Annotated in this window: 47 protein-coding genes (1 of these 47 running past the window's edge); 27 read left to right on the top strand and 20 right to left on the bottom strand. The window is 67.8% G+C overall.

All coding sequences use genetic code 11. From position 1 onward, the window contains the following. Positions 1–1,124, bottom strand: the 5' portion of a protein-coding gene (locus ACZ4TW_RS21065; protein WP_465546059.1) for a M13 family metallopeptidase. The gene continues 865 nt to the left of window position 1, outside the view; only the first 1,124 of its 1,989 coding nucleotides appear in the window; it begins with the start codon at positions 1,122–1,124; its stop codon lies off the left edge, out of view. A gap of 38 nt (positions 1,125–1,162) precedes the next feature. Then, complete coding sequence (locus ACZ4TW_RS21060; RefSeq protein ID WP_465546057.1) at positions 1,163–1,912, bottom strand: pirin family protein; 750 nt, start codon at positions 1,910–1,912, stop codon at positions 1,163–1,165. A gap of 126 nt (positions 1,913–2,038) precedes the next feature. Between ACZ4TW_RS21060 and ACZ4TW_RS21055 the strand changes: the two genes are divergently transcribed. Further along, positions 2,039–3,673 carry an NTF2-like N-terminal transpeptidase domain-containing protein gene (locus tag ACZ4TW_RS21055; protein ID WP_465546055.1) on the top strand — a complete coding sequence of 545 codons (1,635 nt, stop codon included), beginning with the start codon at positions 2,039–2,041 and terminating at the stop codon, positions 3,671–3,673. A gap of 12 nt (positions 3,674–3,685) precedes the next feature. Here the strand turns inward: ACZ4TW_RS21055 and ACZ4TW_RS21050 are convergent, their stop codons facing one another. Next, positions 3,686–4,123, bottom strand: a complete 438-nt coding sequence (locus tag ACZ4TW_RS21050; protein ID WP_465546053.1) for a DUF3054 domain-containing protein — start codon at positions 4,121–4,123, stop codon at positions 3,686–3,688. Between the two features lie 6 nt (positions 4,124–4,129). Beyond that, positions 4,130–5,251, bottom strand: coding sequence for a lysylphosphatidylglycerol synthase transmembrane domain-containing protein (locus tag ACZ4TW_RS21045; RefSeq protein ID WP_465546051.1), 1,122 nt, complete (start codon positions 5,249–5,251; stop codon positions 4,130–4,132). Positions 5,252–5,285: 34 nt separating this feature from the next. On the opposite strand from ACZ4TW_RS21045, the gene ACZ4TW_RS21040 reads away from it, so the two are divergent. The 3 genes from ACZ4TW_RS21040 to ACZ4TW_RS21030 are packed head-to-tail and all read left to right on the top strand — an operon-like array spanning position 5,286 to position 8,517. Then, a complete protein-coding gene (locus ACZ4TW_RS21040; RefSeq protein WP_465546049.1) occupies positions 5,286–6,584 on the top strand; it encodes an AI-2E family transporter in 1,299 nt (432 codons plus the stop codon). Next, entirely contained in the window at positions 6,581–7,864 is a 1,284-nt protein-coding gene (gene macS, locus ACZ4TW_RS21035; RefSeq protein WP_465546047.1) for a MacS family sensor histidine kinase, read from the top strand. Before ACZ4TW_RS21040 ends, macS begins: the two co-directional genes overlap by 4 nt. Further along, complete coding sequence (locus ACZ4TW_RS21030) at positions 7,861–8,517, top strand: response regulator (protein WP_465546045.1); 657 nt, start codon at positions 7,861–7,863, stop codon at positions 8,515–8,517. The genes macS and ACZ4TW_RS21030 overlap by 4 nt, the downstream gene beginning before the upstream one ends. 17 nt (positions 8,518–8,534) lie before the next feature. Here the strand turns inward: ACZ4TW_RS21030 and ACZ4TW_RS21025 are convergent, their stop codons facing one another. The 3 genes from ACZ4TW_RS21025 to trmB form a co-directional block, all read right to left on the bottom strand. Further along, entirely contained in the window at positions 8,535–11,774 is a 3,240-nt protein-coding gene (locus ACZ4TW_RS21025) for an MMPL family transporter (protein WP_465546043.1), read from the bottom strand. A 153-nt stretch (positions 11,775–11,927) separates the two neighbouring features. Further along, complete coding sequence (locus tag ACZ4TW_RS21020; RefSeq protein WP_465546042.1) at positions 11,928–12,647, bottom strand: NYN domain-containing protein; 720 nt, start codon at positions 12,645–12,647, stop codon at positions 11,928–11,930. Continuing rightward, on the bottom strand, positions 12,644–13,423 hold the full coding sequence (trmB, locus tag ACZ4TW_RS21015; protein WP_465546040.1) for a tRNA (guanosine(46)-N7)-methyltransferase TrmB: 780 nt from the start codon (positions 13,421–13,423) through the stop codon (positions 12,644–12,646). The genes ACZ4TW_RS21020 and trmB overlap by 4 nt, the downstream gene beginning before the upstream one ends. 144 nt (positions 13,424–13,567) lie before the next feature. Between trmB and ACZ4TW_RS21010 the strand changes: the two genes are divergently transcribed. The 8 genes from ACZ4TW_RS21010 (at position 13,568) to ACZ4TW_RS20975 (ending at position 23,631) form a co-directional block, all read left to right on the top strand. Beyond that, on the top strand, positions 13,568–14,413 hold the full coding sequence (locus ACZ4TW_RS21010) for a hypothetical protein (RefSeq protein ID WP_465546038.1): 846 nt from the start codon (positions 13,568–13,570) through the stop codon (positions 14,411–14,413). Beyond that, positions 14,410–15,801, top strand: coding sequence for a GTPase domain-containing protein (locus tag ACZ4TW_RS21005; protein ID WP_465546037.1), 1,392 nt, complete (start codon positions 14,410–14,412; stop codon positions 15,799–15,801). The genes ACZ4TW_RS21010 and ACZ4TW_RS21005 overlap by 4 nt, the downstream gene beginning before the upstream one ends. Continuing rightward, positions 15,779–16,120 (top strand): DUF6802 family protein, encoded by a 342-nt coding sequence (locus ACZ4TW_RS21000; protein WP_465546035.1) that lies wholly within the window; start codon positions 15,779–15,781, stop codon positions 16,118–16,120. The genes ACZ4TW_RS21005 and ACZ4TW_RS21000 overlap by 23 nt, the downstream gene beginning before the upstream one ends. 208 nt (positions 16,121–16,328) lie before the next feature. Further along, complete coding sequence (locus ACZ4TW_RS20995; protein WP_465546033.1) at positions 16,329–18,158, top strand: phosphoenolpyruvate carboxykinase (GTP); 1,830 nt, start codon at positions 16,329–16,331, stop codon at positions 18,156–18,158. A gap of 147 nt (positions 18,159–18,305) precedes the next feature. After that, the gene (locus tag ACZ4TW_RS20990; RefSeq protein WP_465546031.1) at positions 18,306–19,328 is read left to right on the top strand and encodes an esterase-like activity of phytase family protein; all 1,023 of its coding nucleotides are present in this window, start codon (positions 18,306–18,308) and stop codon (positions 19,326–19,328) included. An 80-nt stretch (positions 19,329–19,408) separates the two neighbouring features. Then, positions 19,409–20,236 carry an ABC transporter ATP-binding protein gene (locus tag ACZ4TW_RS20985; RefSeq protein ID WP_465546029.1) on the top strand — a complete coding sequence of 276 codons (828 nt, stop codon included), beginning with the start codon at positions 19,409–19,411 and terminating at the stop codon, positions 20,234–20,236. Further along, positions 20,236–22,791, top strand: coding sequence for an ABC transporter permease (locus tag ACZ4TW_RS20980; RefSeq protein ID WP_465546027.1), 2,556 nt, complete (start codon positions 20,236–20,238; stop codon positions 22,789–22,791). The genes ACZ4TW_RS20985 and ACZ4TW_RS20980 overlap by 1 nt, the downstream gene beginning before the upstream one ends. 36 nt (positions 22,792–22,827) lie before the next feature. Further along, complete coding sequence (locus tag ACZ4TW_RS20975; protein ID WP_465546024.1) at positions 22,828–23,631, top strand: hypothetical protein; 804 nt, start codon at positions 22,828–22,830, stop codon at positions 23,629–23,631. Between the two features lie 89 nt (positions 23,632–23,720). Here ACZ4TW_RS20975 and ACZ4TW_RS20970 read toward each other — a convergent pair whose 3' ends face one another. Next, positions 23,721–24,470 (bottom strand): class I SAM-dependent methyltransferase, encoded by a 750-nt coding sequence (locus ACZ4TW_RS20970; RefSeq protein ID WP_465546022.1) that lies wholly within the window; start codon positions 24,468–24,470, stop codon positions 23,721–23,723. A 92-nt stretch (positions 24,471–24,562) separates the two neighbouring features. Between ACZ4TW_RS20970 and ACZ4TW_RS20965 the strand changes: the two genes are divergently transcribed. Continuing rightward, positions 24,563–25,714, top strand: a complete 1,152-nt coding sequence (locus ACZ4TW_RS20965) for a glycosyltransferase family 4 protein (protein ID WP_465546020.1) — start codon at positions 24,563–24,565, stop codon at positions 25,712–25,714. Here the strand turns inward: ACZ4TW_RS20965 and ACZ4TW_RS20960 are convergent. Beyond that, the gene (locus tag ACZ4TW_RS20960) at positions 25,668–27,374 is read right to left on the bottom strand and encodes an MmpA family trehalose lipid delivery protein (protein ID WP_465546086.1); all 1,707 of its coding nucleotides are present in this window, start codon (positions 27,372–27,374) and stop codon (positions 25,668–25,670) included. The two genes, ACZ4TW_RS20965 and ACZ4TW_RS20960, sit on opposite strands and share 47 nt — an antisense overlap. An 83-nt stretch (positions 27,375–27,457) precedes the next feature. Further along, entirely contained in the window at positions 27,458–28,381 is a 924-nt protein-coding gene (locus ACZ4TW_RS20955; RefSeq protein WP_465546018.1) for an HpcH/HpaI aldolase/citrate lyase family protein, read from the bottom strand. A gap of 77 nt (positions 28,382–28,458) precedes the next feature. Between ACZ4TW_RS20955 and ACZ4TW_RS20950 the strand changes: the two genes are divergently transcribed. Then, entirely contained in the window at positions 28,459–29,694 is a 1,236-nt protein-coding gene (locus ACZ4TW_RS20950) for a polysaccharide biosynthesis protein (protein WP_465546016.1), read from the top strand. Here the strand turns inward: ACZ4TW_RS20950 and pgfA are convergent. Continuing rightward, on the bottom strand, positions 29,644–30,732 hold the full coding sequence (pgfA, locus tag ACZ4TW_RS20945) for a cell envelope lipid trafficking protein PgfA (protein WP_465546014.1): 1,089 nt from the start codon (positions 30,730–30,732) through the stop codon (positions 29,644–29,646). The genes ACZ4TW_RS20950 and pgfA overlap by 51 nt on opposite strands. On the opposite strand from pgfA, the gene ACZ4TW_RS20940 reads away from it, so the two are divergent. Continuing rightward, positions 30,709–32,145 carry an acyltransferase family protein gene (locus tag ACZ4TW_RS20940; RefSeq protein WP_465546012.1) on the top strand — a complete coding sequence of 479 codons (1,437 nt, stop codon included), beginning with the start codon at positions 30,709–30,711 and terminating at the stop codon, positions 32,143–32,145. The genes pgfA and ACZ4TW_RS20940 overlap by 24 nt on opposite strands. Here the strand turns inward: ACZ4TW_RS20940 and ACZ4TW_RS20935 are convergent. The 3 genes from ACZ4TW_RS20935 to ACZ4TW_RS20925 are packed head-to-tail and all read right to left on the bottom strand — an operon-like array spanning position 32,043 to position 37,344. Next, complete coding sequence (locus ACZ4TW_RS20935; protein WP_465546010.1) at positions 32,043–36,542, bottom strand: alpha-(1->3)-arabinofuranosyltransferase domain-containing protein; 4,500 nt, start codon at positions 36,540–36,542, stop codon at positions 32,043–32,045. The genes ACZ4TW_RS20940 and ACZ4TW_RS20935 overlap by 103 nt on opposite strands. After that, complete coding sequence (locus ACZ4TW_RS20930; protein ID WP_465546008.1) at positions 36,520–36,726, bottom strand: DUF2613 domain-containing protein; 207 nt, start codon at positions 36,724–36,726, stop codon at positions 36,520–36,522. Before ACZ4TW_RS20930 ends, ACZ4TW_RS20935 begins: the two co-directional genes overlap by 23 nt. Before the next feature lie 54 nt (positions 36,727–36,780). Next, positions 36,781–37,344 (bottom strand): universal stress protein, encoded by a 564-nt coding sequence (locus tag ACZ4TW_RS20925; protein WP_465546006.1) that lies wholly within the window; start codon positions 37,342–37,344, stop codon positions 36,781–36,783. Between the two features lie 29 nt (positions 37,345–37,373). Between ACZ4TW_RS20925 and ACZ4TW_RS20920 the strand changes: the two genes are divergently transcribed. Together ACZ4TW_RS20920 and ACZ4TW_RS20915 are read left to right on the top strand one after the other, a co-directional pair. After that, on the top strand, positions 37,374–38,582 hold the full coding sequence (locus ACZ4TW_RS20920) for a glycoside hydrolase family 3 N-terminal domain-containing protein (protein ID WP_465546004.1): 1,209 nt from the start codon (positions 37,374–37,376) through the stop codon (positions 38,580–38,582). 63 nt (positions 38,583–38,645) lie between these two features. Further along, positions 38,646–39,242: a TetR/AcrR family transcriptional regulator gene (locus ACZ4TW_RS20915; RefSeq protein WP_465546002.1), complete on the top strand. Its 597-nt coding sequence runs from the start codon at positions 38,646–38,648 to the stop codon at positions 39,240–39,242. Between the two features lie 49 nt (positions 39,243–39,291). Here the strand turns inward: ACZ4TW_RS20915 and ACZ4TW_RS20910 are convergent, their stop codons facing one another. Together ACZ4TW_RS20910 and ACZ4TW_RS20905 are read right to left on the bottom strand one after the other, a co-directional pair. Beyond that, positions 39,292–40,179 (bottom strand): MaoC/PaaZ C-terminal domain-containing protein, encoded by an 888-nt coding sequence (locus ACZ4TW_RS20910; RefSeq protein WP_465546000.1) that lies wholly within the window; start codon positions 40,177–40,179, stop codon positions 39,292–39,294. Further along, on the bottom strand, positions 40,179–41,543 hold the full coding sequence (locus ACZ4TW_RS20905) for a 3-oxoacyl-ACP reductase (RefSeq protein ID WP_465545998.1): 1,365 nt from the start codon (positions 41,541–41,543) through the stop codon (positions 40,179–40,181). Before ACZ4TW_RS20905 ends, ACZ4TW_RS20910 begins: the two co-directional genes overlap by 1 nt. A 171-nt stretch (positions 41,544–41,714) precedes the next feature. On the opposite strand from ACZ4TW_RS20905, the gene ACZ4TW_RS20900 reads away from it, so the two are divergent. The 4 genes from ACZ4TW_RS20900 (at position 41,715) to ACZ4TW_RS20885 (ending at position 46,269) form a co-directional block, all read left to right on the top strand. Further along, a complete protein-coding gene (locus ACZ4TW_RS20900) occupies positions 41,715–43,010 on the top strand; it encodes an acetyl-CoA C-acetyltransferase (protein ID WP_465545996.1) in 1,296 nt (431 codons plus the stop codon). Positions 43,011–43,286: 276 nt separating this feature from the next. Beyond that, positions 43,287–44,969, top strand: coding sequence for a VanW family protein (locus ACZ4TW_RS20895; RefSeq protein ID WP_465545994.1), 1,683 nt, complete (start codon positions 43,287–43,289; stop codon positions 44,967–44,969). Positions 44,970–44,987: 18 nt separating this feature from the next. Next, a complete protein-coding gene (locus tag ACZ4TW_RS20890) occupies positions 44,988–45,425 on the top strand; it encodes an iron chaperone (protein ID WP_465545992.1) in 438 nt (145 codons plus the stop codon). 67 nt (positions 45,426–45,492) lie between these two features. After that, positions 45,493–46,269: an SDR family NAD(P)-dependent oxidoreductase gene (locus ACZ4TW_RS20885; RefSeq protein WP_465545990.1), complete on the top strand. Its 777-nt coding sequence runs from the start codon at positions 45,493–45,495 to the stop codon at positions 46,267–46,269. Between the two features lie 109 nt (positions 46,270–46,378). On the opposite strand, the gene ACZ4TW_RS20880 is transcribed toward ACZ4TW_RS20885, so the two are convergent. Together ACZ4TW_RS20880 and ACZ4TW_RS20875 are read right to left on the bottom strand one after the other, a co-directional pair. Continuing rightward, entirely contained in the window at positions 46,379–48,214 is a 1,836-nt protein-coding gene (locus ACZ4TW_RS20880; RefSeq protein ID WP_465545988.1) for an acyl-CoA dehydrogenase, read from the bottom strand. Positions 48,215–48,387: 173 nt separating this feature from the next. After that, positions 48,388–49,158, bottom strand: coding sequence for a deoxyribonuclease IV (locus ACZ4TW_RS20875; protein WP_465545986.1), 771 nt, complete (start codon positions 49,156–49,158; stop codon positions 48,388–48,390). A gap of 204 nt (positions 49,159–49,362) precedes the next feature. Here ACZ4TW_RS20875 and ACZ4TW_RS20870 point away from each other — a divergent pair, with 204 nt between their 5' ends. Together ACZ4TW_RS20870 and ACZ4TW_RS20865 are read left to right on the top strand one after the other, a co-directional pair. Then, positions 49,363–50,520, top strand: a complete 1,158-nt coding sequence (locus ACZ4TW_RS20870) for a phosphatase PAP2 family protein (RefSeq protein ID WP_465545985.1) — start codon at positions 49,363–49,365, stop codon at positions 50,518–50,520. Between the two features lie 139 nt (positions 50,521–50,659). Next, complete coding sequence (locus ACZ4TW_RS20865) at positions 50,660–51,187, top strand: DUF305 domain-containing protein (protein ID WP_465545983.1); 528 nt, start codon at positions 50,660–50,662, stop codon at positions 51,185–51,187. 43 nt (positions 51,188–51,230) lie between these two features. Here ACZ4TW_RS20865 and ACZ4TW_RS20860 read toward each other — a convergent pair whose 3' ends face one another. Both ACZ4TW_RS20860 and ACZ4TW_RS20855 read right to left on the bottom strand, forming a co-directional pair. Beyond that, positions 51,231–52,247 (bottom strand): DUF4185 domain-containing protein, encoded by a 1,017-nt coding sequence (locus ACZ4TW_RS20860; protein ID WP_465545981.1) that lies wholly within the window; start codon positions 52,245–52,247, stop codon positions 51,231–51,233. Between the two features lie 144 nt (positions 52,248–52,391). Continuing rightward, on the bottom strand, positions 52,392–53,429 hold the full coding sequence (locus tag ACZ4TW_RS20855; RefSeq protein ID WP_465545979.1) for a LacI family DNA-binding transcriptional regulator: 1,038 nt from the start codon (positions 53,427–53,429) through the stop codon (positions 52,392–52,394). Between the two features lie 148 nt (positions 53,430–53,577). On the opposite strand from ACZ4TW_RS20855, the gene ACZ4TW_RS20850 reads away from it, so the two are divergent. The 4 genes from ACZ4TW_RS20850 to ACZ4TW_RS20835 all read left to right on the top strand — a co-directional run bounded on the left by ACZ4TW_RS20850 (position 53,578) and on the right by ACZ4TW_RS20835 (position 57,603). Then, complete coding sequence (locus ACZ4TW_RS20850) at positions 53,578–54,777, top strand: Gfo/Idh/MocA family protein (RefSeq protein WP_465545977.1); 1,200 nt, start codon at positions 53,578–53,580, stop codon at positions 54,775–54,777. Further along, positions 54,774–55,790, top strand: coding sequence for a Gfo/Idh/MocA family oxidoreductase (locus ACZ4TW_RS20845; RefSeq protein WP_465545975.1), 1,017 nt, complete (start codon positions 54,774–54,776; stop codon positions 55,788–55,790). The genes ACZ4TW_RS20850 and ACZ4TW_RS20845 overlap by 4 nt, the downstream gene beginning before the upstream one ends. A gap of 70 nt (positions 55,791–55,860) precedes the next feature. After that, positions 55,861–56,769, top strand: a complete 909-nt coding sequence (locus tag ACZ4TW_RS20840) for a sugar phosphate isomerase/epimerase family protein (protein WP_465545973.1) — start codon at positions 55,861–55,863, stop codon at positions 56,767–56,769. A 12-nt stretch (positions 56,770–56,781) separates the two neighbouring features. Next, positions 56,782–57,603, top strand: coding sequence for a sugar phosphate isomerase/epimerase family protein (locus ACZ4TW_RS20835; RefSeq protein ID WP_465545971.1), 822 nt, complete (start codon positions 56,782–56,784; stop codon positions 57,601–57,603). Positions 57,604–57,671: the final 68 nt, after the last annotated feature.

The raw sequence follows: 57,671 nt of genomic DNA, 5'->3' as shown, positions 1-57,671 counted from the left end.
ATGTTGCGACGGTAGGCCTCCACCAGATTGGCGATGAGCTCATCCATCCGCGCCTTCGCCTCGGGGCCGAAGTGCTTGTCCACGTACAGTTTTCCGACGGCGAAGCCCATCGCACCCTCGACGAAGCCGACGCCCCGCTTCCACCGGTCACGGTTGGTCTCGGCGCCGGTCAGGGTGCGGCCGTAGAAGTCGAAGTTCTCGTCGACGAACGGAGCGGAGAGATACGGTGCGGCCGAGCGCAGCAGTCGCCACGTGAGCCAGGTCTTCCAGTCCTCGAGCGGGCGGGTGGCGACGAGTTCGGCGACACCGGACACATACGACGGCTGCCCGACGACGACCTCGGCGAACGTGGCATCACCGCTGGTGCCGAGCCCGCCGAGCCAGGCACCGAGGTCGAATCCGTTTGCCGTGGAGGTGAATTCAGCGAGAGTCATCAGGTTGTAGCTCAACTCCGCATCGCGGCGGCGGACGACGTCCCAGTGTGCGGCGGCGATGGCCGTCTCGAGATCGAGGATCGTCGAGGCACGCTGCTCGGCGTCGTCGAATCCGGCGAGACCGAACATCTGCGCGACATGCGCGAGGTAGGCGTCGCGGGTCGCGGTGTGCTTGTCCTCGCGATAGTACGACTCGTCGGGCAGGCCGAGGCCCGACTGCATGACATGCACGAGATAGCGGTCGGACTGGCGGGCGTCGGTGTCGACGTAGAAGCCGAGGAGCCCGCCGACGCCGTGGCGCTGCAGCCGGCCGATGCGGGTCGCGAGCTCGGCGGTGGAGGAGATCGCGGCGATCTTCTCGAGTTCGCCGGAGATCGGTCCGATACCGAGGGCGTCGATGTGGGTCGTGTCCATGAAGGAGGCGTACAGATCGCCGATCTTCTGTGCGTCGCTGCCGCTGGCCGCCCCGGACTCGGCGGCCTCGGTGATGATGTCGCGGACGTTCTCCTCGGCACGGTCGCGCAGGACGTGGAACGCGCCGTCGACGGACCGATCCTCCGGGATCACATGGGAGGTGAGCCACTTGCCGTTGACATGTGCGAACAGGTCGTCCTGGACGCGGATCGAATCGTCGACCCACTCGAGGTCGAGGCCGGATACGGGCGTGCTGTTCGTCTGCGAAGTCGTCACCCCTCCATCCTGGCATCGCGAGCACGCCGCGTCATCGGTTAACCGTCGCCGAGGGCGGAATCCATCGACCAGATGAGCACCTCGGAGGCCTGGGCGGCGGTCACCGGTTCGCCACCGAGATCGGCACCGCGCAGCGAGTCGCCGGTGGCCAGCGTCTCTCCGGAGAGCTGGACGACACCGTCGACGACGAACATATGCAGGTGACGTCCGGCGGGCAGCCGGGCGCGGCCGCCGGCAGGCAGGCGGGCGGCATACAGCGTCGACGACCGATTCGCGATCCGGATGGCCGAGTCGACGGCGGGATCGCCCGATGCGACGGGGACGAGCGTGCCGGTGGCGAGATCGTCGTCGACGTCGTGCTGGGCATAGGACGGATCGCGGCCCCGGTCGTCGGGCAGGATCCACATCGCGACGAAGCGGGTCGGTTCACCCGGCGGATGCGGGGTGCCGGCGGCGTCGTGCCAGGTGTCGTTGCGCTCGGAATGCAGGATGCCGCGGCCCGCGCTCATCCGCTGGGCGAGTCCGGGATAGATGACCCCGGAGTTCCCCTCCGAGTCCTGGTGGATCAGTGAGCCGGAGGTGACCCACGTGACGATTTCGGTCTCCCGGTGTGGATGAGTGTCGAAGCCCTGACCTGGCAGGACGATTTCCTCGTTGTTCACCAAGAGAACCCCGTGGTGGGTGTTTGATGGGTCGTAGTGATCTCCGAAGGAGAAGCTGTGTCGGGACGTCACCCAGTCGGTCGTGGTCGTGGATCGATCACTGTCGCGGAACACCGAGAAGGTCATAACCCATTATGGGGACCGTCCGACATGGTGCATTCCGGGGTTCGAGATATGATCGTGACAGTTCTGCATCCTGAACGGAAGCTGGCATGCTCGCCAACGAGTGTTACACGAGTGAAAATTGTGACTATGAAGTCTTGGGTGAAGCGCGCGCCGGTGGTGGTGTGCGCGGTAGTGGTCAGCGGGCTCGTGGTGAGCTCGTGCGGTGCGTCGTCGGCTGACGACAGCGCTGCTGCGGCGGTGGCCTCGTATGCCGAGGCGCTCGAACGGCAGGACGCCGGCGGCGCCGCGGCCTTCACGACGGCCCCCGGCCAGGCCGGTGAGGTCCTCACCGAGACCCTGCAGGCCATGCACGCCCAGAACATCGACGTCACCGTGCAGAACCCCGTCGAGTACAGCGACGGCACCGCGTCGTTCTCCCTGAAGACCACCTACAAGTGGGCACACGACCGCACCTTCGACGCCGTCAGCCAGGGCACCGCCCGCCATCTGTCCACCGGGTGGAGGCTGACCTGGGAACCCACGCTCATCTACCCCGGCCTGCCGGCCGGCGGTCAGCTCCGTCAGATCCGTACCGACGCGACTCCCTCACCCAAGGTGCTCAGCCGTTCGGGCAAGACGTTCATGTTCCTGCAGCCGGTCAACGAGATCATCCTCGATCCCACCCAGACCAAGGACGTCAAGAAGTCGGCCAGCGCGCTGGCGCGGACGATCGCGCCCATCGCGCCGATGGTGACCTCGTCGGTCATCACCGAGAAGCTGGCCGCGCAGCCGGGTAAGCCGATTACCGCCGTGACGCTGCGCAACTCCGACATGGAGGTCCTCACCGCCGATCCGGACCGGGTCCCGGGCGTCACGGTGCGCAAGGCCGGGATGCTGGTCATGGCCGATCGTCGACTCTCGTCGCCGCTCGAGGACGGACTCACGAACTACTGGCAGGCCATCCGCGACGCGACGTCGGGGTGGCAGGTCCAGCTCGTCGGCCCGGGGCTCAAGCCGCGCAAACTCGCCGGCGATCAGGGGCCTCCCGGACCCGACGTGAAGACCACTGTCGATCAGAACATGCAGCTCACGCTGGGCGACGCCGCCGTCGAGGTGGGACAGCCCGCCGCGATCATGACGCTCGACGCCGCGACCGGCGCGATCCTCGGCATGGCGCAGAACTCGTATGCCGTCGACCGCGGCATCAACGTCGACGCCACCTATCCGGTCGGCTCGACGCTGGATCCGGTGCTCGACGCCGTCGACCGTGCAGCGAATGCGAATCAGGAGAACGGCGGCCAGTTGCTCGATCGCCTGGGTCTCGGGGTGCAGTTCACCGTTCCCGGTGCCAGCGCCCCCGCCCTCGGACAGCCGGGCGTCACCACCATCGACTACAGCCCCGAATCGATGAACGTGTCGATCATGAACATGGCCGCACTCGGTGTCGCGCTCGCCCGCGGACGCTCCGGCGAGAAGACGTCGGTGGCCCCGCACGTCATCGACGGGGTGCCCACCAAGGTCGTCGGCGGCAGCCTCGGTGAACTCGATCCCGCGGTCACCGGGCCGATCCTGGCCTCGATGGCCACCACCGCGTCGAAGGGCGACGCCAGCGACCTCACCAAGGCCCCGGGTCTACGCGCGCTCGTCGGCACCAACGGTCCGCAGGGGCCGGGCTGGTTCATCGGCCTCCAGGGCGGCAAGGTCATCGTCGTCTACACCGAGGGTGCGAAGTCGGGTACCGCGGCACTGCAGGTGGCGCAGAAGTACTTCAGGATCAAATAGCGCCGGAGATGTTCAGGCGAGACGCCGCGCGATGACTGCCGCGGCGGCCCGCCACCCGATCAGGAAGAGCGCCGTCGAGATCGAGGCCACGATCACGAAACTCACCGCGACACCCTGATGCAGCAGGTAGCGCAGGATCATGCCGACGATGATGGTGCACAGCCAGATCACCACGCCGGAGGCGACGCGCTCGGGGCGGAAATCGTGCCCGAACCAGTCGCTGGAACCGATATGTGAGTAGACGTAGACCAACGACCAGCCGACCGCGGCACCCACGACGAACGGCCACAGCGTCTGCAGGACGCCGAGGATGGCGAAACCGTTGTGATGATTGGCGCGTCCGATGAGGACGAAGATCGTCACCGCGACCAGATCGATCCCGGCGGTCAGGAGCAGCGGCAGAGCCGTCGGCGACGGGGTACGGATGTCGTCGGCCGTCTCGGTGCTCATGGCCACCTACGGTAGCGGGTCGGACCGGTTCGGAGAACCCGAGTCCTCCCCGTCGTCGGTCCGGTTGAGATCGTCGGCCATCTCCTCGTCCATCGTCTCGGTCGATCGGTAGGTGGAGCGGAACCGCGCGAAGATGACGATCCACCCCACCGCCGCGACCAGGACGAGGCTGATCAGGCGGTAGACGAGGACGGCGAGGATGGCGTCGGCGAACGGCATCCCGGCGCTGGCCAGGGCCGGTGCCAGGACGGCGTCGACGACGCCGAGTCCGCCCGGCAGCAGCGGGACCGCCGTCCCGACGGCCTTGCTCGCCGCATAGGCGACCATCAGGCCCGAGATGCTCGGGTCCCCGCCGACGGCCCAGCACGCGAACGCGAGGCACGCGACGTCGGCGACCCAGTTGAACAGGCTCCACCCGAAGGCGATCGACCCGTCCTTGCGGGACAGATGCACGGCGCGCAGCTGCTCAAGCGTCTCCCGCAACGTGTCGACGCCGTGATCCTCGGGCTTGTTACGGATCTGATTGATCCACGCGAGGATGCGGATGCCGATCGTCTGCAGCGATTCCGGATGACTCGCCAGATACTGCACGACGACGAGGACGGCGAGGAACCCGACGACCGAGAACACCACGGAGAACGGGCTCGTCTTGGCGCCGGCGAGCATTGCCCCGCCGAATCCGAGGACGGCCAGACCCATGCCGGCCAGCAATCCCGACATCACGACCTGCCACGACGCCACGACCGGCGTCGCACCCCAGCGTCGGGTCTCCCGATAGGTGAACGCCGGGGCCAGCACCTGACCGCCGGGCATTGTGACGCTCAGGGAGTTCGCGGCGAGGATCACCGCCAGGGACTGCAGTTGACGCACCTTCACGCCGGCCGATCGCAGCAGCGCGCGCTGGACCTGCGCGAAGCTGTCCATCGAGGCCATCGCGGCCAGGATGCTGGCCACGATCCACACCCAGTTCAGCTGATCGATGCGCTCCCACGCCTGCTCGAGACGGGGCCAGATGAAGAAGAGTTCGACGGCGAGGATGACGACGACGATCGTCACGAGAACCCACCGAACCCACCAGAAGCGTCGGCGCGGGACGGCCTGATCGACCGTCGAGGGGTCCGACGACATGGGAACAAGGGTAACGACAGCTAGGCTGAACTCTGTGACCCATGCCTCGCCGGGTGCGGAATCAACCTCGGACCTCGCCGAACTCGACCGCGCCAAGGTGCCCGCGCTGGTGCGGGCGACTGCCGAGTGGGGGTGGCGGCTGCTGGTGATCGCCGCCGCCGTGTGGGCGGTGATGGAGGTCTTCAGCCGATTCGAGGAAGTCCTGGTCCCGGTGGCGCTGGCCATCCTCGTCTCCGCGATGCTCGTCCCGTTCGTCGACCTGATGAACCGGCACCGCACACCTCGATCCCTCGCGGTGGTGATCGCCATCATCGGCTCGCTGGCGGTGGTGGCCGGCGTGATGACCTTCGTGGTGCGCGAATTCGTCCGTGGCCTACCCGCATTGACCGCCGCGATCACCGAAACCGTTGACCAGGTGCGCAACTGGCTCGTCGACGGTCCGCTGCGGCTCGACGAGGATCAGGTGCGCAACTTCGGCAGCGACGTCATCAACATGCTGCAGAACAACCAGGAGCGCCTCACCTCCGGTGCGCTCGCCACGGCCACCACCGCGACCGAAATCCTCACCGGTGCACTGCTGACCCTGTTCCTGGTCATCTTCTTCCTCTACGGCGGCGGCCAGATCTGGGAGTTCGTTACCCGCGTGATACCCCGCGGCACCCGTCCGCGCGTGCATGCGGCCGGCATCGCGGGCTTCGGCACGCTGATCGGCTATGTGCGCGCCACGGTCGTCGTCGCATTCGTCGACGCGTTGGGTATCGGTGTGGGGCTTGCCATTTTGCAGGTGCCGCTCGCGCTGCCCCTCGGATCACTGGTCTTTCTGGGTGCGTTCGTGCCGATCGTCGGTGCGTTGGCCACCGGCACCCTTGCCGTGCTCGTCGCGCTGGTCACCAAGGGCTGGATCGCCGCGGTCATCGCGCTCGCCATCGTGGTGGGCGTGATGCAGCTGGAAAGCCATGTCCTGCAGCCCTTCCTCCTCGGCCGGACGGTGCGTCTGCATCCGGTCGCGGTGGTGTTGGCGATCGCCGGCGGCATCGTGGCCGGCGGCATCGTGGGTGGTCTGCTCGCGGTGCCGCTCATCGCCTTCGCGAATACCGCTGTGCGGTATCTGCATACCCATGACCCCACGGTTCACGAGGATGCTCCGGCCGCGGATGCTCCGCTGCACCATGCCGAATCGGATTCGCCGACCTGGGACCGGCTACAGCCGGAGCGCATCGTCGAGGATCTGCCGGCCGGTGAGTCGCCGCCTGGTGAGTCGCCGCCTGGTGAGTCCCCGCCAGGTGAGTCCCCGCCGGACGAACCCCCACAGCGCGAGGAGGATTCGCCGTGAGGAACCCGGTCGGTGGTGAGACACCGAGTCGGGCGGCACAATTGGCGGCCGAGGCCGATACCGATCCGGTGGGTCCGCTGTGGCGCGGTGCGCAACTGTTCCGTGCCGTCTCCTACTGCTATGCACTGGGTTTCCAGATCGCCATCAACGGCGATCTCGCCCGCCCGACCGTGACCTGGGTCTTGTTCGCGCTGCTCACCGCGTGGACGCTGGCCTGTGGGATCGGCTACTTCGCCGGCTTCGCGCGTAACCGCTACTGGGTGATCGCCGAGGTGATCATCGCCGCGGCGATGATGCTGTCGACGTCGTACGTCGCGGAGGCGGACTGGATTCTGAACAATCAGTCGTGGCCGACGACCCTGTGGGCCACCAATGCGGTGATCTCCGCGGCGTTGCTCGCCGGTCCCTGGTGGGGGATCGTCGCCGGACTGTTCATCGGCGGGACGAGCATCTTCGTCAAGGGCGACATCAGTTTCGACTTCGGACGCAACGCCACGATCATCGTCATCGTCGCCACCGGGATGGCGGTAGGGCTCGCGGCGGTCATCGCGCGTCGTGCGCAGATCGCGCTGGCGCGGGCGGCCAGGCTGGCGGCGGCGACCGAGGAGCGGGAGCGGCTGTCGCGTGAGGTGCATGACGGGGTGTTGCAGACGCTGGCGTTGATCAGCAAGCGGGGACGCGAGATCGGCGGGGCCACAACGCAGTTGGCCGAACTGGCCGGAGAACAGGAACGGGCGTTGCGGGCGTTGATCGCCGATACCGGCGGGGAGATCGGCGGGGCGGCGGGCGACTCGGTAGGCGGGCAGTCCGTCGACCTCGCGGCGGCACTGCGCACGCTGGTCGCCGACGACGTGTCGGTGAGCGCACCGGGAGGTGCGGTGATCGTTGACGCGGCGGAGGCCGATGAGATCCGCGCCGCGGTCCGCAACGCCGTCGAGAACACCCGGCAGCACGCCGGTACGGGTGCGAAAAGCTTTGTGTTGCTGGAAGATCTGGGTAGCGAGGTCATCGTGACCGTCCGCGACGACGGGGTGGGAATCCCGGAGGGACGACTGGAACAGGCACGGTCGCAGGGGCGGATGGGGGTGTCCAAGTCGATCATCGGGCGGATCGAGGCGCTCGGCGGCCGGACGGAGATCTACACCGGTCCCGGTGAGGGGACCGAATGGGAACTGACGATACCGACCGGGACCGTCGCGGTGGCGAACAGCGCGGCGGCGGCTAAGGGCGTGTCGGCGGCTAAGGATGTGTCGGCGGCGGAACAGAAGGAGGCGGGATGAGTGGGGAACCGTTGCGCATCATGGTCGTCGACGATCATCCGATGTGGCGAGACGGGGTGGCGCGCGACCTGCAGGACGAGGGATTCGAGATCGTGGCCACCGCAGACGGCGTGGGCAGCGCAACGCGTCGGGCCGGCGCGGTGCAGCCCGACGTGGTGTTGATGGACATGCAGTTACCCGACGGCAACGGTGCGCAGGCCACCGCGCAGGTGCTCGCCGTGTCGCCGGTGTCGCGGGTGCTGGTGCTCTCCGCATCGGATGAGCGTGACGATGTGCTCGAGGCTGTGAAGGCCGGCGCCAGTGGCTATCTCGTGAAGAGCGCGTCGCGCGCCGAGCTCGTCGACGCGGTTCGCGCGACAGGAGCCGGGCAGGCCGTGTTCACGCCGGGACTCGCCGGCCTCATCCTCGGCGAGTACCGCCGGATGTCACGGGAACCCGACGCGGCCCCGGACCTGCCGGTCCTCACCGACCGCGAGACCGAGGTACTCCGCCACGTGGCAAAAGGATTGAGCGCCAAGCAAATTGCCCGGCGACTCGCCATCAGTCACCGCACGGTGGAGAATCATGTCCAGGCGACGCTGCGCAAACTCCAACTCGGCAATCGCGTGGAACTCACCCGATACGCCATCGAGCACGGGCTCGACGAGGAGTGAGGGCGACGACCGCCTGATCAGTCGGACTTGCTGCGGCGCAACAGATCCTGCACGCTGATCTGCCTGCTGGTGCCGTCGGAGTTCTCGGTCCGCGACCGCTTGCCGTCCTCGGGTCGGGAGCGTTTGCCGGAGGCCGGCTCGTCGGGTGTTGCGGGTGCCGTGGGCTCGGCGTTCTCCGGCGCGAGGGAGGCCGCCAGCGGCCGCTTACCCGTCTGATCGAGTGCGGGGCGGCGAGCCAGCACCGAATCCCGCGGATCGGCCGGCTGCCCGGGGCGGGACTGTCCGGGCCGAGGTTGTGCCGATTGCGGTTGGGGTGCCTGCGGGCGGGGTGCGGGGGTCTGCGGTGTTGGGGTCTGCGGTGTCTGGGCCTGGGGCGCCTGGGGTGCGGGTGACGCCACGGGAGCCTGCCGAGCACCGCCGGGTGTCGGCGCGGCCGGTCGCGACTGTCGCGGCTGCTGCGGCGGCTGCGGAGCAGGTGCCGGTGTTCGAGGTGTTTGCGGCGCACGCGCAGGTGCGGGTCGCGCTGCGGGAGTCGCGGTGGTCCGGGCCTGCGGCTGCGCCGGGAACGAGCCGGAGGTGATGCCGCCGGAGCCGAGACTCCAACTGCCGGTATCCGGACGTGACTCGCTCGGGTCGCGGCGCAGGCGGGACCGGCGAGGCAGCGCGGGGGGGACACGGGAAGGCTGCGGCGCGGGAACGCCCGGTGTCGGCGGGGTGACCGGAGTCGTCGCGGAACGGGTGGTGCCGGGCGCCGGGGTACGCGTGGGACCCGACGGGGGCGCCGACGGTCCGCGGCGTGCTCCGCCGACAGGGGTGACCGGTGCCGGTGCGGCCGGGATGGGTGCCGACGGTGTGGAGGGTCGTCGTACCGAACCCGCGGTGGGACCGGCCGCCGCGCCGGCGACCGCGGCCCGCGCCGAGCGCATGACCGAGGTCGGGGCTTCGGAGACCAGGCTGCCCGCACTGCGGACACGGGCGGCGCGCGCAGCGTCGCGCATCTGGTCGGGCTCGTCGTCGAGGATCGTCTCGCCCAACCCGATCTTGCGCTGCAGGGTCTGCATCCAGCGGGGTGCCCACCAGCAGTCGTCGCCGAGGAGTTTCATCACCGACGGCACGAGCAGCATACGGATGATGGTGGCGTCGAGGATGAGCGCCGCGATCATGCCGTACGCGATGTACTTCATCATCACGATCTCGGACAGACCGAACGCGCCCGTCACGACCACGAGGATCGCGGCGGCGGCAGTGATGATGCGGCCGGTGTAGGCGGTGCCCAGGCGGATGGCCTCGGTGGTACTCGCGCCCTTCTGCCTGGCCTCGACCATGCGGGAGAGCAAGAAGATCTCATAGTCGGTGGACAGACCGAAGATGATCGCGATGATCAACACCAGCACCGCCGCGAACAGGGGTCCCGGGGTGAAATTGGCGATCCCCGCACCGTGGCCATCGACAAAGATCCAGGTCAGGATGCCCAGGGTGGCGCCGAGTCCCAGGGCCGTCATCAACGCCGCCTTGATCGGCAACACGACGGATCCGAAGGCGAGGAACATCAGGAGGCCGGTGATCAGCACCAGCATGATCGCCATCAGCGGTAGACGCTCCATCAACGCATCGATGGAGTCCTGCGTGAGGGTCGGCGTGCCGGTGACCCACATCCGTAGACCCTGTGTGTCGATCGCACGAAGTTCCTTGATGGCCTCGGCGGCGGTGGTGCGGTCCTTGAGCCCGGCCGACATCTGGAGGATGGCCGGTCCGTCGTCTCCGTAGGTGCCGGAGAGAGCGCCGGCGTCGGAGGACGTGGAGAACTGCTTGGTGAAGCCGGGGATCTTGTTGGCCTCGGTGGCGATCGCGTCCAGCTTCGCGCCGTCGTCGCTGCTGTTCGCGTCGTAGGCGATGACCAGCTTGATCTCTTCGGTGCGTTCGGTCGGGAAATAGGTGTCGAAATTCTCCTGCGCGATGCGGTTCGCGTTGTCCGGCGGGAGATAGGCCTCGCTGATGCCGCCGAACTTGATGCTGCCGAACGGGATGGTCAGGACCAGCAGGATGAGCACGGTCGGCACCGCCGTCGCCACCGGATGCTTCATCACCCAGCCGGCCAGGCGCCCCCAGAAACCGTTCTCGATCTCCTCGCGGGTCTTGGTGCGGCGCAGGAACTTGAAGCCGAGCGCGTCCACGCGCGGACCGAGGATGCCGAGGGCGGCGGGTAGCACGGTGATCGACAGCAGCGCCGCGAGGCTCACCGAGGCGATGGCGCCGTAGGACACCGACTTGAGGAAGCCCTGCGGCATGATCAGCAGACAGGCCAGCGCGGCGACGATGATCGTGGCGGAGAACACGACCGTCTGACCGGCGGTCATCACCGTTCTTCGGACCGCGGCTTTCGTCGAATAGCCTTCTGCCAGTTCCTCACGGAATCTGCTGACGATGAACAGGCCGTAGTCGATGGCGATACCCAGACCGATCAGGGTGACCACGGACTGGGCGAACACGTTGAGCTCGGTGACCTGCGCCAGGACCTTCATCAGACCCAGCGAGCCCGCGATGGTCAGGCCGCCGATCAGGACCGGCAGGAATGCCGCGACGGCACCACCGAAGACGAAGAACAGCATCAACGCGACCACGGGCAGGGCGATCACCTCGGCACGGCGGATGTCCTTGTCCATGCCGTCGGCCATGCTGCCGGCGACCGGTTGCAGGCCGGCGAGTTCGAAGGTCGTGCCGGGAAGATCGAATCTGCCGGAGATGTCCTCGAAGAACGGTTCGATCGTCTTGTAGTTCTGGAGGATCGCCGTGTCGTCGTTACCGGTGACGCCGATGCTGATGAAGGCGTGCGTCTTGTCCTGATTGAAGGTGCGGGCGCGGATCGTGTCCTGCGCGGCCTTGCTGGCAGCGTTTTGATTGGCCAGATAGAACGGATCGACCACGCCCGGGTCGTCACGATTGACGATGTCGGGGTGCGCCTTGATCAGCGCGTCGACGAAGTTCTCGACCTTCGCGCCGAACTCCACGTCGTCGACCTTGGTGCCCTCGGGCGGCGTGATCAGCAGGATGATGTCGGATTTGTGATCGCGGCCGAGTGACTTGTCGGCAATCTTCGCGCCCGCATCCGACGACGACGTCGGGTCGAACCAGCCGCTCTGCGACAGGTGCTTGTTCAGATCCAACCCGTAGAGGCCCAGGCAGCCCATCAGGGCGATGAGCACGGCGATGACGGCAAAGCGCATCCGATAGACGAATGTGCCGATGGCTCCGAACACGCCGATGTCCTTCCTGAATACGGGTGGGGATCTCGAGATGCCCTGATCCGAACCGGTGGGGTGCCGACCTCCTCAGGGCACAGTACCGGGCGATTCTTACAGCCATGCCTGAGTGACACCTGAGTCGGACGGGATCGGCGGTGTGACCCACGATCAGCGCAGGAGCGCCGCCAGGGGCCGGAACGGGGTGAGCCACGCACCGTCGTCGGGGAGGGAATCCAGCCCGATTCGGGGTAGCGGCTCACGGAACACGCCGTCGATGTCCTCGAGATCGATGAACTCGATGTTCTCCGACGATAGCGCCCACGCGGCGTGCTCGCGGAATCCGATGACGGTGACGGGCGTGCCCTCGGCGGCGATCTCGAGCAGCGGCTCACGGAAAGCCTGACCATCGGCGGACGCGACGACGAGCCCGGCCAGGCCGACGGTGTGCCGGCGGAGCTCGATGTGATCGAGCATGTCGTCGTCGACGTCGCTGTCGTCGCTGAGCTTGGGTTTCGCGAAGACCGCGAACCCGACGTTGCGCAACGCGTCGACCCAGGGACGCACGACCTCGGCGCTGCCGGGGACGATGTTGGTGAACACCGTCGCCTCGGGTTCCGGCGGCGTCGAATCGCCGGAGGTGCGGGACAGATCGGCGGTGCGGCCGAGCAGCCAGCGTCCCAGGGCGTCGAAGCGGGGGCGATGGGCGGCGGTGGGTCGACCACCGAGGATCGCGCCCAGGCCCATGTCCATGTTGGGGGCATCCCAGACGAGCAGCACGCGTCGCGTCGTGCTGGTACCGCCCACGGTCTCGGCGAAGCCACCGGTGGTGCCGGTCACCCCGGTGGTGGTGGTTGTCTCGGTGTTGCCGGTTGTCTCGGTGTCGGTCACGGCGTGCCGCCTTCCTTCGGGAGGGGTTTGACGTACACGAACTCGTTGACGTCGCGCCCCTCACGCTCGGCGCGTCCCTCGAATTTGGTGGTGGGACGCTCGAGCAGGATCGGTGCGGACCGGGTGAGCTGCACGACGTGCGGCCCGGCCGGGTCCTGGGTCGCGAGGATTTCCGCGATCCATTCGGCGTAATCGGCGTGATCGGTGGCGATGTGCAACACACCACCGGGTTTGAGCCGGTCGGCCATCAACGCAATCGTGCCCGACTGGAGCAGCCGACGCTTGTGATGCCGCGATTTGGGCCACGGATCGGGGAAGAACACACGGATGCCGTCGAGGGAGTCGGTGCCGAGGAGTTCGGTCAGCACGATGACGCCGTCGCCGCGCACGAGCCGCACATTGGTCAGTCCGCCGCGGTCGATCAGTCCGAGCAACTGTGCCAGGCCCGGCTTGTAGACCTCGACGGCGAGGACGTCGACGTCGGGTTCGGCCTCGGCCATCGCGGCCGTCGAGATGCCGGTGCCGCTGCCGATCTCGAGGACCCGCGGGGCGTCGCGGCCGAACAGGGTGGACAGATCGAGTTGCGGTTGCGGGATGCGGTCGAGTCCGGTTTCCAGATCCTGGCCCAGCCGCGGCCACAGGGTCTCCCAGTTGCGCTGTTGTCCGGCGGTGAGGCTGCCCCGGCGGAAGCGGAAGCTGGTCACCCGCGGATACAGGCGGGAGCGGTCGGTGGCGGTCGGCTCGGGGCTCTCGCCGGGCTGGGTCTCCTCGTTCACCCCACCATGGTCGCCTACCCGACGCCGTGCGGCTGCATCGGCACCTGCTCGCGGAGTTGTCCACAGGCTGATCGTCGGGCCCGGCGCGGGGCCCGACGGCGGGATACATTCTCTGGACCGGTGCGCACGTCGGAGGGGGCGGGGATGGTGGAGCGAGTGACGGTGCTCGAGCATGCGCTGCGCCGACCCGCGACGCTGATGGCCGAGGCGGGGATCGTCGGCGAGGTGGCGCGCACCGAGGTGAGCGCCGCACTCGCCCGTTATCTGCGGCCGCTGGAGATCACGGTGACCGGGCGTGCCGGCTCCGGCCGCCACACCGCGGCGCGAGCGTTGCGGAATCGGCTCGGTGTGGTGGCAGGTGTCGAGATGGCTGGTGCGGATCTGCGATGTCATGTGCTGGCGGGTCCGCCGCGCGCAGCCGACCTGCGTGTTCTCGATGCGGGTGGGCTGCCGACGGTGGTGATCCTGGGTAAGGCCGATCTGCTCGACCCCGGCGATGTCGTCGACCTGCGACGTCGCTGCGGCGCAGAGCTCGGCTGCTCGGTGCTGGATGTGGTGGCGTTGTGGGCGACACCCGACCTCGACGAGGACGATCTGCGCCTGCTGTCCGCACTGGCCGCGGCGGGGGAGTGCGTGCCGTCGATGGCCGCGCAGTTCACGATCCCTGTCGGTATCGCCGCCGACGATCCGGGCACCGAGCGGCATGGCCGTACCCGGCTGCTGCAGCGATTGGGGCCTGCCGGTGTGGAGATGGCGCTCGACATCTTGGCGCGTGCCGACACTGCCGATCCCGAGGTGCTCCGGGAACGGATCGTGGCGGCGTTGGCCGCGACGAGTGGCTTCGATCAGTTGCAGTCGACGATCGTCGGCCATGTCGACGGCATCCGGCTGGCGCGGCTGGCCGATCTCCGCGCACGTATCAGCCGCCTGGCCGCGGCCGGTGTGGAACGGTCCGCGATGGAACGTCTGCTGGGGGAGGGGTGGCGGTGAGCGGCCCGACGCCCAGCCGTGTGATCGTCGTCGGCGCGGCGGGTTCCGGTGTGACGCGGCTGGTGGCCGCGCTGCGGGCCGCTGTTCCTGCCGGCGAGTTCGACATCACGGAGTTCGACATCACGGAGCTCGACCGGCGCGATGGGTTCCCGGTCGATGGGTCTGGTGGCGACGGGTCTGCCACCGTCCTGCTCCTCGTCGACCCCGCCGCACACGCCGATGCCGAGGACGTGGAGTTGATGGCGGCGGCGCGCGCCATCACGCCCGGGATCGCGCTGGTGTGTACCAAGACCGATGCGTACTGGGAGTGGCCGCGGGTGCTGGGTGCGGCACGGGAACTGCTCGATCCGGTGGCCACGTTGCCGGTGTTCGCGGTCTCGGCGGCTGCCGCCGATCACGGTGCCCTCGATCAATCCGGGCTCGCCGATCTGATCGACTGGCTGCGCGAGGAGAACCGTGCGGAGCCCGTCGTCGTCGATTCCCATCCGTCGGCCGGCGCTGCGGCGATCCCACCGGATCCGCCCGATCCGCCGGATCCGGCGGCGTTGCGTCGACGCATCGTGGCGGATCGGGAGCGGGGTCGTGCGGATCGATTGTCGGCCGCTCGTGTCGAGTTCGGAGCGGTGCGCAGCGCTGCTGTTGCCGAGGTCGGTGCCCGGATCGCGGAGCTCGGTGGAGCCGGGGATGCGGCGCGGCAGGGCGAGCGCCGCGACGGGAAGCCTGAGCGGGGTTCGCCCGCCGATAGGCACCGACGACTCGTCACCGCGGCATGCGAGGTGGTGGACGCGGTCCAGACGTATGTCACCGACCGGCTCGACGAGGCGTCGACGCGGGTGCTGCTCGGGACCGGGGCGGTGGCGAGTGCGTCGTCGAACCCGGCGTCGACCCCGATGTCCGGCCCCGCGGAGATCGCCGCGATCGTCGATCGGGCGTGGGATCGCGGTGGCATCTCCGCCACGAGCCGCCGTCGTGACGCCGAGGACGTGCTGCTGGCGGTGATCGGCCTGTCGTCGGGGATCGGCGTGGGCCGGCTCATCGGTGCGGGGCTCGGGGAGCTGGGTGCTCGAGGGTCCTGGGCGGGATCGTGGATGCAGTGGGCCGCCGTGCCGCTCGGCGTGCTGGCGGGTCTGGCGGTGGCGGTGTGGGTGATCCGGTCGCGGCGTCGCACGGTGACGTCGACCCGGATACGCACGAGCACCGCCGAGGTCCTCGGTGAGGTGCGTGGGCTGCTCGAACGCCAGGTGGCGACCAGAATCGGTGAGGTGGAGTCGGAGGTGGCGGGACTGGTCAACCGACACCACGATCGGCAGATGAGATCAGCGGCGGATCAGGTCGCCGAACTCGACGCGGAAAGGCGGCAGGTGAATGGACGCATCGGTCTTCGGTGAGGACGCATTCGGCGAGGACGCCGGGCCGCCCGACGACGGTGGTGTGTCGTCGTCGAATGGGCCCGCCGGGCACCTGTGGATTCGGACGGACGACTCGATCTGGGATCTCGGGCCGGCCGATCTGGACACCGACGCCGACGGGGTCGAGGATTCGCTGACACGGACCGGCGGGGAGGGGATGGCCGTATACACCGATTCCGACGGTGATGGCGAGGTGGATCGCATCACCGAGATCGATCAGGAGGGACGCTTCACCGCTCGCCACCGCAATCCGGACACCGGTCAGTGGGATCCGACGGACTCGGGACGCCTGGCATAGTCGTACTCAGCCAGCGCTTTCGTGGTTTTTTCAACCCGCGGGACGGGCCTGATGAAGATGTGATACACGTCACGTCGGGAGGGGTGTGGGATAGCGCTCATCTTCCCATCCGGTTACCTAGCGCCCGCTCGGTGGACGTAAACTGGTCACAAAGACGACATCGCCGGTGGTCTTCACCCCTGGGGGCCACCATTCCCGAGGAGACTTCATGACGTCAGCCACGATTCCCGGACTTGATCCGAACAGCGCACCCACCAAACATGCAGCTCTGCTCGCCTGGGTGGCAGAGGTCGCCGAGCTGACTCAGCCCGACGCGGTCGTGTGGTCCGACGGCAGCGATGCCGAATGGAACCGGCTGACCGACGATCTCGTCAAGGCGGGCACTCTCCACAAGCTCAACGAGGAGAAGAAGCCCAACTCCTTCCTCGCCAACTCCGATCCTGCCGACGTCGCTCGTGTCGAGTCGCGCACCTTCATCTGTTCGGAGAAGGAAGAGGACGCCGGCCCCACCAACAACTGGGTCGCCCCCGCCGAGATGCGTGCGACCATGACCGAGCTCTACCGCGGCTGTATGCGCGGCCGCACGATGTTCGTCATCCCGTTCTGCATGGGCCCGCTTGGCTCCGACGACCCGAAGCTCGGTGTGGAGCTCACCGACTCGGAGTACGTCGTCCTGTCCATGAAGATCATGGCCCGTGTCGGCCAGCCGGTCCTCGATCTCCTCGGTGAGGACGGCTTCTTCGTCAAGGCACTGCACTCCGTCGGTGCTCCGCTCGAGGCCGGTCAGGCCGACGTCCCGTGGCCCTGCAACCCGGACAAGTACATCACCCACTTCCCGGAGACCCGCGAGATCTGGTCGTACGGCTCCGGCTACGGCGGCAACGCGCTGCTCGGCAAGAAGTGCTACGCCCTGCGCATCGCCTCCGTCATGGCCCGCGACGAGGGCTGGATGGCCGAGCACATGCTGATCCTCAAGCTGACCAGCCCGGAGAACAAGGTCTACTTCGTGGCCGCCGCGTTCCCGAGCGCCTGTGGCAAGACCAACCTCGCGATGATCCAGCCCACGATCCCCGGATGGAAGGCCGAGACCGTCGGCGACGACATCGCCTGGATGCGCTTCGGCGACGACGGCCGCCTGTACGCGATCAACCCGGAGTTCGGCTTCTTCGGTGTTGCGCCGGGCACCAGCGACGACTCGAACCCCAACGCGATGAAGACCATCGAGGCGGGCAACACGCTCTACACGAACGTCGCGCTCACCGACGACGGCGACATCTGGTGGGAGGGCATCGGCGGCGAGACCCCGGCGCACCTCACCGACTGGCTCGGCAACAGCTGGACCCCGGAATCGGATCACAAGGCGGCGCACCCCAACTCGCGCTACTGCACCCCGATCTCGCAGTGCCCGTCGCTGGCCGCCGAGTGGGATGACCCGAAGGGTGTGCCGATCTCGGCGATCCTGTTCGGTGGACGCCGCAAGACGACCGTCCCGCTGGTGACCGAGGCCCGCGACTGGCAGCACGGCGTGTTCATGGGCGCCACCGTCGGCTCCGAGCAGACCGCTGCCGCCGAGGGCAAGGTGGGCACCGTCCGCCGCGACCCGATGGCAATGCTGCCGTTCATGGGCTACCACGTGGGCGATTACTTCCAGCACTGGATCAACATCGGCAAGAACGCCGACGCCAGCAAGCTGCCGAAGGTGTTCTACGTCAACTGGTTCCGTCGTGGCGACGACGGCCGCTTCCTGTGGCCCGGATTCGGCGAGAACAGCCGCGTCCTGAAGTGGATCATCGACCGCATCGAGGGCGAGACCGAGGGCATCGAGACGCCCATCGGCATCGTCGCGAAGCCGGAGGAGATCGACGTCACCGGACTCGACGTCCCGGCCGCCGACGTCACCGAGGCCCTGACGTTCAGCGAGGACGAGTGGCGCAAGGAGCTCCCGCTCATCGACGAGCTCTTCGACTTCGTCGGCGAGAAGGTTCCGACGAGCCTGCGTGACGAACTGGCCGCGCTGAAGCAGCGCCTCGGCGACTGATCACCGTGCATGACACCTTCATGATCTGACGCGAGTTTCACGATCACCACGACGCCCGACGGTTCGCCGTCGGGCGTCGTGTCATTTCGGCTACTCCTCGGTAACGAGCTACTGCTTGTGGCGCGTGGCTGAGGTAACGTCTGCCGCATGTCTTTTCGTTCGTGGGGTACTGCTGTGCTCGCCGCGGCGATGGTGATGCTCATCGGTACGGCCGTACCGGCACACGCCGCGCCCACACCGTCGGTCACCGACTCGGCGGGCGTCACCCGATATCTGAACACCGTCATCGTGCCCGGTGTACCCACGTTCGGCGCCATCTCCGGGATCGACCGGATCGGTAGGGGCGACTACGCCATGGTGTCCACCGATGTCGGGCGTGCCGGTCCGGCGCGGACCTACACGGTGAATTTCCCGGTCGACGCGGCGTCGCAGATCGCGGCGGTGCCGTCGTTTACCGGGGTCGGCACGATCCTCGGCCCGGGTAATCTCCCGATCCTGCCGGGGCAGGCCCAGTTCGAGGGCATCCGCGGGTTCGGCGCCAACTACGTCGTCGCGAGCGGTGGCAACACCCCGTTCGTCCGGATCGTCGGGCGCGCAGGCAACTTCGTGCGGGATCTGCCGTTGCCCAGGTCCTACCGCTCCACCAAGACCTCCGGCCTGGCCGGCCAGCGCGGCCTCACGGGTGTCGCGGTGAGTCCCCAGGGCTACATCAGCGTGATCACCGCCGGTGGGCTGCGCCAGGATGTCGGCAACGCCGCGCGGCTGCTCACCTTCGCCAAGGGCGGCAATCGGGAGCTGGTCTACAAGACCGACCCGGGCAAGGTCGCCGCGGACGTGCTCGCCGTCAACGACACCGACTTCCTCGTGCTCGAGCGTGGTCAGGGTCGTGTGACGAGGATCTACTGGACCACGAGCCGCGGTGCCGAGTCGGTCACGGGTAAGCAGAAGCTGTCCGGCAAGGAGCGGGCGATGCCCAAGAAGGTCATCTTCGACGTCGCGCCGCTGCCCTACCTGGCGACCGGCAACATATCCGGAATGTCTTGGGGCCCTTGGCTTCCGGAGCAGAAGGGGAAGAAGTACCGGAGCCGTTCGCTGCTCTTGGTGACGAACAACGCCTTCGCCGGACCGACCCGTCTGCACGGACTGGAGTACCGCTTCCCGAAGCCGTGACCCGCGTTTCTCGGGGGACTCTCAGGAGTTCAGGGATATTCCCGATGGATCCGTCTCGGGGTGTCTGGCACCGTTGAGCCATGACCGAAGACACGCGGGCTCCGCGTATCGCTGCACAGGCATCCCATCTCACCAAGGTCTACGGGACCGGTGACACCGTCGTCGAGGCGTTACGCGACGTGTCGATCTCCTTCGCCGCGGGTGAGTTCACCGCGATCATGGGACCGTCGGGTTCGGGAAAGTCGACGCTGATGCACTGCCTCGCCGGTCTCGACGTCGCGACGTCGGGCAGCGTGCAGATCGGGGATGTCGAGTTGACCTCCCTCTCCGACAAGCAGATGACCCTGCTGCGCCGCGACCGGATCGGCTTCGTCTTCCAGGCCTTCAACCTCGTGCCGACGCTCACCGCTGCCGAGAACATCACGCTGCCAGTCGACATCGCGGGCCGCGAGGTGGATCGCGAATGGTTCGACACCGTCGTCGGGCGCCTGGGTATCACCGACCGGTTGACGCACCGCCCGACGGAACTCTCCGGCGGACAGCAGCAGCGTGTGGCCTGTGCGCGCGCACTGGTGGGCCGGCCGGAGATCATCTTCGGCGACGAGCCGACCGGCAATCTCGATTCGCGGTCCTCGGGTGAGGTCCTCGAGATCCTGCGCGCCGCGACCGACGACTTCGGGCAGACCGTGGTGATCGTGACGCACGATCCGCGCGCGGCGTCCTATGCGGATCGGGTGGTGTTCCTCGCCGACGGGCAGATCGTCCGTGAACTGCAGCGCCCGAGCGCCGACGACGTCTTCGAGGTCATGAAGCATCTCGACGATCCGGATACATCGGGGGCCGTCGGTGGCGCCGGTGCAGGTGCCGGTGCCGGCGAGGACGATCCGAACCCGTACGTGGTGCGCTGATGGCCTCCTCGGTGATGCGGCGGGTGTCGCTGCGCAATCTGGCCGCGCACAAGCTGCGGCTGTTCCTCACGGTGTTCTCCATCGTGCTCGGAACCTCGTTCGTGGCCGGCTCGGTCATCTTCACCTCGACGATCTCCAAGGCCTTCGACGGCATCTTCGACAATGTCGCGCTGGGCGTTGCCGTCGAGGTGTCGTCGAAGGATCCGCAGGTCGCCTCCGGGGTTCCGACCACCGTCGTCGACGAATTGACCGCCAAGAAGCAGGAATTGGGGATCGACCGGCTCACCACCAACTTCCAGGGGCTGGTCACGATCGCGAACTCGGAGGGGCGCGCCCTGCAGACCGGTGGTGCACCGAGCGTCGGCACCGCGTTCACACCGGCGGATCAGGCGTTGTCACCGAAGGAGGTCGCCTTGGTGCCGGGCGGATCCGCGCCGCACGGTGCGGGGGAGATCGTCCTCAACAAGAGCGCCGCGGAGACAGCCGGACTTCGGGTGGGATCGATGACTAAGGTCGTCCTGGGGCAGGGAGCGGCCGCGCCGCGTGAGGTGAAGGTCGTCGGTCTGACCGATCAGCCCGGATCGTCGAGCGGATTCGTCAATGTGCAGTTCGAGTACGCGGTGGCGAGGGAACTCTTCTCCGACGGCTTTACCGTTGCGCAGGTGGACATGTCGGCCGTCGACGGCGTGAGTCCGACGCAGCTGCAGCAGCGGGTGTCGGCGCTCATCGGCGATGACTATTCGATCCGCACCGGTGATCAGGTGCGTCAGGACCAGAAGGATCAGGTCAACGAGTTCCTGACCATCTTCCGTGGAATCCTGTTGGCGTTCGCGGCGATCGGCCTCATCGTGGGCACCTTCATCATCTACAACACCTTCTCGATGATTGTGGCGCAACGGAATCGGGAGTTGGCGCTGCTGCGTGCGATCGGTGCGGGGCAGCGGCAGATCTCGCGGTCGGTGTTGCTCGAGGCGTTTGTCGTCGGAGTGATCGGCGGGGTCATCGGACTCGGTGTCGGCATCGGATTGGCGGCTGCGCTCAAGGCGATCACCGCCGCGACGTCGGGTCTACCCGACGCCCCGCTGAGCATCACCGTGTGGTCGATCCTCGCGGCGGTGTTCGTCGGCGTCGTGGTCACCATGGTCAGTGCGTGGTTCCCGGCGGTCCGTGCATCACGGGTGCCGCCGGTAGAAGCCATGCGCGCCAACACGGTTGAGGGAACGTCGTCGTTGCGCAACCGCACCATCGCCGGGGTGGCGCTTCTCGTCGTATCGGTCGCCGCGATCATCATCGGTGCGATGGGCGTCGGGCTGGGGCCTGCGCTCGCCGTCGGTGGGGGTGCGGCGGGCGCCATCGTCGCGGTGGTCCTCGCGGGTCCCGCATTCGCCCGGCCGGTGGTCAGCGGACTCGGCAAGGTCATCGGCGCGCCGTTCGGCAAGATCGGACAGCTGGCGCGTACCAACGCGGTGCGCAATCCTCGACGATCGGCGGCGACGGCGTTCGCCCTGACGTTGGGGCTGATGCTGGTGGCGGTGATCGGGACGCTCGGCACGTCGTTCAAGGGGACGATCGACGACGCCGTCGACGCCGGCGTGACCGCCGAATACATCGTGATGGGCGCCAACAATCTTCCGCTGCCCGCCGCGACGGCGCCGGCGGTGGAGAAGACACCGGGAGTCGGCGGTGCCGTGTCGTTCGAGCTGGTGCGTGGATTCGTCAACGGGAAGATGGTTGCCGGGTACTCACCGGTGGGTGACCCGATCGGTGACTTCACCAACATCGAGATGAAGGACGGCGTGTCGGACGTCCTGCCGGCCGACGGCATGTTCGTCAGTGAACGGACGAGCGCGAACAACAATTGGAAGCGCGGAGACGTCCTCGACTTCGCCGCGTCGGACGGTTCGACGCTGCCGGTAACAGTGGCGGGTGTCTTCGCCGACAACGAGACGCTGCAGCCATGGATGGTGGGCAGCGAGGTGCTCGACAAGGTCGTGCCGCCCGCACGACGGGTCAACCAGACGATGCTCGTGAACGTGGCACCCGGGACGGACGCGGAGACGCTGCGGACCAATCTCGAGGACTCGACCGCCGACCTGTTGACGGTGCAGATCCTGAACCGTGATCAGTTCAAGAGCAGCATCTCGACGCAGGTCGATCAGATGCTCGGCGTGCTGTACGCGATGCTCGGGTTGGCGTTGGCGATCGCGGTGCTGGGCATCGTGAACACGCTCGCGCTCTCCGTGGTGGAGCGGAAGCGGGAGATCGGTATGTTGCGCGCGATCGGGATGCTGCGGGCGCAGGTGCGCCGCAGCATCTATCTCGAGTCGGTGCTGATCGCGATCTTCGGCGCGCTACTCGGCGTCGTCCTCGGCGGGTTCATCGGGTGGGCGTTGGTCCGCACGTTGGCCAAGTGGGGGCTCGGTGCGCCGGTGCTGCCGTGGGGGCTGATGGCGATCACCCTGGTCGCGGCGGCCGTCGTCGGCGTGCTGGCCGCGCTGTGGCCTGCGGTGCGGGCGGCCCGGACCAAGCCGCTGGAGGCGATTGCCGATCTCTGAGGGTGACGGCCGCGGCCGTTTGTCACAATCGTTGCTATGACCCAACCACCCGAGGACCCGCGCCAACCGCAGAACCCCTATGGGGATCCCGGTCAGGAGAATCCGTCCACCCGGCCGTTTGAGGAGACAGCCGCGACGGAGGCGTACAGCGATCCGGGGTATCAGCAGCCCTACTACGACGGCCCGCAGTACGAGCATCCGCCGCAGCACGCGCAGGAGCCGTACGGGCAGCAGCCGGGGTATGGCCAGCCGGGTTACGCGCAGCAGCCCTACCAGCAGCCGGAGCAGCCTTACGGGCAGGATCCCTATGGCCAGGAGCCGTATGGGCAGGAACCGTATGGGCAGGAACCGCAGCAGAAGTCGTCGACCGGGCGGACCACCGGGTTGGCGCTCGCCGCGTTGGCGGCGCTGGTGGTGGTGGCGCTCATCGTGCTGTTCGTGATCCGCGGCGGCGGCTCGGACTCCGACGAGGCAGGCACCGGTGGTGCGGCGTCGTCGACGACCACGACGACGACCTCCGAGGCCCCGACGACCACCACGACGACAGAGGAGACAACGACGACCACGACGACGACCACACCGTCGGGTCGCGTGGTGTATCAGCTGACCGGCGGCGGTGAGGTCGTGGGGCTGCGCTGGGCGTCGAACGGATCCGACGAGGTGCTCGCGGCGACCGGCACGCCGTGGTCGCAGTCGACGGTCGTTCCCGACGGCGCAGCGAGCATGTCGGCCATCGTGGTGCGCGGGCCGGTGACGTGCTCGATCATGGTCGACGGCGAGCAGGTGTCGACGCAGACCAGCAACGGCGGTCTGGTGCGGTGCTCGGCGACGATCGGCTGACGCTGTCCGCGCTTCGCTGCTTCGTACACCGACATCGGCCGCCGCGACGATAGTGGGCGTCACGGCCGGATTCGGTGTACCGAACCCGGTCAGCGTTTCCGCAGAACCAGGACCAGATTGGTGCCCAGGACCTCACGGATCACCGGCACCCGCATCACCCACCACATCCACGACGGCAGGTAGCGGGGGAAGGCGAGGACGAGCTCGGCGTCGTCGTCGACGGAGCGTGCCCACGCCAGGCCCTGGCCGGCGGTGACTCTGAAAAGTGACGTGCCGTACAGGTTCTTGGGTGGATGCCCGTGCCGCTTGGTGTACCACCGCGCCGCCCGGGCGCCGCCGACGTAATGCGTCAGTCCCATCTCGTGGCCGCCGAACGGTCCGTACCACAGTGTGTAACTGAGGATCACGGTGCCGCCGGGGCGGGTGACCCGCAGCATCTCCGCGGCCATCTCCCACGGCTTGCCGGTGTGCTCAACCACATTCGACGACAGGCAGATGTCCATCGAACCGGTGGCGAAGGGGAGATGCTGACCCGATGCGCGCACGCTCGCCCGGTGCTCGAGGCCGCCGGCGTGCATCTCCGATGCGTCGGGTTCGGCGGAGATGTAGTGCCCGCCGCGGTCCCGGAAGGCGTCGGCGAAGTAGCCGGGCCCGCCTCCGACGTCGAGGACGACGGTGCCCTCGAGTCCGTCCGGGTGCAGCGACTCGGCCATCACGGCGGTGTCGGTGGCGATGGCACCGTAGAAGCGCGCGGGGTCGGATTGTTCGAAGCGGAAGTCGTTGAGGAGTCCGGCCGCGCGACGCAGGGTTGCGTATCGGGCGAAGCTGCGGGTGGACACGGATCGACAGTACAGGCGCGCCCGTGGGCCGATCCCCCGCAGGTCAGCACACTGCGCATCGCTCATCGGGTCGCCGACTACCCTGGTCACCGATGAGTACCGAGCACCGTGTGCTGCTGCTCTGCTGGCGCGACACCGATCACCCGCAGGGCGGCGGCAGTGAACGCTACCTGGAACGCGTCGGCGCCGAGCTGGCCGCACGTGGCCACGAGGTGACCCTGCTGACCGCCCGCTACGCCGGGTCGACGGCCCGCGAGGACCGCGCCGGGGTTCGCGTCGTGCGCGCCGGCGGTCGGCTCGGCGTCTACCCGCGGGCGCTCGCGACGATCATCGCCGGGCGGTTCGGGCGTGGTCCACTCGGTGCGTACGTCCCCGACATCGTGGTGGACACCCAGAACGGCATCCCCTTCTTCGCGTCCACGGTGACCACGGCACCCACCGTGGTGCTGGTCCATCACTGCCATCGGGAGCAGTGGCCGGTGGCGGGCCGACTCCTCGGCCGCCTCGGTTGGTTCCTCGAGTCGCGGGTGTCCCCGCGGGTCCACCGGCGCAATCGCTACGTGACGGTGTCCGCGCCGTCGGCCGCCGAGCTCGTCGCCCTTGGTGTCGATCGAGACCGGATCACCGTGATCCACAACGGGATCGACCCGTTGCCCGACGGTCGCGAGGATGCCGCACACACGTCGGAGACCTCCGCGCAGCTCTGCGTGCTGTCACGACTGGTGCCGCACAAACAGATCGAGGATGCGCTCGCCGTCGTCGCCGATCTGCGTCGCACCCGCCCCGACGTGCACCTCGACGTCATCGGCGACGGCTGGTGGGCGCAGGAACTGCGGGATCGGACCGCGCACTTGGGCATCGTCGACGCCGTCACGTTCCACGGCCATGTCTCGGAGAGTCGCAAGCATCATCTGTTGGCGCGTGCGAATGTGCATCTCATGCCGTCGCGTAAAGAGGGGTGGGGGCTCGCGGTGATGGAGGCTGCGCAGCACGGTGTGCCGACCATCGGCTACCGCTCGTCGTCGGGTCTCATCGAATCCATCGATCATGAGAGCACCGGACTCCTCGTCGACGGTGTCGGCGAGATGACCAGTGCCACAAGAAAACTCATCGACGATCCGTCGGCGGCGCAACGGCTCGGTGCCGCTGCGCAGCGCAAGGCGCGGGAGTATTCATGGCACGCGACGGCCGACGGCTTCAGCTCGGTGATCGACGACGTGACCGCCACCCGGCCGCGACGCTGATCATCAGTCCGACGACGACGGTGGCAGCCCAGATCGTATGCGCGGCCAGCGCCGCGACCCGTGCGCCCGTACTCGCGTGCCGTGTGACCGCCCCCTCGATGCGGTAGACGCTCAACTCCTCGCCACGGAAAACCGGTGTGCGAGAATCGAGTTCGCGGGGAATCGGCTCGCCCTCGACGATCACCCAACCGACACCGTGAGCCGCCAGTTCTGCCGGGGACCCGCCCGCCGCGAGGATCGCGTCGACCTGGGCGCCACGACCGGACGCGTCGTCGACGGGGATGCCGTCGACGACCAGTGCACCGCTGTCGAGCACGTCGGCGGCGAGCATGCGTGGCAACGGGTCCAGCGACGGACCATCGGCCCAACCGTAATCGCGGACCGGGCCCGGTGGGTACAGCGCCACCGCGCCCTCGTCGGCGGGGATGAGAGCGGCGACGGCGGTGAAGTCGTCGGGGTAGGTGACCGTTCGCAGCGATCCGCCGACGCCCCACGCCAGATCGGGTAGCGGCGCGACGATCAACAGCAGGCACGCCGTAAGTGCGAAACCCGCAGGCAACCAACGCCGTAACGCGATCGTCGCAGCGGCTCCGGCGACCGCGTAGAACGGCACCGCCAGCGCCAGATACTTCTGGGTGTCACGCAGTAGGCCGGCGCCCGGCACCGTCTCCACGAGCCAGGTCAGCGCCGATGCCCCCGGTCCGGTGGCCGCGACCACAACCAGGATCACAGCGGTGATCGCCAGTACCGCAGTCGCATCGATGACCGTCCGGGTGATCGCGTCCGCGCGAGTCCGCGACGTCCCCGTGATGCGGATCCGGCGGCGGTTGAGTTCATACGTGCCGAGCAGGACGACGGCGAACAGCGCCGCCGTCGCGAGCAACGCCCAGGGTGACGTCCGGCTCGCGGGCACGGCGTCGGCATTCCAGATGCCACCCAACCCAAGCGCGGTGCCCGGCAATCCCAGCCACGGTTCGGCCCGGAGGCCGAAGGCGGCCACCCCGCCCGCGCCCGAGACCGCCGGTGCTGACCCGACGAGCGCGGCGGTCAACCACGGCAGCGAACCGATCAGCATGACGCCGGCGAGGCCGAGAATCCATCGGGCGCGCGGCAGCCCGGGAACCCTCACGAGCAGGGCCGTCCCGACACCGATGATCAGTACGCCGGCGTAGACCGACCCGGTCGGCGTGAAACCTGCTGCCGCACAGGAAACCGTGAGGGCCGCGGCGGGGCCGACGCGCCGACCTCGCGAGGCATGCGCGGCGTCGAACAGTGCCGTACCCAACCATCCCAACGTCCCGAAGGAGACCAGCAGGCTCCAGTGTCCCTGCAGAAGTCGTTCGGCGACAAAGGGATTCCAGATGGAGAGGAGGGCGGCAATCATCGCACCCACCCGCCCGGCATCGGGCACCAGGCGCAGTGCGAACCTGCCGAAGCCGACGCCGGCGAGGGTGAGACCCGCCAGCGTCAGCACTGCGACGAGTACGCCGCCGGGGATGATCGGTGATGCGACGGCCAGCATCCCGTCCTGCGGCACCGCGCGCGGTGCCGCATCGCCGAGTCCGAGTGCGCCATCGGTCAGATACGACCGCGACGTCGACACCGCATCACGGAACAGGAAGTACCGGCCGCCGCCGAGCGCCGCGAGCAAGGGCCCCATCATGATTGCCGCCGCGGCCAGGCTCACCGCGTAGAGCAGCGGCAGCACCCGGACCGGGCGGCACATCGTCGAGACCCCCGAACTCAGTAGTGGTAGGTGTCCGACGGAGCGGGCATGTGCACAGGATCGTCGTCGTATTCCGACGAGGTGATCCCGTAGGCGCGGGCGAGGTCGAGGATCTTGGTGGCACGCGCGATGCGGGGGAGGTCGGAGCCGTTGCGGATCTCGCCACCGTCACGCTCGAACTCGGCGAAGAACTCGGTGGCCCAACTGATCTCGTCCTGCGACGGCGACAGGCCCTCGTTCACCGGGTGGCACTGATCGGGTGTAAGGCAGATCTTGCCGGTCATGCCGAACTCGGCGCTCACGGCGGTGGCCTCGCTCAGCTTCAGTGCGCTCGAACCGACGGTGGGGCCGTCGATGGCACTGGGTAGATGATTGGCCTTGGCCGCGATGGTGAAGCGTGATCGCGCATAGGCCAGGGTCGCCGGATTGTCGCCGAAGCCGGTGTCGCGACGGAAGTCTCCGATGCCGAACGCCAAGCGGAAGGTGCCCTTGGCCGACGCGATCTCGCTGATGCGTTCCAGGCCGCGGGCCGTCTCGACCAGCGCGACGATCGGGATGTCGGGCAGGCGGTTGGCGGTCTCGGTGACGTGATCGACCGACTCGACCATCGCCAGCATGACGCCGCCGATCGGCGTCTGCGCGAGCGCGGTCAGGTCGTCGGCCCACCACGGCGTCCCGAATCCGTTGACACGCACCCAGTCGCCGCGGCCGATGTCGGAGGTGAGCCAGCGGACGACGTTCTCGCGGGCGGCGAGCTTGTCCTTGGGGGCCACCGCGTCCTCGATGTCGAGGACGACGATGTCGGCGCGCGAGCGCGATGCCGGCTCGAACTTGCCGAACTGGGCGCCGTTGACGAGGAGCCAGCTGCGGGCGAGGACGGGGTCGATCCGGGAGCCCGGGTCGCCGTGATCGGCGGTGTCGGTCGTCGGTTGGTCGTACATGGCGTCCATCGTTGCCTATCCCGGTGTTGCGCTGCAAAAAGAGGGGCCGTCGCGTCGGCGATGACACACTGAATGGCATGTCCCGCAGATGGTGGGTCTCGGTGGGTTGGGTGACCGTCGGGACGATGGTCGCGAATGTCTGCGCCTATCTCGTGCACCTGCCCGCGGGGCGATGGCTGGGTCCCGACGGCTACGGCGAGTTCGCGGTCCTGCTCGCCGCGATGTTGGTGCTGGCCGTCCCGGCGCTGGCGTTGCAGGCCGTCATCGCCCGCGAGATCGTGCGTGGCGGGGCCGTCGCCGAGATGTGGAATCGGACGTGGCGGCTGACCGTCGTCGTGGCTCTCGCGATCATCCCGGGCACCCCGCTGATGATGTATCTCGCCGACACCTCCGCCGCCACGACGATCGCCGGACTCGCCGCGGCACCCGGATTGGTGCTGCTCTCCGGTGCGCAGGGTGTGCTGCAGGGCGCGCGCCGGTTCACCGTCCTCGCGGTCGTCCTCGCGGTGGTCGGCGTGCTGCGGTGGGCTCCGGTGGTGGGGATCCTCGGGCTCGGCGCAGGCCCGCCCGCGGCGCTCTGCGCGGGCGCCGCGGGCACGTTCGCGGGTGCCGGGCTGGCGTGGTTCGTCGTCGGCCGGGCGGCCATCGGCGAGGCGTCGGATGTCTCGCGGACCGGCCGTGCGTCGTCGGGCGTCACCGACGTGATGCGGGCATCTCAGGTGCAGTTCGTGCTGATGCTGGCGGTCACCATGGACCTGCTGCTCTCGCGCAGTGTGTTGTCGGAGACCGACGCCGGCGTCTACGCGCTGGGCGCGGTGGCCACCAAGGCGGCGTTCTGGCTGCCCGCGGCGATCGGCGTGGTCATCTATCCCTGGCTGGCGGATCCGACGACGTCGGGCCGTTCGCTGGGCCGGGCACTGACGGTGGTCGCGGCGATCGGCGCCGTCGTCACCGCCGCGGCGGGTGTCGCCGGGCCGCTCGTGCCGGTGATCGTGTCGGAGAGCTACCGGCCGCTGACGTCGATCCTCTGGGTGTTCGCCGCGACCGGCGCCCTTCTCGCGATCCTGCAGGTGGCGTTGCTCTGGGCGATCGCCGCCGAGCGCACCGCCGTCGCGCTGATCGCCTGGGTGGTGGTGGCCGTCGAGGCCGCACTCATCCTGGCGTGGGCCCATTCCGTCGTGTCGTTGGTGACGATCGCCGCGACGTCAGCGGCCATCTCGACTCTTGCGACCGTCGTCGTCGCGACGTCGATCGGTCCGCGCTCAGCGACGCAGCCGCGCCCCCAGACGCCGAGCGCGAGCCGGGCTGAGTAGCACCACTCCGGCGCCAAACGCGAGGACTGCCAGCACTCCGGTCGCGATCGGGACCAGGCGACCCCAGATGGTGATCGGCATGCGCTGATCGTCGGCCACGGACGCCATCTGCGAGCGGGTCCGATCACTGTAGGTCAGCGTCGTCGACAGGTTCGTCAGAGAGATGTTCTCGGGGTTCGCGCCGGCCGGGCGGTACTGCTCGTCGATGGTGATCCGCTCGTCGAGGATGGTGCCGGTGACGGGATCGACGGCGAGCTCCACATCGCCGCGGTGATGCAGCGTCGCAGTGATCTCGCGAGCCGGATTCCCTTGTGCCCCAAACCACGATGCCGGCCGAGTAATGACCGTCGGGCGCCCCGCGGACTGGTCGCCGTAGACCGCGTGCAGGTCGGTGTCGGGGATCGCGGCGGTGAACTTCGACGCCGTGCGCCCACTCACCTGGGTTTCACCGGCATAGCGCAGCGGCACCGTGGAGCGGGTGATGACGTCGAAGTACTCGGCGTCGGCGGCCGCCACGTCGAACGGCAGTACATAGGTCATCCCGCGTCGATCGGGGATGGTGATCGCCGCCTGCTTGTCGTCGTACTGGATCTCCGACGACCCGCCGTCGGCGAGGTCGGGCGCAGCGGTCCGACGGTCGAGCGTGACGCGATCCCGCACCGCGACGAGCGTGGCGTCGTTGCAGTCATCGAGAAACTCGTCGGCGCGCAGCGACGTCCCGGCCTGCAGGGTCACCCGGTCGGCATCGGACGGCTGCACCGCGACGACCCGCCGACTCCGCGTGACCGACGTCTGCACGGTCTCCGCCCGCGCGCCGTCGACCGAACACTGATCGAAGACCGTCGACGACCCGGTGGATCGTGCGACGGTCGTGACATCGGTGTGCAACGGAATGGTGCGTAGACCGGGGACGTAGAAGAGCGGCAGCGCGATGGTCACCGCGAGCAGGAATCCACCCAGGAACAGCAGCACCGGGCCAATGAGATCGGCGGTCGAGAAGCGACTCTCCGACGGATGATCGAGGGTGCTCGTCGCCATACCGGCGAGATTACCGGTGTCGTCGTGGCGGCTACGCTGGCAGGCGACATGAGCAGCACCGACGTCGCATCGTCTGCCGGACCGACGCGTCCGGCCACCGACACGCGCCGGTTCTTCCCGCAGCTCGAGGGGATGCGCGCGATCGCTGCGCTCGGCGTCCTCACCACCCATGTCGCATTTCAGACGCGGGCGGTGCAACTCCCGGTCATCGGTCCCGTCCTCGGGCGACTCGATCTCGCCGTCGCACTGTTCTTCGCGCTGTCCGGCTTTCTGCTGTGGCGGTCCTGGGTATCCCATGCTCACGACGACGCCCCGCGACCATCGGTACGCCGTTACCTGCGGCATCGCGTGGTCCGGATCTGGCCGGCCTATGTCGTCGTCGTGATCGTCGTACTCACGCTGCTGCCGGAGGCGAAAGGCGCCGATCTGACGGTCTGGCTGGCCAATCTGACGCTCACCCAGGTGTTCGTCCCGTTGTCGTTGACCGCGGGGCTCACCCAGATGTGGAGTCTCTCGGTCGAGGTGACGTTCTACGCCCTGCTCCCGATCATCGGGTTCGCGATGCTCCGTGTCCCACGGCGTCGTCGAATCCCGGTGCTGATCGCGCTCGGCGTGTTGAGCCTGGGCTGGGCCTGGCTCTCGGCGACGTTCCCGCTGCCCGCCGGCGTCGAACCGAAGAACTGGGTGTTCGGGCATCTGCCGTGGTTCATCGCCGGTCTCGTCCTCGCCGAGATCGCGGGGGCGGTGGAGTTCAGCGGTGGCGGTTCGGACGGTGGCGATCCGGAGGGGGGCGATTCGGAAGGGGACGACTCGGCCGAGCGTCTGGGCCAGCATCCGCGATGGCTGCAGATCGTGGTGCGGCTCAGTGCCCGACGCGGCCTGATGCTGATCGTCCTCGTCGTCGCCTACGGTCTGGCCTGCACCCCGCTCGCGGGTCCGACCGGCCTCGGTGACCTGGCGTCGTGGCAGTTCGCGGTGAAGATGATTCTGGGCGCCATCTGCGGGTACGCCGTGCTCGCCCCGCTGATCTGTGGCGACGGCCCGTACCGGTTCCTCACCTCGCCGCTGATGCTGGCGCTGGGGCGCTGGTCCTACGGCATCTTCATCTGGCATCTCGCGGTGCTCGCGGTGGTCTTCGGCCTGTTCGGCATCGTGCCGTTCAGCGGGCATATGCCGCTGGTGTGGACGATGACCGTGGTGGTCACGATCGCGGTGTCCGCGGCCAGTTACGCGTTCGTCGAGGAACCGGCGCGCCGCTGGTTACGTCGCAGCGAAGCGCGCAGTGCGCACCGCCGCGAAGCGCGCAGTGCCTACCGCAGCGAAGCGCGCAGTGCCCACCGCCGCGAAGCGCGCAGTGCCGGTATCACCGACGACGACACGAGTGTCGACACAGCGATCAGCGCCGGAACCTGAACCCACCATTCGTCGCCGACATACCCCGTCGCGGAATGCCACGGACCGGTGGCGAGCCCGACGGTGGCGGCGAGCATCGCGACACAGGTGACGACGACGCCGATCCGCGCACCCACCCATCCGGTGACCACGGCCCCGCCGATCGCGATACCGACTCCCCACCAGCCCGCCAACAGCCACGACGCACCGAGCCAGCCGACCAGCGCGAGGGCCGGTGCCCTGATGGGAGCGATCGCCTCGATGTCGACGGGGGACCGTAGCCACGCGGCCGGCAGGAGTCGTAATGGCAAGTGGTGCAGGGGAAGCCAGGCCAGCGCGAGCAGCAGCGCGAGCACGACGAGACCGATCCCGATGCACCAGCGGTATACCGAATCCAGTGCGTAGCGCATCGTGACCGTGCCGTCGACGCCCGTCGGGATAATCCATCCCTGCTGCCACCCGTCCACCGCGATCGGCGTCAGATCTGTTGTGCCCGTGGAGGTATCGATGCTCGCCCGCCAGCCGGAATTGGTTGACTCCGGGACACTCAGGACCCGCTCCGTCGACGACGGCCCGACGCTCACCTGCCGGAACGTGGACTGCCAGGTGTCGACGGTGGGCTGGCTGATTGCCGTTGCCGGTGCGAGGGGTGCTGCCGTCGCGCGCAGATCCACCGAGTCGACGCTGAAGGCGTTGCCGGGATTGACGGAGAGTTCCTGTTCGCCGGCGCCCAGGCCGATGGTGGCGTCATCGCATGGCCGGGCGACGATGGGCGAACCGCTCCGCAGGGCCGCGCGGGTGGTGGTGGCCGAGAGCCGGATCACCTGACCCGACACCGTGATTCCGATACCCGCGTCGCATCCGATGGTGACGGGCGCATCGTCGGCCGCTGTGGTGCGAGTCGCTCCGGTCGGCGTGGGCAGCACCGCGATCTCGCTGATCCCGGCGGGTGCCGGCCGCGCGAAGCCCAGCGCGTTCACGTCGATGACGTCGGTGGTGTGGAGCACGGTCAGGGTGATGCGGTCGGTGGTCGCGGGATAGAGGGTGATGATCCCGTCGGCGGGCACGGTGCGTTCCTGACGGCCGGTCCCGAGATCGACGGCGACCTTCGTGGGCGCCGCCGGGTAGTCCGTGGGTACGGTGAGAGCGAGCTGCTCCACCCGTTGCGCCTGCGGAAGGCGCAGGGTCAGTTCGGGATCACGGGTGGCCTCCTTCTCCGCCGCGTCCTTCTTCTCGGCCTGCTCATCGGCGTTGGCGTCATCCCTGTCGCCGCGTTGCTCGACGTCGGCGGGATCTCCCTCAACCGGGCCGCGTGCCCCGGAGGTCACCGAGGAGTCCTCGTCGGTCTTGTCGGTACTCGTATTCTCCGGGGCCGTCCAGGTGGTCCTGGGGTCACCGTCGACGGCCGCCTGCGCCGAACCGCGCGGGTCGGTCACCCCCGACGGTCCGTCGGCCTGGATCTCGCCGGCGCGGAACAGTAAGGCGCGGAGCCCATCTCCGGGCTGCGGACGCAGGGTGACGGTGGGTGTCGCGGTCAACGGCTGCGGCACCGACAGCACCCGGGTGAACACGCCGGGGCTCTCCGGTGCGAGCCCCAACCCGGGCGCGCAGCGCACCGTCGGATCCGCGGAGGTCTCCACGCAGGAGGATCGCCCCGAGAGTTCCTGTCCCAGAACCCATTCGGAGACGCTTGTCGCGGCGTCGAGTTGCGGCAGCACGATACGCTGCCGGATCGGGAGGGTGGCTCCGGTCCTGAGGTCGGTGATCGCGACGTCGGCGAGGGCGAACTGATTGCCCGCGGTGCGATCGGCGGTCTCGATCGCGCGGATCGTCACCGACCGGGTCGGGCCGCTCGGCAGACTCACGGTGATCGGCTCGCCCGGCTCGACTCCCTGCGCCACGGCGCTGCCCGCATCCGTCGTCACCAGGATCGACGAGACGTCGGACCCGATCGCCTTGGCCGTGGTCAGCGTGACCGACAGATCCGATCGCGGCTCGGTGAAATCAACCCGCAACCATCGACTGACCGCGGACTCCAAACCGCCACTGACCCAGGCGGTATCGGGATCACCGTCAAAAGCGGCGGCGGTCGAGTTCGCCGGTGAGGTCTGCCCGGGTTGCGTCGCATCCGACGCGGAGCCCGACGAGCTGACACGCACCTGCCCTGGTTCGTTGTCGACCAGCCACTGTGCCGTCACCGGTGACGCGCCCTCGACGGGATAATCGGCGACGGCGTTCTGGGTGCGCCGCGGATCATCCGGCGACCGGATCGCGGAGCTGTGATCGTCGACGCGACCGAAGTCGATCTCCCGATCGGCGGGAGTGTCGGTGACGATGACCGGGCCGGTGCTCCCGGATTCGGTCACGGTCAGGCCGGCACGTGTGGCGTCGGCGTCGAGCAGTGTCGGCCCGAGCGTGGGTTGCCCCGCCTGCGCGCGTTGGGCGTTGATCGATGCCAGGGCCTCGGGGCCTCCGATGACCCGGGGCATCGACGACAGGTCGGTGAGAATGGGTCCGGTGTCGCCCGTAGCTCCCGAACCGGGTATGACGCGGTAGATGGTGATCGCCCGCATCGGCGGCCGCAGACCGTTGTCGCGGACGACGCCGGCCACCGTCGACGGCCCGATCTCCGGCCCGAATTCGGCGGCGCGGGTCAGCCCTGGCGACGCCCCGAGTGCCTGCTGGGCGAGGAGCGGTCGCGCCGAACGCGAGGTATCGGGATCGAGATCGGCGCGTAGCACAACGGTGGAAATACCCTGCTGCGCAAGGGTTTCTGCGAGTCCGGGGGAGCCGCGTCCGGCGGCTATCTCGCGTTGTACCGAATCCAGCGCGCGGATCGCGCCGGGAGGCGTCAGGGGAATCGCGTCGCGTACCGCCCACGGCGTCTGGGCAAGTGGCTGCAGCGGCTCGTCGCGGGTGAGTCCCCACAGCTGATCGGCGAACGGTGCGCCCGGGACGACCAGCGTGCGTCCCGCCGGTCTGTCGGGGTTCTCGTCCTGGGCGGCGAGCCAGTCGGCGGTCTGCTTCCAGTACCCGGGGATGTCGCGGTAGCTGTCGGCGGGAGTGAGCTGACCCGTCCACATCAGCGAGCCTGCCCCGACGATGGCGACGAGCACGACGATGGCCGCCGCCACCGGCCGCGAGCGCTGGGGATGTGCGAAGGCGGCGAGCGACTCACGGATCGGGACGGTCGGTGGCAGTGGCACCCGCGCCAGCAGATGCGCGACACCGAGGACGGCGGGGATGCGGATGAACGGCTCGAACTTGTGGATGTTGCGCAGGGGTGCGCCCGCGCCGTCGAGGAAGACACGGACGTGCTCGGCGATGGGGGAGCCGAGCGCCCCGGCGTAGCCGACACACATGATGACCAGGCCGACGACGAGAACGGTGATCAGCCGCCCGCGAAACGGCATGTGCCGCATCGCCAGTCCCGCGAGACCGGCCGCCACCAGCACGCCCGTCGCCAGCACCGCCGCGGGCTGCGTCACGAGCACGGCGCCCGCGACGCGTTCGGGGGAGACGAACGGCGTCCACGAACTCGTGCCGCGCAACACCTCCGTCAACGACGTCCACTGTGTGGTGACCCGAGACGATTCGATGAAGTCGAGGAAGGGTGGGGAGACCCGGGACAGGATGAGCAGTGGCGCGATCCACCAGGCGCACGCCATCGCGAGGCCCAGCGCCCACCATCCGCCGAAACGCCACGTCCGGCCGGCACGCAGATGCATCGCCCACCACAGCACCGCCACCCCGACGGCGGCGACGGTCGCGACGGCGTTGACCGCACCCATCAGGGCGACGGCGGCCGCGGACAGGAAGGCGTTGCGCCACAGGGGCTTCGCCGGTGCTGCCGGAGCGGCGTCGGGGTCGGGGTCGGGCACCGGCGAGAGTGCCCGCACGACGGGCAGCAGCACCCACGGGGCCAGCATCATCGGCAGTGTTTCCGACGAGATGGACCCCATCGTGGTCAGCACGCGCGGACTCAGCACGAAGATCGCCGCGGCGATGATCCGGGAGGCAGGCGAACCGATGCGCATCGCCTCGGCGAGGCGCACCAGACCGACGAAGCCGACGACGAGCAGCAGCGCCCACCACAGCCGCTGCGTCACCCACGGCGGTAGATGGGCCATCTCGCCGAGCGCGAAGAAGGCGCCGTGCGGAAAGAAGTACCCGTAGGCCTGATTCTGCACCTGCCCCATCGGGGCGACGGGCGTCCACAGGTGGGCGGCGCGCGCGAGGAATCCGAGCGGGTTGGCGGTCAGATCGAGTTTCGTGTCGGCGGCGACGAGGCCCGGCGACTGCAGAAACGAGAGAACGAGGGCGACAAGTGTCGCGATGACGACACCGCGCCGGGAGAGCGGTCGGTGGCCGGTAAACCCGGGGCTCGCGGACCGATCAGTTGTTGTCGTCGGCTCCACGGGTGCCGTAGTCCACCGAACCCTGGACGAATCCGCTGTTCGGGTTGAAGCTGTTCAGATCCGTGGACGGACTGGTCTCCGCGGTGGCGAAGAATGCACCGATGACCGCGGCTCCGCCGATGAGGAGTCCGGCGACGCCGGCGATGGCCCCGGCGAGGAGACGGTTGGTGCGGTTGTTGCGCATGGCGACGAACCTACCATTGCGCGGAGCCCGTGGACGTGAGGAGCCCCGAGATACTCAGAGGGTGACCGGCGGTTGCTGCTCGCAGCGCGACGGGACGATGAAGACCGGTCGCTGGCAGTGCTTGAGGACGCGCTCGGCGACGCTGGAGCGCAGCAGGGCCTTGAGGCCGGTGCTGCCGCGGGTTCCGGTGACCAGCAGGTCGACCTTCAACGCGTCGGCGGCCGCGACCAGGGCACCCCACACCGTCGACTCGACCTCGACGAGGCTGCCCCGCGCATCGAGCCCGGCCTCGCGGGCGATCTCGACGCCACGCGAGTTGATCGTGGTCGCCTCCTGCTCGAGGGCCTGATCCACGCCGACGTCGAGGCTGTTGTCGATGTAGGGCTGCATGCCGCCGGACAGGGACGACAGGCGCGCGGGCTCGAGTCCACCGGGCTGCCAGGCGGTGACGATATGGGTCGTCCCGGCTTTCAGGAACCGGGCGGCGTAGCGGATGGCGCGATCGGCGTTGGGGGAGCCGTCGTAGGCGACCATCAAGATGTTCGGCGCCGGGTCATGGGCGGTGCCATGAGCAGTATCGGTGCCGTTCGGAGCAGTGGAGAAGGTCTCCGCGTCCATTGCCCAAGGGTACATGCCAGACTCGGGGGATGCGCTCATCTCGGAGTCGTGGTTTCCGTTCCGTTCGTGTTCTGCTGACGGTCGCCGTCGTCGGGGTCCTCACGCTCGGAGCGTGTGCCACGACCGACGACGCCCCGTCCGGGTCGACCTCGTCGACGACGTCGAGTTCGGTCTATTCGCCGTCGTCTAGTGCGGCACCGTCGTCGAGCGCGCCCGCGGTCGCCGCCGGATGCGGCGCGAACCTGCTCAACGCGATGACCCTGCGGGAGAAGCTGGCGCAGCTGATCGCCGTCGGCGTGACGGGTACCGCCGACGCCGAGCAGGTCGTGCAGCGCGAGGAGATCGGCGGCATCTTCGTCGGCAGCTGGACCGACAAATCGATTCTGACCAGCGGTGCCGCGGCGCGGATCTCGAAATCCGCGAAGACGCCGCTGATGGTGACCGTCGATCAGGAGGGCGGCCGGGTGTCGCGACTGTCGTCACTGGGTATCGACAGCGCCGCTGCCCGTGAGCTGGCCGCGAGCAGGACACCCGAGCAGGTCCGCGAGATCGCCGCCGGGATCGGTCGGCAACTCAAGCGCCTGGGCGTGACCGTCGACTTCGCACCGGTGATCGACGTGAGCGACGAGTCCGCCGACGAGGTCATCGGCGATCGCTCCTTCTCCGACGATCCGGCGACGGTGACCGCGTACGGCGGCGCCTTTGCTGCGGGTCTCGAGGATGCGGGGATCATGCCCGTCTACAAGCACTTTCCCGGGCACGGACACGGCTCGGGCGACTCGCACACCGGATCGGTGCAGACGCCGCCGCTGGATCAGATGCAGGACAGCGATCTGGTGCCGTTCCGCGAACTGCTGGCCGACCCGGGGACCGCCGGTGTGATGGTGGGGCATCTGCAGGTGCCGGGACTGACCGGTGACCTGCCGGCGAGCCTCAGTGCCCGGGCCATCGGGATGCTCCGGACCGGCCGCGGATACGACGGCCCACCGTTCAACGGCGTCGTCTTCTCCGACGACCTGTCGAGCATGGCCGCGATCAGTGCGAAGTACCCCATCGAGGAGGCAGCGGTGATGTCGATTCGGGCCGGCGCGGACATCGCCCTGTGGATCACCACCGATCAGGTGAGTTCGGTCCTGGATGCGATGGAGAGCGCGGTGGCCCATAATCGACTGACCCGCGATCGGGTGAATCGCTCCGTCGTTCGGATTCTGCGCGCGAAAGGTCTCGTGACCTGTTGAGCGCTCTACCTTACTGACTGGTAAGTTGGATGGGATCTATACGGATGAGGAGGGTCGGGAGATATGGCCGGCGGGACGAAGCGGCTGCCACGGGCGGTGCGTGAACAGCAGATGCTCGACGCCGCGGTCAAGGTGTTCTCCGAGCACGGTTTCCGCGAGGCCTCGATGGACTCCATCGCCGCCGAGGCCGAGATCAGCAAGCCGATGCTCTACCTCTACTACGGCTCCAAAGAGGAACTCTTCAGCGCCTGCCTCAGCCGCGAGGCGGGCCACTTCATCGAGGCGATGAGTGTCGGCTTCGACCCGAACCTCTCCCAGCGGGAACAGGCGCGCACCGTCATCAAGGAATTCTTGCGCTTCGTCCACGAGCACCGCCAGTCGTGGCGCGTGCTCTACCGGGTGGCGATGGGTACCGCCGGGTTCGCGACCACCGTCAACGAGAGTCGTCACCGCGTCACCGAGATGGTCACCGAACTGATCCGCGCGGGCACCACCGTCGAAGGCGCCGGCGATCTCGACTTCGAACTCACCGCCGTCGCCCTCGTCGGAGCCTGCGAGGCCGTCGCCGACCGCATCACCGAGGGCGACGTCGACCTCGATCGCGCGACCGACCTCCTCGTCGGCATCACCTGGCGCGGTTTGAAGGGTGTCGGTAGCTAGTGGTGTTGGCGTCGGCTCTGCCGCCGCCCGCGTGTGCCCGCGTGTCCGCTCAGTTGCTTCGGACCGTGGCCGTGAGGTGCGGATATCCCTTGCGGCGGTTCAGGATCGAGATGTCGTAGTTGCCGGCGCCGTCGACCTTCGTGGTGTACAGATTCAGCTTGGCGGGCAGCAGAATCGGCTTGCCGAACCGCACCGCGTAGGTGACGTCGTCGGCCAGCTGTGCCTCCACATTCGCGATAGCCGCTGCGGCACTCCACATTCCGTGGGCGATCGCCTTCGGGAAGCCGAACGCCTTGGCCGGCAGGTTGCCCATGTGGATCGGGTTGCGGTCACCGGATGCGCCCGCGTACTCACGAATCCTGCCGAGATCGACAGAGAGCACCGCGTCCGGCGGGGGTGGGGTCGTCGACTTCGGTTCCGGTCCGCGCGGCTCGTCGGACAGGCTGGTCCGCTGCTGACGCAGGAACGTCGCCGTCTGCTCGGTCACCAACTCGGTGCCGACGCGGATCTCGGAGATCATGTCGATGAGCAGCCCCTTGCGGTGTTCGCGCAGGTTCTCGGCGTGGGTGGTGATGGTGAGCGGTTCGTCGACGCCGATCGGGCGCACCCGACGGATCGTGTTCTCGACATGTACCGAACCGACCGCACCGAACGGGAAGGCCGGATCGACCATCACCTTCATGGCGAGCGGGAACTGCAACACGAACGGATAGGTGATCGGCAGGATCGCGCCGAACTTCTGACCCGTTGCGCGGCAATATGCCTGCAGCGCAGCCGAATCGACCCGGACGTCCTCGAGACGCAGTGCGGTGTCGGGCAGGACGGCGTCGGCGCGGACCGGACCCGACTTGCCGATGACCGGGAGCATCGCCGTCACCGCGCGGGAGTACAGATCGGCGGTGCTCGGCGGACCGGAGAGTGTGATCGTCTTGCTCATCACGCGCCCAGGAAGCCCTGGCCGCACACGCGGACCACGTTGCCGGTCACCGAACTCGACGCCGGGTTGGCGAAGTACGCCACTGCCTCGGCGACGTCGACGGTCTGACCGCCCTGCTGCAGTGAGCTCATCAGTCGACCCGCCTCGCGCGTGGCAAGCGGGATGGCCGCGGTCATCTTGGTCTCGATGAAGCCCGGCGCCACCGCGTTGATGGTGATGCCCTTCTCGGCGAGGATCGGCGCGTAGCTGTCCACGAGGCCGATGACGCCGGCCTTGGAGGCGCCGTAGTTGGTCTGGCCGCGGTTACCCGCGATACCGGCGATCGACGACACGTCGACGACGGCGCCACCCTCACGCAGCGCACCCTTGGCGAGCAGATCGTCGACCAGCTTCTGCGGGGCGATGAGATTGACGGCCATGACCGCACCCCAGCGGGCGGCGTCCATGTTGGCGAGCAGCTTGTCCCGGGTGATGCCGGCGTTGTTGACGATGATGTCGAGGCCCCCGTGGCGCTCGAGGACGTGCTCGGCGAGCTTGGCGCCGGCGTCCTCGGCGGTGACGTCGAGCGGGAACGCGGTGCCCTTGATCTTGTTGGCCGTCTCGCTCAGGGCCTCACCGGCCTGCGGGACGTCGGCGGCGATGACGTGGGCGCCATCGCGGGCCAGGACCTCGGCGATGGTCGCGCCGATACCGCGGGCCGCGCCGGTGACCACGGCGACCTTGCCCTCGAGGGGCTTGTCCCAGCTGGCCGGGGCGGTGGCGTCGGCGGCACCGACGCGGATGACCTGGGCGTCGACGAAGGCCGACTTGGCCGAGAGCACGAAACGCACGGTGGACTCCAGTCCGGAGAGCCCGGTCGTGGCGTCGGGGGCGACGTAGACGAGCTGGACGGTGGCGCCCTTGAGGAGTTCCTTGCCGACCGAGCGGGTGAAGCCCTCGAGCGCACGCTGGGCGATGTGCTCGTCGGGGTCGGTGATCAGTTCGGGGGTCGTGCCGATGACGAGCAGGCGGGCACACGGCGCCAGCGACCGCATCTGCGGACCGAAGAACTCGAAGAGCTGGCTCAGCTCGGCAGCCGAGGTGATGCCGGTGGCGTCGAAGACGAGTGCGCCGTACTTGTCGGCGGACCGACCGCTGGTCGCGTTCTCGATGACGTCGTAATCCGGCGTGGAGAGCATCTCGCGCAGTGGCTCGATCAGCCGTCCCTCTCCGCCGAGCAGCACCGGACCGGGCAGCGCGGGCTCGGAGGCCTTGTAGCGACGCAGCGGCGGCGGCACCGGGAGGCCGGCCTGCTTGGCGATGAACGCACCGGGTGCGGAGTGGACGAAGGTCGAGTACAGGCCCGGGTTTCCGTTGGCGGCCACAGTGGATCTCCTTGGTTGTGATGAGTCGGACTCGTCGGTAGTGGTGACGTTGTGCGAGGACACTGCGCGGGGACGTGCGACTGCCGTCACTCCGATGCCGTTCGACAACGAACTTACTCCCGAGTAAGAATACGCTATAGGTATTCGAACAACACCCCCCGGGAGATCGAAGTGGCTCAGAAACCCAAGGCGCGCAGTCTGCGTCCGGTGGCAATCGTCGGCGGTAACCGTATTCCGTTCGCCCGCCAGGACAAGTCCTACGCCAAGGCATCCAACCAAGACATGTTCACCGCCGCGCTCGACGGGCTGGTGAGCCGGTTCAATCTGCAGGGTGAACAGCTCGGGATGGTCGCCGGCGGCGCGGTGCTCAAGCATTCGCGTGACTTCAATCTCATCCGTGAGTGTGTGCTCGGTTCGGCACTCTCGCCCTACACCCCTGCCTTCGACATCCAGCAGGCCTGCGGCACCGGTCTGCAGGCGATCACCGCGGTCGCCGACGGCATCGCGTCAGGCCGCTATGAGGTAGCCGTCGGCGGCGGTGTCGACACCACCTCCGACGCCCCGATCGGCGTCTCGGAGGCGATGCGTCGGCAGATGCTCGAGGTGAACCGGTCGCGCAGCACCGTCGATCAGCTGCTCAACGCCGCCAAGCTCCTCCCGACCCTCGGCATCGAGATCCCGCGAAACGGCGAGCCGCGCACCGGCATGTCGATGGGTGAGCACGCCGCCATCACCGCCAAGGAGTTCGGCATCTCCCGCGCCGATCAGGACGCGCTCGCCGCGGCCAGCCACGTCAACATGGCGCGCGCGTACACCGAGGGCTTCTTCGACGACCTGATCACCCCGTACCTCGGCCTGACCCGCGACGAGAACCTGCGTCCGGATTCGTCGGCGGAGAAGCTCGCCAAGCTCAAGCCGGTCTTCGGTGTCTCGCTGGGCGACGCCACGATGACCGCGGGCAACTCGACACCGCTGACCGACGGCGCGTCGACGGTGCTGCTGTCCAGCGACGAGTGGGCCGAGGAGAAGGGCCTGCCCGTGCTGGCCTACTTCGTGGACAGCGAGACCGCCGCGGTGGATTACGTCAACGGACCCGACGGCCTGCTGATGGCGCCCACCTACGCGGTTCCGCGCCTGCTCGCCCGTAACGGCCTCACCCTGCAGGACTTCGACTTCTACGAGATCCACGAGGCGTTCGCCTCGGTCGTGCTCTCCACGCTGAAGGCGTGGGAGTCCGAGGAGTACTGCACGCAGCGACTCGGCCTGGACAAGGCACTCGGCTCGATCGATCGCAGCAAGCTCAACGTCAACGGGTCGTCGTTGGCCGCGGGTCACCCCTTCGCCGCCACCGGCGGTCGCGTCGTGGCGCAGGCCGCGAAGCTCATCAAGGAGAACGGCGGGGGACGGGCGCTGGTCTCGATCTGTGCCGCCGGCGGCCAGGGTGTGACCGCGATCATCGAAGGCTGAATTCGCTGTGGGTTTACCTGACCGACCGGTCAGTTCTGCCGGATTTCCGCAAAGAAAATTCGCGAAATTCACCCTCTAGGGGTGTAACACCGGCGGAAGTAGCGTAGATATAGCAGTTAGCTCCGACCGAGCTGCCAGACCCCCGACCCGGCAGCTTGGTCGGAGCGCCTGCATCTGGGGTGACCGTCTCGACGATCACCCGGCGGCGGTCCATGGGGGTGACCGCAGTGCCATCGCTGCACCCGGCGAGCGTCCGGGTGGGAGAAAAGTGACCTCGTGAGCAAGCTTCTGACCGGCCGCATCGCGGCACGCGTCGTGGTGGCGCTGCTCGCCTTCGGAGCGCTCATCCTGGCCGGGGATCTGGTCCTCGGGCACGGCAAGACAGCACGCGGCGCAACGGTCGCGGGGATCGACGCGGGGAATCTCACCCCGACCCAGGCCCGCACGCTCGTCAACGATCTCGAATCTCGTGCGAAGAATCCTGTGACACTTGTCACGTCGTCGGGTCGCGCACAGATCGATCCGGCCGATCTCGGCCTCACCTACGACGCCGATGCGACCCTCGACCGGCTCATGGAGCAGCCGCGCGATCCGATCGAACGGGTGCGCGCGATCTTCGGCGGCGACCGGGTCGTCGCACCCGCGGTGACCGTCGACCGCGCCCGGTACGACGAAGCACTCGACGCCCGACGCTCCACGCTCGAGAAGGCCGCCGTCGAGGGCGCAGTGCACTTCACCGACAGCGTGCCGATCGGGGATCTACCCGCCGCGGGTCTCCGGATCGCGCGGGATGATGCGAGCCAGGTACTCGCCGCGGACTGGCTACGCGCACAACCCGTCGAACTCCCGATGGAACCGTTCCAGCCCACCGTCAGCGCGGATGTCGTCGCCGAGACGGTCAACGGCCCCGCGGCCCGTGCCATGGGCGGTGACATCGCGATGAACGGCTCCGACGGCGTCACCGCGCGGCTCACCACCGCCGAACTCGGTTCGGTCCTCACCTTCGGACCCGACGGCAAGGGCGGGCTCGTCCCTGCCATCGACCGCAAGGCCGCGGTCGCGATCCTCGGCCCGCGACTGGCGAAAACCGAGAAGAAGCCCGTCAGCGCGCGCTTCTCCCTGTCGAGCGGGTCACCAAAGGTCGTGCCGTCGGCCGACGGCGCACGCATCAAGTGGGACGACACCCTGTCGGAAACCGCGAAGGTCGCCACCGGCACCGCCGCCGATCGCACCGTCGACGTCGAGTACGACGTCCTCCGTCCGAAGCTGACCACCGCCGCCGCCCGCAAGCTCGGCGTCACCGAGGTCGTCAGCGATTACAGCACCGGCGGCTTCTCGAGTGCGTCCGGGGAGAACATCCGGCTCGTCGCGCAGGAGGTCGACGGCGCGTTGATCCTCCCCGGAGAAACGTTCTCGCTCAACGGGTACACCGGTCCGCGCGGCACCGCGCAGGGCTATGTGACGTCGACGATCATCGATCACGGCCACGCCGACAAGGCCGTCGGCGGCGGCATCTCCCAATTCGCGACGACCCTCTACAACGCCGCCTACTTCGCCGGGCTTGAGGATGTCGAGCACACCGAGCACAGCTATTACATCTCGCGATACCCCGAGGCGCGGGAGGCCACGGTGTTCGAGGGTGCCATCGATCTGAAGTTCCGTAACAACACCGATCACGGGATCCTGATCGAGACCGGATGGTCGTCGAGCGATGTGACCGTACGCATGTGGAGCACGAAAGCTGTTGACGTGCAATCGATCACGGGTGACCGATTCGCCTACACCTCGCCCGACACCCTGGACCTGTCCGGCAGGGAGAACTGCATCCCGAGTAGCGGGTCCCGCGGATTCACCACCTCCAACACCCGGATCATCACCGAAGCCCGGACCGGGGCGGAGATCAGCCGCCACACCCGCACCGTCAAATATGATCCCGAGCCCATCGTGCGATGCCGCTGATTCTGCGATGATTCGCGGGTGGGCACCATCGATGATTACCTTGCCGACCTCGACGCCGACGACGCCTCGCTGATCGGTCACGTCTACGACGTGGCGCGCACCGAGGTGGCCGACACCGAACAGGGCAAGGGTTACGGCATGCCCGCGCTCGTCTACCGCGGCAAACCGCTGCTCTCGGTGATGCGGGCGAAGAAGCACATCGGCGTGTACCCGTTCAGTCCCGCGGCGATCGACGACGTCGCGGCCCGGGGTCTGCTCGACGGCGTCGACACCGCCAAGGGAACCATCCGCTTCCAGCCGGATGCGCCCCTCTCCGACGATGCGATCCGCGCGCTGGTGATCGCGCGGAGAAGTCAGATCGAACGTAACCGGCGCAACCCGTGCGTCAGCCGTCCTTCAGGAACTGCCACGACCACGGAACCGGGACTGTGCTCGTGCTCGTGCACGCATGGCTGACACAAATCGAGTCCCGAGTTCCAACCCGGGTGTATGCCCGGTCACAGGAGAGGGATAATCTGCCCTCGTGGATATCAATGGAGCTAGTGCAATTGTCACGGGCGGTGCGTCGGGTATCGGCGCGGCGTCGGTCCGCCAGCTGGCGGCCAAGGGTGCCAAGGTCGTCGTCGCCGACCTGAACGCCGAGGCCGGCGAGGCGTTGGCCAAGGAGGTCGGCGGTGCATTCGTCAAAGTCGACGTCACGCAGACCGATCAGATCGAGGCCGCCGTCAACAAGGCAGGTGAACTCGGCCCGCTGCGCGTGCTGGTGAACTCGGCCGGCATCGGCTGGGCGCAACGCACCATCGGCAAGGACGGGGAGTTCGCCTCGGCGCACAACCTGGACGCCTACAAGAAGGTCATCGCGATCAACCTGATCGGTACCTTCGACGCGATCCGCCTCGCCGCCACCGCGATCAGCCGCACCGAGCCGCTCGAGTCGGGAGAGCGCGGTGCCATAGTCAACATGGCCAGCGTCGCCGCCTTCGACGGCCAGATCGGCCAGGCGTCGTACTCGTCGTCGAAGGGTGGCGTCGTCGGCATGACCCTGCCGGTCGCGCGCGACCTGTCGGCGGTGGGCATCCGCGTCAACACCGTCGCACCGGGTCTCATCGACACCCCGATCTATGGCGAGGGTCCCGATTCGGAGGCGTTCAAGGCCAACCTGGGCAAGAACGTGCTCTTCCCGAAGCGTCTCGGCGTGGCCGATGAGCTGGCCTCGATGGTCGTCGAACTCGTCACCAACTCGTACATGAACGCCGAGGTCGTCCGCGTGGACGGCGGCATCCGGATGCCTCCGAAGTAGGCCTCACACCCGAGACGACAGAATCCCCCGAATCTGTCAGATTCACCGGTAATTACCGGCGGATCCGACAGATTCGGGGGATTCTGTCGTGTCTGGCTGGCGCCTCAGATCAGAAGGCAGCCTCGTCGAGCTCCATGATGTCGTTGTCGACGTTCTCGACGGTGACGCGGATGGAGGTGAGCAGCGGCAGCATGTTCTTGGCGAAGAAGCTGGCCACGGCGACCTTGCCCTCGTAGAAGGCCTTGTCGTCGCCGGTGGCGCCCTCGTCGAGCTTGGCGATCGCGATCTCCGCCTGACGCAGCAGCAGCCAGCCGATGAGAAGATCGCCGACGCTCATCAGGAAGCGCACCGAGCCGGTGCCGACCTTATAGAGCTGGGTGGCATCTTCCTGAGCGGACATGAGGAAGCCGGTCAGCGAGGCTGCCATGCCCTGAACGTCCTCGAGGGCCGTCTTCAGCAGGGCGCGCTCGGCCTTGAGGCGTCCGTTGCCGGCCTCCGAGTCGATGAAGGACTGGATCTGGCCGGCGACGTGCGCGAGTGCCTGGCCCTTGTCGCGGATGATCTTGCGGAAGAAGAAGTCCTGCGCCTGGATCGCTGTGGTGCCCTCGTAGAGCGAGTCGATCTTGGAGTCACGGATGTACTGCTCGATCGGGTAGTCCTGCAGGAAGCCGGAACCACCGAGGGTCTGCAGCGACTCGTGGCCGAGGTTCGCGTAGGCCCGCTCGGAGCCGACGCCCTTGACGATCGGCAGCAGCAGATCGTTGACGCGGTGGGCCATCTCGGGATCGGCGCCGGAGACGATCTTCGCGGCGGCGGCGTCCTGATGCGACGCGGTGTAGAGGTACACGGCGCGCAGACCCTCGGCGTAGGCCTTCTGGGTCAGCAGCGAGCGACGCACATCCGGGTGATGGGTGATGGTGACGCGCGGAGCGGCCTTGTCGGTCATCTGGGTCAGATCGGCGCCCTGCACGCGCTCCTTGGCGTAGTCCAGAGCGTTCAGGTAACCGGTCGACAGCGTGGAGATCGCCTTGGTGCCCACCATCATTCGAGCGTGCTCGATGACATCGAACATCTGCGCGATGCCCTTGTGGACCTCGCCCACGAGCCAGCCCTTGGCCGGAACACCATGCTGGCCGAAGGTGACCTCGCAGGTGGCCGAGGCCTTGATGCCCATCTTGTGCTCGACGTTGGTGACGAAGGCGCCGTTACGCTCGCCGAGTTCACCGGTCTCGGGATCGAAGTGGAACTTCGGTACGAAGAACAGCGAGAGCCCCTTGGTGCCCGGTCCGGCACCCTCGGGACGCGCGAGCACGAGGTGGAAGATGTTCTCGGTCATGTCCTGATCGGCCGAGGTGATGAAGCGCTTCACGCCGTCGATGTGCCAGGAGCCGTCCTCCTGCTGCACGGCCTTCGTGCGGCCGGCGCCAACATCGGAGCCGGCGTCGGGCTCGGTGAGGACCATGGTGGCGCCCCAGCCGCGCTCGGAACAGATGGCGGCCCACTTCTTCTGCTCCTCGGTGCCGTTGTCGAAGAAGATGTTGGCGAAACCGGAGCCCGCGGCGTACATGAAGACCGGCGGGTTGGCGCCCAGGATCATCTCGCCGATGGCCCAGTACAGCGATCGCGGTGCGGGTAGGCCGCCGAGTTCCTCGGCGAGGCCGATCTTGTCCCAGCCGCCCTCGATGAGGGCGTTGTAGGACTTCTTGAAGCCTTCGGGGATGGTGACCGAGTGGGTCTCGGGATCGAAGACCGGCGGATTGCGATCGGCGTCGGTGAACGAGTCGGCAATGACGCCCTCGGCCAACGACTTGACCTCACGGAGCATGTCCACAGCGGTCTCGTGATCGAGATCCCCGAAATCGCCCTCCTCGAGCACCTTGTCGAGCTGATAGAGCTCGAAGAGGTTGAACTGAAGGTCACGCATGTTGCTCTTGTAGTGGCCCATGAGGGTTCCTTTTCTGGTCCTGATGTGAGGTGTGGTGGGCTTGAAACCGCGTGGCGAGGGCATAAGTTACTCACCGGTAACCCCACAATACTCCGAGTTGAGGGGGGCGGACAACCCGTACCCCTGTGATGGCGCTAACTTTTGCAAGCGGCCGGTGATCTGCGGCGTCGGAGTTACCTATGGGAGCGGAGATACTCCAGATCAGCGGGAATGCCCTCGGCCGGAGTCTCCAGGACGACAGGAGCGTCAGCCGCGGTGATGACGCCCAGCAACACCTCCGGATCGATGTGACCGTCGGCCAGATTCGCGTGGCGATCGCGTCCGGAATCGAACTCGTCGCGCGAGTTGTTCAGATGCACCAGGTCGATCCGGCCGGTGATGGCGCGGACGCGCTCGACGAGATCCACCAGATCCTCGCCGCCCGCCCAGGCGTGGCAGGTGTCCAGGCAGAACCCGGCCTGATCGAAATCGCCGACGGCATCCCACAGGCGATCGATGGCCTCGAGCGTGCGGGCCATCGCGTGATCGCCACCGGCGGTGTTCTCGATCAGGATCGGCACGCCGAATCCGCCCTTGTCCACCTGACGGTCGAAGAGCTTGCGCCAGTTGAGGAATCCCTCGGCGGTGTCCTCGCCGTCGCGGAGGTGACCGCCGTGCACGACGAGTCCGAAGGCCCCGAGTTCGGCGGCCGCGGCGGCCTGCTGCTCAACCGCCTTCCGCGAGGGCATGCGGAGCCGGTTGTTGAGGCTCGCCACGTTGATCTGGTAGCTGGAGTGCACGACGACGTCGATCGGCGACTCGCGGATCTGCGCGGCCTGCGGATGCGGGACCGGCTTGTTCCACTTCTGCGGATCGGTGACGAACATCTGGAACACGTCGATGCCGAGGTCCTCGGCGGTGCCCAACGGGTCGTCGTCCTCGCGAAGGTGTGCTCCGATACGCATGCTCTCAAAGCTAATTGAGCTCGGCGTCGACGGTGATCGGCACCCCCGCGATCAGGGCGCTGCACGCTCGATCGCGGCTGATTCGCGCGCCAAACGAACCCTGAACGGCAAAGGATCATTAGGCTAACGGAAGGTGACCTTCGTCCCGAAGACGTCGGGCATGGCGGCAGGGGCATAGAACACGTGAGTGTTGACGAGTCGGACGTGGCGAAAACGGCACAGCCGCGCGGGGTGGAGCCGGTGTGGGCCGACCTGGGCGCCGCCGCGGAACTCGAGCCGCACCCCGAACGACGCCGCGACCTGACGCCGGTGCGTCGGATCGCGATCCTCGCCTGGCTGGCGTTCATGGTCTACGAGTTCTCCGTCCACGGCCTGGCCTTCGACCGGACCCGCCTGCTCGTGCTGCTCTGCCTGGGCATGTTCGCGGCGACCATCGGGCGGCGCAAGGCGATCACCGTCCTCATCGACTGGCTGCCGTTCGCGCTGATCCTGCTGCTCTACGACTGGACGCGCGACGTCGCGCGGGTGATGGACTTCCCGACGCACTGGCACCTCGCCGTCGACGTCGATCACTGGTTGTTCGGGGTGAATCCGACGGTGTGGCTGCAGAGCCACCTCAAGCAGGTCGAGGCGCCCTGGTGGGAGATCATCACCAGTTTCGTCTACATGTCGTACTTCGTCGTGCCGTATGCGGCCGCCGCGGTGCTGTGGCTACGCGACCGCGCCGCGTGGCGTCGATACGCGGCCTGTTTCGTGGCCACCACCTTCCTCGCCCTGATCGGCTACACGCTCCTGCCCGCGGCGCCGCCGTGGGCGGCGGCAAAGTGCACCGCGGCCGAGGTCGCCGAATATCCCCGTGACCCGGCCTGCATGTATGCGGTCTCACCCGAGCCGGGCGGCGGACTGCTCGGGCCGGTCACCCCGACGCATGAGGGCGCGGCGCCCTACGTGGAGCGGATCTCGGCGCGCGGCTGGGAGGTGCTCAACATCCATGTCGCGTCGAACCTCCTGCAACTCGGTCAGACCAAGGCGAATCTCGTGGCGGCCATCCCGTCGCTGCATGCCGGCCTGACGATGCTGCTCGCGCTGTTCATGTGGCCGCGGGTCAAGGCGTTGGGTAGAACGCTCTTCCTGGGGTACGCCTTCGCGATGGCGTTCACCCTCGTCTACACCGCCGAGCATTACGTCTTCGACATCCTGCTCGGGTGGGCGCTGGCCGCCGCCGTGATCGTCGTCTATCAGGTGGTGGATCGACGGTGGCTGATACCGCGAGCGCGACGACGCGCAGCGGAGGAGGCAGAACGGGCGGAGGTGTCGGCGGAGACCGACACGGGCGAGTCGGACACGGACCGGGTGGACTAGGCTCGGGAGTATGACTCCACGTTCGACATCCCTCGCCGCAGCTATCGTGAGCGCCGGACTTGCCACGGTTGCGTTGGTCGGATGCTCCCCGGATGAACAGCCATCCACCGCGTCGGCCACCGAGACGAGCCACTCCCACATGCACGACGGCGCGTCGTCGGAGCACGCCGGCGCGTCGTCGTCGGCGGTGGCGGGCGCGCACAACGAGGCCGACGTCGAGTTCAACCAGATGATGATCCCGCATCATCGTCAGGCCGTCGTGATGGCCGATCTGGTGCCCACCCGCACCACCAACGCCGAATTGCAAGCCCTTGCGGCGCAGATAAAGTCGGCGCAGCAGCCCGAGATCGACGCGATGTCGGCGAGGTTGTCCGGATGGGGTGTGGAGGTGCCCGCCGAGGACTCCATGACCATGGGGCACGGCGGACACGGCGGCATGCCCGGCATGATGACCGAGGAGCAGATGACGGCGATGGAGAATGCCTCCGGTGCCGAGTTCGATCGGCTCTGGCTTGAGGGCATGATCGCTCATCACGAGGGCGCGGTGGCGATGGCCAACGAAGAGATCGCCAGCGGCTCGGATCCGTCGTCGAAGGAGATGGCCGAGCAGATCAAGGCCTCACAGACCGCGGAGATCGCACAGATGAAGCACATGCTCGGCAGCTGACCGGTGCCTCCGCTCAGCCGCGGTTGAGCGGGAGTCGGTACAGTTAGACCTGATAGCCGTAGTAGATGGAGTACGTGAAGTAGAGCGTGCTCCCCGTCGACCACGGATGAATGTAGGGCGCGTATCCCGAGTACGGATTGTCCTTGGACAGGATGAGCTGACCCGATGTCCAAGGGCCCCAGGGGTTCTCGGCGGTGCGCAGCTCGGCGCCACGGTCGGTGCTCGACAGTGAGACGTACTTGCCGAGGTAATCGTTGTACTGGACCGAGAGTTCACCGGTGGGTGCTCGCATGACCGGCGTGGCCGAACCCGGATTGTTGCGTACCCACTTGCCGTAGGAGAAGTATTCGTAGGCGCCGAGTCTCTCGATATCCTTGGCCGCGACCCGCGCGAGATACACTGCGCCCCACCGGCCGTCGGGGGTGCCGTAGGTGTAGATCGTGTCGCCGACCTTCAGGTACGCCGCCATCTGGAACTTCGTGTTACCGCCACCGTTCGGCCGGAAGGCGTTGACACCCTTCCAGTTCCGTCCGTTGTCGGAGGAGACGGCGAGGCCGGAGTAGTTCGTCCGCCAGATACCGTTGGCCACCCAGTGTTTGACCGACATGAAGTTGAGGTACTGCTTGCCGTTGGCGGCGACGCCCGCGGTGGGGATCAGGGTGACCTCGCGCCGCAGGTTGGGCTTGAGGAGCCGCTTGGCATGCCCGGGCGGACCAGAATGCCCGGTGAAGGTCATGCCGTCGGCGAGATTGCGATCGGTACTGCGCAACAGGACATTGGACCGCCAATAGTAGAGCTGGCCGTAGAGCAACGACCAGCCGTTGAAGGACTGTGTGTCACCGAAGGCGGTGAGGATCTCACCGCGTCCGTTGTCCCACATCACGCCGAGATCGGTGCCCACGATGTCGTAGCGCGCGACGGTGTCGTTCATGGAGAACGGGCCGGTCAGCCGGGCCACCTGGGTGGCGGGTCCCGCCGCGCCCGGAGCTGCCGACGCGTGCGGGGTCCCGGAGATCCCCAGCCCTACGGTCATGGCGATGGTGGTGGCTGCGATTGCCACCCGAAACCGCTATGTGCGCCGCATCATGACGCGCACCTTATCAATTGCTGAGAGATCGCGGGCGCGACATTCCCGTCGGCGCGGGGGTACGTCGGTCAGTGGCGTGTCAGATGGCGCGAGGAGTCGGTTGTCCGGCGCCGGCCGTCAGGAACCGGGCGGCGGAGACGCGGTGCTGCGGCGCACCGTGAGACTCGGGCGATGCCGATAGATGCGACGCGCGGCGCCGGGCTGATCGAGCCGTTGCAGCAGGAACTTGGCAGCAGTTGCCCCGATGGCGAAGTTCCCGTTGTCCACGGAGGTCAGTGAGATGTGGCGGATGGCGGCGAGGTAGGTGTCGTCGTATCCGACCACCGACAGGTCCCGGGGCACCCGGAGGCCACGGTCGTCGGCCGCAGAGATCACGCCGAGCGCGGCGACGTCATTGAAGGCGAGCACCGCGGTGACCGGCCGGGATGCGTCGAGGATGCGTCGGCCCGCGTTGTAGCCGCCCTCCTCGGTCATCCCGGAATGCTCGACGACGGCCTCGTGCGCGAGCCCTGCTGCAGCCATCGCGTCGGCGAAACCCTGCCGTCGGAGGCGCCCCACCTCACCGGGGCCCTCCAGGTGCGCGATCCGCCGATGTCCCAGTGCCAGAAGGTGTTCGGTGGCGAGGCGGCCGCCCACAACGTCGTCGTCGACTGCGACGTCGACGGCGTCGAGATCGGGTTCGAGGGTTCCGGCGAGGACAACGGGGATCGATGCGGCGGCACGTTCGATATCGAGATGAGCATCGGTGGTCCCGACGACGATGAGGCCGTCCACCCGCCGCGACAGCAGGGTGCTCACGGTGTCGCGTCCGACGCGGTGATCGAGGTGACTGTCGACGAGCAGGGGAGCGATGTCGACGGCGTCGAGGGTGGCGGCGAGCCCTTCGAGGAGGTTGACGTACCAGGGATTGCGCAGGTCGTTGATGACGACGCCGATGGTGCCGCTGCGTGACTCCGACAATCCGCGCGCGAGGGAATTGGGTTGATAGCGCAGGTCCGCCATGGCTTGGCGGACCCGCGTGCGGCTGGTTTCGCTGACGTTCGGTTCACCCCTCAGCACCCGGGAGACAACAGACTTGGAGACGCCGGCGGCTGCCGCGACGTCGCGGATCGTCGACGGTTTCGACGAGGCCCCGTTGCGGTCGGTGTCGGTCATGGTGGCCATCCTATTGATCTCGTGATCCCTGTCACGTACGCTGCAGTGACTGAGTGGGACCGGTCCCATGAGTGTCCCACACGGGACGCGGATCACGTCGGACGGTGAACAGTGTCGGACGACGACGTCAGAAAAGGAGGTGGAGACCATGACGCGAACACCACGGCGCCGGGTGCGAGCCGGCATGGTCGGCGGCGGGCCCGGCGCCGACATCGGCACGAGGCATCGCCTCGCCATGAACCTCGACGGGCGTTATGACCTCGTCGCGGGCATCTTCGGTCGCGCTCCCGAGGCGTCGGCGGAAATCGCCGCGGAACTCGGCGTCGCGGCCGATCGGGTGTATCGGGATGCGGCCGAGATGGCGCGAGCCGAGGCGGCGCGGGCCGACGGGATCGACGTCGTCACGGTGGCCACCCCGAACGACACCCACCACCGGATCGCGCGGGCCTTCCTCGCCGAGGGAATCTCGGTGGTATGCGAGAAGCCGCTGACCACCGACTCGGCCGATGCGGCCGATCTCGTCGCTGTGGCGGCCGAGTCCGGTGCGTTTCTGGCTGTGCCGCACTGCTATTCGGCGTATGCCATGGTTCGCGAGGCGGCGCGTCGGGTGCGCGAGGGGATGCTGGGTGGCGTCCGGATGGTCGTCGTCGAACATGCCTCCGGGTGGGCGGCGCGGCGCGTCGAGGATGACGGCGATTCCCGCGCCCGGTGGCGCACGGACCCGACAGTCGGTGGCGACGCGAGCGTGGTCGCGGACCTGGGAACCCATGCGCTGCACCTGATCCGCTACGTGACCGGGCTCGAGGTGGAAGCGGTCTCGGCGATGCTGGACACGTTGGTACCCGGACGTCTCGTCGCCGATAATGCCACCGTTCGACTGAGGCTCAGTGGTGACGTCCCGGCCACGATGTGGGCGAGTATGGCGGCGACCGGGTCCGAGCACGGGCTGCGGTTGAGGATCTTCGGCGAGGGCGGGTCCGTGGAGTGGTCGCACGCCGACCCCGAGCGCCTGATCCTTCGCGACATCGAGTGCACCACAACGATACTCAGCCAGGGATCGTCTCGGCTGTCACCCGACGCGACACGAGTGACACGGGTGGGTCTCGGGCATCCCGAAGGGTTCCTCGAGGCCTTCGCGAACTTCTACTCGGACCTCGCCGACCTCGTCCTCGAGCGTCGTGACGGTGTCGGTACCGCAGTGGATCCGGCACCGGGTGACCTGTCGATCCCCACCGGGACCGACGGCCTCATCGGTGTGCAGTTCGTCGAGGCGGTCCTCGCCTCGGATCGTCGCGCGGGCGCATGGGTGTCCTCCGCACATCTCACGACCGAGGAGGTCACCGCATGATCCGCTTCGCACTGCTCGGCGCAGGATTCATCGGCACCGTGCATGCCGCCAATCTCGCGGCGCACCCCGAGATCGACGTCGCCGTCGTCTACGACGTCGACACGACGCGGGCGTCGTCGGTCGCCCGGACATGCGGTGCGCGGGCGGTGCCCGATATCGAGGATGCCCTCGACCCGGAGCGGATCGACGCGGTGCTGATCGCGTCGTCGACCGACACCCACGCCGGGCACCTGCGGCACGCCGCGGACCGGGGGATCGCGGTGCTCTGCGAGAAGCCGATCGATCTGGATCTCGATACGGCGGTGGACGCCGTCGAGCACGTGGCGCCGACCGGCATCACCGCGATGGTCGACTTCAACCGCCGATTCGACCGCGACTACGCCGAACTCAAACGCATCGTCGACACGGGCGAGGTCGGCTCGGTCGAGCTCATCACGATGACGACGCGCGGACCGGCATTGCCCCCGTTGGAGTATATCGCCGTCTCCGGTGGGCAGATGCGGGATCAGACGGTGCACTTCTTCGATCTGGCGAGGTGGATCTCGGGTCTGGAACCGGTCTCGGTCTTCGCGGCCGGGTCGGTGTTCACCGACCCCCGGATGAATGATCTCGGCGATGTCGACACATCGGTGGTCACTCTGCGACTGCCCGGCGGAGCCATGGTGCAGATCGACTCCGCACGCCGGATCGGATACGGCTACGACGAACGGATCGAGGTGCTCGGGTCGACCGGCATGGCCGAAGCCCGACGACACCACAGTGGCGCCGTGGTGCGGTATCACGCCGGGCAGATCATCTCCGACGGGATGCACGCCGGCTGGTTCGAGCGGGTCGAGAAGAGCTACCGCAGCGCGCTCGACCATTTCGTCGACGCATACCTCGGGCGGGGTGAGATCGGGCCGACGTTGAGCGAGGGCATCAAGGCCCAGGCCATCGCCGAGGCAGCCACCCGATCATTGAGCACCGGTCACCTCGAGACCATCCACTATCCGGTCGGCGCGCCCGTCGCCTGACCGTCCCGACCACCGCACACAGTTCCCGACAACAGTTCCCGAAGTACTTGTCCCCGAAAGGACCTCGACGATGAGCAGCACAATCCTGGTGGGCACCGCCCCTGACTCCTGGGGTGTCTGGTTCCCCGACGACCCCGCGCAGACCCCGTACACGCGGTTCCTCGACGAGGTGGCCGCCTCCGGATACGAGTGGATCGAACTCGGCCCGTACGGATATCTGCCCACCGACCCGGCCGAACTACGGGGTGCTCTTGAGGAGCGAAACCTGAAGCTCTCTGCCGGAACGGTTTTCGAGCGACTCCATCAGGACGACTCGTGGGATTCGGTGTGGACGCAGATCGAGGATGTCGCGCGCCTGACGGCGGCGGTCGGCGGCAAGCATGTCGTCGTCATCCCCGAGATGTGGCGCGACCCGTCGACCGGTGCGGTCCTCGAGGACCGGACGTTGACGCCAGAACAGTGGCGCAAGAAGACGACCGGGATGAACGAACTCGGTAAGGCGATGTACGAGAAGTACGGTGTCCGGGCGCAGTACCATCCCCACGCCGACAGCCACGTCGACACCGAAGAGAACATCTACCGATTCCTCGACGGCACCGACTCCGAATTCGTCAACCTCTGCCTCGACACCGGGCACGTCAGCTACTGCGGCGGCGACAACATCGCCATCATTCGCAAGCATCCCGAGCGCATCGGATACCTGCACCTCAAGCAGGTCGACACCGACGTCCGCGCCAAGGTGGAGGCAGAGGATCTGCCCTTCGGCGAGGCCGTCAGGCTCGGTGCGATGACCGAGCCGCCGCGCGGAATCCCGGAAATGCCACCGCTACTCGAAGCCGTCGAGGAACTCGGCGTCGACGTATTCGCCATCGTCGAGCAGGACATGTATCCCTGCCAACCCGACTATCCACTGCCCATCGCCCAGCGCACCCGCGAATACCTGGGTTCGTGCGGCGTGCGCTCCGTCGCGTTCCGCTGAGAGGCCCGTGCCATGAAGATCGCCCTGGATCCCACCCCGTTCCATCACGACTATTCGTTGCTCGAACTGCCCGGCGTCGTCGCCGATCTCGGGTACGAGTGGCTGCAACTGACACCGCATCGGGACTTCATCCCGTTCTACAACCATCCGCGTGCCGATGACGCGCTTGTCGCGAGGTTCCGTGCGGCATGCGACGACGCGGGCGTCGGTATCGCGTCGGTGCTGCCTGTCCTGCGATGGTCGGGACCCGACGAGGACGCGCGCGAGGCCGCGGTGCGCAATTGGAAGCGGGTCGTGCAGATCACCGTCGACCTCGGTGTGAACGTGATCAACACCGAGTTCTCGGGTCGGCCGGAGAAGCCAGAGGAATCCGAGCGCGCGTTCTTTCGGTCGATGGAGGACCTGGTGCCGATCTTCGAGCGGGAGGGCATCGATGTCCGAATCGACCCGCACCCCGACGATTTCGTCGAGGACGGACTCGAGGCGCTGCGCATCATCCGTGGTGTCAACTCGCCCAACGTCGGAATGGTCTACGTCGCCTGCCACACCTTCCACATGGGTGCGAACATGGCCGAGATCATGGCAGCTGCCGGCGATACGCTGCGCCTTGTCCACGTGGCGGATTCGATGGATCATCACCGGTCGCACGGGCTGCGTTACATCACGAACCCGCCGGGTAACGCGGTGCGCGTGCACCAACATCTGCGGATCGGCGACGGGGATGTCGATTGGGATGAATTCTTCGGCGGCCTCGGGAGACTGGGCTTTTACGACAATCCGAACACCGTGATGGTGTCGTCGGTATTCGGGCTCTTCCGAATTGACGGTGCGTAGAACGGGTTCTCGCGGGCACAAGATGTGGGTGAGCAAGGTCGCGGGGTGTGGGCGGTGAGTCTGGGGAT

The sequence above is a fragment of the Agromyces sp. NPDC029043 genome (assembly GCF_055564615.1).
Note: the sequence above shows the minus strand (reverse complement) of the source record. Positions and strands in the feature narration are given on the sequence as shown.

Excerpts from the sequence above, each read along its gene's own strand:
- ACZ4TW_RS21060 (WP_465546057.1), bottom strand. The coding sequence starts at position 1,912 with ATGACCTTCTCGGTGTTCCGCGACAGTGATCGATCCACGACCACGACC.
- ACZ4TW_RS21055 (WP_465546055.1), top strand. The coding sequence starts at position 2,039 with ATGAAGTCTTGGGTGAAGCGCGCGCCGGTGGTGGTGTGCGCGGTAGTG.
- ACZ4TW_RS21050 (WP_465546053.1), bottom strand. The coding sequence starts at position 4,123 with ATGAGCACCGAGACGGCCGACGACATCCGTACCCCGTCGCCGACGGCT.
- ACZ4TW_RS21045 (WP_465546051.1), bottom strand. The coding sequence starts at position 5,251 with ATGTCGTCGGACCCCTCGACGGTCGATCAGGCCGTCCCGCGCCGACGC.
- ACZ4TW_RS21030 (WP_465546045.1), top strand. The coding sequence starts at position 7,861 with ATGAGTGGGGAACCGTTGCGCATCATGGTCGTCGACGATCATCCGATG.
- ACZ4TW_RS21010 (WP_465546038.1), top strand. The coding sequence starts at position 13,568 with ATGGTGGAGCGAGTGACGGTGCTCGAGCATGCGCTGCGCCGACCCGCG.
- ACZ4TW_RS21000 (WP_465546035.1), top strand. The coding sequence starts at position 15,779 with ATGGACGCATCGGTCTTCGGTGAGGACGCATTCGGCGAGGACGCCGGG.
- ACZ4TW_RS20995 (WP_465546033.1), top strand. The coding sequence starts at position 16,329 with ATGACGTCAGCCACGATTCCCGGACTTGATCCGAACAGCGCACCCACC.
- ACZ4TW_RS20990 (WP_465546031.1), top strand. The coding sequence starts at position 18,306 with ATGTCTTTTCGTTCGTGGGGTACTGCTGTGCTCGCCGCGGCGATGGTG.
- ACZ4TW_RS20985 (WP_465546029.1), top strand. The coding sequence starts at position 19,409 with ATGACCGAAGACACGCGGGCTCCGCGTATCGCTGCACAGGCATCCCAT.
- ACZ4TW_RS20980 (WP_465546027.1), top strand. The coding sequence starts at position 20,236 with ATGGCCTCCTCGGTGATGCGGCGGGTGTCGCTGCGCAATCTGGCCGCG.
- ACZ4TW_RS20975 (WP_465546024.1), top strand. The coding sequence starts at position 22,828 with ATGACCCAACCACCCGAGGACCCGCGCCAACCGCAGAACCCCTATGGG.
- ACZ4TW_RS20965 (WP_465546020.1), top strand. The coding sequence starts at position 24,563 with ATGAGTACCGAGCACCGTGTGCTGCTGCTCTGCTGGCGCGACACCGAT.
- ACZ4TW_RS20960 (WP_465546086.1), bottom strand. The coding sequence starts at position 27,374 with ATGGGGCCCTTGCTCGCGGCGCTCGGCGGCGGCCGGTACTTCCTGTTC.
- ACZ4TW_RS20955 (WP_465546018.1), bottom strand. The coding sequence starts at position 28,381 with ATGTACGACCAACCGACGACCGACACCGCCGATCACGGCGACCCGGGC.
- ACZ4TW_RS20950 (WP_465546016.1), top strand. The coding sequence starts at position 28,459 with ATGTCCCGCAGATGGTGGGTCTCGGTGGGTTGGGTGACCGTCGGGACG.
- ACZ4TW_RS20940 (WP_465546012.1), top strand. The coding sequence starts at position 30,709 with ATGATCGAGGGTGCTCGTCGCCATACCGGCGAGATTACCGGTGTCGTC.
- pgfA (WP_465546014.1), bottom strand. The coding sequence starts at position 30,732 with ATGGCGACGAGCACCCTCGATCATCCGTCGGAGAGTCGCTTCTCGACC.
- ACZ4TW_RS20930 (WP_465546008.1), bottom strand. The coding sequence starts at position 36,726 with ATGCGCAACAACCGCACCAACCGTCTCCTCGCCGGGGCCATCGCCGGC.
- ACZ4TW_RS20925 (WP_465546006.1), bottom strand. The coding sequence starts at position 37,344 with ATGGACGCGGAGACCTTCTCCACTGCTCCGAACGGCACCGATACTGCT.
- ACZ4TW_RS20920 (WP_465546004.1), top strand. The coding sequence starts at position 37,374 with ATGCGCTCATCTCGGAGTCGTGGTTTCCGTTCCGTTCGTGTTCTGCTG.
- ACZ4TW_RS20915 (WP_465546002.1), top strand. The coding sequence starts at position 38,646 with ATGGCCGGCGGGACGAAGCGGCTGCCACGGGCGGTGCGTGAACAGCAG.
- ACZ4TW_RS20910 (WP_465546000.1), bottom strand. The coding sequence starts at position 40,179 with ATGAGCAAGACGATCACACTCTCCGGTCCGCCGAGCACCGCCGATCTG.
- ACZ4TW_RS20880 (WP_465545988.1), bottom strand. The coding sequence starts at position 48,214 with ATGGGCCACTACAAGAGCAACATGCGTGACCTTCAGTTCAACCTCTTC.
- ACZ4TW_RS20875 (WP_465545986.1), bottom strand. The coding sequence starts at position 49,158 with ATGCGTATCGGAGCACACCTTCGCGAGGACGACGACCCGTTGGGCACC.
- ACZ4TW_RS20865 (WP_465545983.1), top strand. The coding sequence starts at position 50,660 with ATGCACGACGGCGCGTCGTCGGAGCACGCCGGCGCGTCGTCGTCGGCG.
- ACZ4TW_RS20855 (WP_465545979.1), bottom strand. The coding sequence starts at position 53,429 with ATGACCGACACCGACCGCAACGGGGCCTCGTCGAAACCGTCGACGATC.
- ACZ4TW_RS20850 (WP_465545977.1), top strand. The coding sequence starts at position 53,578 with ATGACGCGAACACCACGGCGCCGGGTGCGAGCCGGCATGGTCGGCGGC.
- ACZ4TW_RS20845 (WP_465545975.1), top strand. The coding sequence starts at position 54,774 with ATGATCCGCTTCGCACTGCTCGGCGCAGGATTCATCGGCACCGTGCAT.
- ACZ4TW_RS20840 (WP_465545973.1), top strand. The coding sequence starts at position 55,861 with ATGAGCAGCACAATCCTGGTGGGCACCGCCCCTGACTCCTGGGGTGTC.
- ACZ4TW_RS20835 (WP_465545971.1), top strand. The coding sequence starts at position 56,782 with ATGAAGATCGCCCTGGATCCCACCCCGTTCCATCACGACTATTCGTTG.